This window comes from Clostridium mediterraneense (genome assembly GCF_900091705.1).
GTDB lineage: Bacteria > Bacillota > Clostridia > Clostridiales > Clostridiaceae > Sarcina > Sarcina mediterraneense.
This window is the reverse complement of the sequence record NZ_LT594785.1, coordinates 2,315,990-2,373,660: the sequence shown is the minus strand read 5'-3', so window position 1 is coordinate 2,373,660 and position 57,671 is coordinate 2,315,990. Positions and strand designations below refer to the sequence as shown.

Here is a 57,671-nt window from a genome sequence, read left to right as displayed (position 1 = left end):
TGTGAAATTGCATTAAAAGAATTAGGAGGCGAAAACTAAGATGGCAAAGATAGCAACAAGAGAAGCATATGGAAAAGCTTTAGCAGAGCTTGGAAAAGTTAATGATAAAATAGTGGTTTTAGATGCAGACCTTTCAAAATCAACTAAGACAGCAGATTTCGGAAAAGAGTTCCCAGATAGATTTATAAATATGGGAATTGCTGAAGCTAATATGATGGGTGTAGCAGCAGGACTTTCAACTTGTGGAAAAATTCCTTTTGTTAGTTCATTTGCTATGTTTGCAGCAGGTAGAGCTTTCGAACAAATTAGAAACTCAATTTGTTACCCAAGATTAAATGTTAAGATATGTGCAACACATGCAGGACTTACAGTTGGAGAAGATGGAGCTTCACACCAAGCAATTGAAGATTTAGCTATAATGAGAGCTATACCAAATATGACTGTTATTTCACCAGCTGATGCTGTTGAAACAGAAGCAGCTATTAAAGCAATTGCTGAATATGAAGGACCTTGTTATGTAAGACTTGGAAGAGCAGCTGTTAATGTTATCAATGATCCAGCTACTTATAAGTTTGAAATAGGAAAAGGTGTAGAACTTAGAGACGGAAATGATGTTACTATAGTAGCAACTGGAATTATGGTTGATGAAGCTCTTGTAGCGCAAGAAGCTTTAAATAATGACGGTATAAGTGCAAGAGTTATAAATATACACACATTAAAGCCTTTAGATGTAAATTTATTAGTTAAAGCTGCTAAGGAAACAAAGGCTATTGTTACAGTTGAAGAACATAATATAATCGGTGGACTTGGTTCAGCAGTATCAGAAGCTTTATCAGAGGAATGTCTAGTTCCAGTAGTTAAAGTGGGAGTTAGAGACACATTTGGTGAAAGTGGAAAACCAAATGAGCTTCTAAAGGCTTATGGATTAACATCAGGAAATATAGTTGAAGCTGTAAAAAAAGCTATCTCATTAAAGTAAAAAATAAAAATAAATAAAGTATAAATATAACAGTATGAAATTTTACCATACTGTTATATTTTTTTTAACAACAACTAAAATTTTAAAATTTAGGTTATAATATACTTTATATAAAGTTAGGTACATATAATCTAAGGCTAACTTTTAAGCTGATAAGGGGGAAATCATGAATAAGTTGGTTTTTAAGAAATACCTAAATATAACTATTGGGATTATTATTTTAGCGGTAGCGTTACAGTTCTTTTATTATCCAAACGACATAGCAGCAGGTGGAGTTTCTGGATTTGCGCTAATATTACATTCATATACTGGTTTATCAACAGCTTTAGTTATGAATATTTTTAATATTGTTTTATTTATATTAGCGTTTATTTTAATTGGAAGAGAATTTATTGCAAGAAGTGTTTTTGCATCTTTTGGACTTTCTTTTACCTTGGCTATATTAGAAAAATTATTTCCAGGCTTTGCAGTTACAAAAGATCCAGTTTTAGCTATAATCTGTGGAAGTACTTTAGCTGCATTTGGAATGGCTATGGTATTTAATGAAAATTCTTCTACAGGGGGAACTGATATAATAGCTAAGATACTTAATAAGTATATTCGTGTAGAAATAGGTAAGTGTTTATTAATAGCAGATTGTGTAGTTATAATTTTAGCTTTATTAACTTTTGGAATAGAAGAATCTTTATATGGGTTAATAGCATGTGTAATCACTGGTATTTTAATTGATAAATTTATAGAAGGATTCAATGGATGTAAGCAAGTTATAATTATAAGTGAAAAAAGTAAAGAAATACAAGAATATATAATTAATGAAATTGATAGAGGATGCACAAAGTTAATTGGAACTGGAGCATACTCTGATAAAAAAGTAAATATATTATATGTTGTTGTACATGGAAAACAATTCATTACATTGAAGAATAAGATAAGAGAAATAGACCATAAAGCGTTTATAACTGTTAGTGATGCAAAGGAAGTTTTAGGGGAAGGATTTGACAGCCTTGTTGAAAAGTAAACAATACAGGGGGCAAAAAAATTCAACTTTTAAAAGAAAATGTGTTATAATGTTTGAGAATGATGGAAAATGACAAGTATTATTAAAAATTTGATTATCGAAAATGTAAGGTACATGAAAAAATGTTAGGAGTGTTTAGATGATACAATTTAAAAATGTCTCTAAGATATATAATAAAAATGTAAAAGCCTTAACAAATGTTGATGTAACTATTGAAACAGGAGAGTTTGTATTTTTAGTAGGACCAAGTGGAGCGGGTAAATCAACATTTATAAAAATGTTACTTAAAGAAGTAGATCCAACATCAGGAACTATAACTATGAATGACACAGAACTTAGTGGCGTAAAAAGAAGAGCAATACCATACTATAGAAGAAAGATAGGTATGATATTCCAAGACTTTAGACTAATACCAACTTTAAATGTTTATGAAAATGTAGCTTTTGCAATGAGAGTTGTTGAAGCTTCACCAAAAGAAATAAGAAAGAGAGTACCAATGGTTCTTTCTTTAGTTGGATTATCAAATAAATATAAAATGTTCCCACATGAATTATCAGGTGGTGAGCAACAAAGAGTTTCTATAGCTAGAGCTATAGTTAATAATCCTCAAGTGCTTATAGCAGACGAACCTACAGGTAACTTAGACCCTGAAACAGCTAAAGAAATTATGGCTTTAATTGAAGACATAAATAAAGCTGGTACTACAGTAATAATGGCTACTCATGCTAAAGAAATAGTTGATGAAATGAGAAAGAGAGTTATTGCTATAGAAAAGGGAGAAGTTGTAAGAGATGCTAAGAAGGGAGGATATGAAGATGAAGCCAAATAGTTTTTTATACTTTATATCTGATGCATTTAAAAGTTTAAAAAGAAATGCGACAATTAGTATTGCTTCAGCAGCAACTGTTTTAACTACTTTAGTAGTTTTTGGAGCATTTTTATTAACAGCATTAAATGTAAGTGTTGGGGTACAAGATGTACAATCTAAAGTAGAAATTAAAGTTTTCTTAAAAGATAATGCAACACAAGCAGAACAATCAGCTATAGAAGCAAAGATTAAGTCAATACCAGGCGTTAAGTCTGTAACATATGAAACAAAGGCTCAAGCCTTAACTAATTTTAAGGCTCAATTTGCTAGTGATCCAGATATTTTAGCAGGTTATAATGAGTCAAATAACCCACTGCCAAATTCATATACAGTGCAACTTGATCAACCAGAGGTTGCAGATACTGTACAAAAAGACCTTACACCAAATGGACAGCTTATGGCAGGGATAGATCAAATAGGAAATGACCAAGAGATGATCAAAACAATTACTTCATTTGCTAATACAGTTAAATGGGTAGGATTAGTTCTATTTATAGTACTTATTGGAGTTTCATTATTCTTAATTATCAATACTATTAAGATTACTGTTTACTCAAGAAGAAGAGAAATAGGAATTATGAAATTTGTTGGAGCTACTGATTGGTTTATTAGATGGCCTTTTGTCATAGAAGGTATAGTTATTGGACTAGTAGGTTCAGTATTAGCTGTTGCGATAATTTATGCAGGATATTCAGCATTATTTAAATCAGCCCTTAAAGGAATGTATACAATGCAATTTATACATCCAAGTTACATCTTAACAATGATGTCATGGCAATTTATAATCGCAGGTATCTTAATTGGAGCAATAGGAAGTATAATTGCATTAAGAAAGTTCTTAGATGTATAATTTAGGAATATAGTATACAATAAGCTTAAAATACTTACAATTAGAAATAAGGTAAAGTATTTTAAGCTTTTTTTATTTTAAATAAGGGGTGAAAATATGAGTGATATTAGTGGTAGCAACATTAAGCTCAAAAAAAAGAGAGGCTTTAATAGTAATTGGAAGGGTATTTTAATTTTTGCTGCAGTTTTTTGTGTAGCATTATTTTTAGGTAATAGACTGACAGCAAAGGGAATATTACCTATGACAACTAAGGGGGATTTAAATAAATCATTTAAAGAAGTGAAAAATATAGAGCAATATAAAGATTTATTTAGTATGAGAGAACAGCTTTATAAATATTATGATGGTGAGATTGATGAAAAAAAATTAGTTGAAGGAGCCATAAAAGGAATGACAATGGCTTTGGGAGACCCATACACTTATTATATGAATAAAGAAGAGTTTGATTCTTTTATGGAGCAAAATTCTGGAGAGTATATGGGTGTTGGAATACAAGTAGGTGTTAAAGATAAAAATATAGTTGTTGTTTCTCCGGTAGAAGAAGGACCAGCAGATAAAGCTGGTATTAAATCAGGTGACATAATTCGAGGAATAAATGGAGTTTCTGTAACAGGAAATGATATGGATAAGGCTGTTAAGATGATGAAGGGTAAAACTAAAGAAGAAATTACTCTTAATATAGAAAGACCTAATAAAGGGATAATGGATGTAAAAGTAATGAGGGATGTTGTCAAAACTATAAATGTTAAAGGTGAAATGGTTGATGATAATATTGGTTATATACAAATAAAAGCCTTTGAAGAAAATGTAGGAAGAGATTTTAAGGCTAAGCTTGAAGAGTTAGAGAAAAAAGGCATGAAAGGTCTTGTATTAGATTTAAGAGGTAACCCAGGTGGTTATATGACAGAATCTGTTGATGTAGTTTCTAATTTCATTAAGAAAGGTGAGCCAATAGTTTCAACTATTGATAAATATGATAGCAAAGAAAAGAGTCTATCTGTTGGTGGAATAGCACATAATATGCCTTTAGTAGTTCTTATAGATGAGGGTTCAGCCTCAGCATCAGAAATAGTTTCAGGAGCAATAAGAGATTATAAGGTTGGTACTTTAGTTGGAACTACTACTTTTGGAAAGGGAATAGTTCAAGTTCCTATAAAACAAAAAGATGGTTCAGCTTTAAAAGTAACTATTTCTAAGTATTATACTCCAAGTGGAGAAAATATACATGGAACAGGAATTAAGCCAGATATAGAAGTGGAATATCCAACAGAGCTTAAAGAAAAAGAATATAGTAGAAGTGCAGATCCCCAATTTGAAAAAGCTATAGAAGTTATGAATGGAAAGTTAGATTAGGGGTTAGTATGGAAGTGGTATTAGAGAGTATATTTGAATTAGCATATATAATGGTAAATTCTATGTTTTTATTTTTATTAACAGCTTTAATTTTCTATTATAAAAATAGAAGAGTTTATGAAGAAGCAAAAATGAAGTTAAAGGGAGAATTAGATTCTCCCTTTGAACTTACATTATCTCAATTAGGTATTGGAATTTTAGCAGGATTTATATCTATTATTATCTTAAATTTATTGAATATTAACTTTAGTGAGGATTCTAAAATAGAGTTAATATTTATTTTATCAATTGCACTTATGGTATATAAAAAAAGATTTATTTGTTTTTCATATTCAGGTATGTTATTAGGAATTTTATCACTTATTATAGGTAAATATTTTGGAGGGACTAAATTTTTAAATATTGCAATTATAGATATAATTATTTTTGTTGGTGTAATGCATATAATAGAAGCAGTTTTAATTATTTTAGATGGAAGTAGAGGAGCACAGCCTATATTTAATACTATTGATGGTGAAATATATGGTGGATTTAAATTAAGTAGATATTGGCTTAGTCCAATTTTGGGGCTGTTTGGAATAATTGGTTATAGCTCATCTACATATACATATAATAAAAAGAAAAAAAGCTTAGAATCGGGTATTTTAGTAGCTTCTTATGGAACGATTATTATTTTATTAGCATTTTTATTTAAGGAGAAAGGTGTTTTAGAAATATTTTTACTTATATTGATGCCTATATTACATGAATTTATGTTAAGCTTACAATTAGATTTTGAAAAAAAGAGAGAGAAAATTTTTATTTCAAATGAAGGAATTTGTGTTTTAGATGTTAGTAATAAAGGGAAGGCTAAAGAAATAGGCATAGAATCAGGAGATATTATATATAAGGTAAATGATAAAATACCTAGTAGTGAACATAATTTTTATCATCTTATAAATAATTATTATGGAAGAGTAGAAGTAGAAATTAAAAAAAATGATGGAAAGATTAGAAAATATCAATTAAAATTAAGACATGAAGATAAACTAGGATTAATTTTAGTTCCTACAAAAGAAGATTTTGAAATTAATCTAAAGAAGGAACAAAAAAGCTTTAACGAGATTTTAAATATGACAATTAAAAAATAGATTTTTAAATTAAAGGGATGTCTCATTTGAGATGTCCCATAAATTTATGTAAGGAGGAAGAGAGATGGAAGAGCTTAAAATAAAATCAAAATTTAAGCCTATGGGTGATCAGCCAAAGGCAATAGATAGTATAGTTAAAGGAATAAATGAAGGTAAGAAGTGTCAAACTTTGCTTGGGGTTACTGGTTCAGGTAAAACTTTTACTATGGCTAATATAATTGAAAGAACTCAAAAGCCAACTTTAGTTCTTGCTCATAATAAAACTCTTGCAGCACAGCTTTGTGAAGAATTTAGAGAGTTTTTCCCTGATAATATAGTTGAATATTTTGTTTCATACTATGATTATTATCAACCAGAGGCTTATATAGCTCAAACAGATACTTTTATTGAAAAAGATGCTTCTATCAATGATGAAATAGATAAGCTTCGTCACGCAGCTACTGCTGCACTTCTTGAAAGAAGAGATGTAATTATTGTTGCTTCTGTTTCATGTATATATGGACTTGGTAACCCAGAAGTATACAAGAATCTTACTATATCTTTAAGACCTGGAATGATAAAAGATAGAGATGAAGTTATTAGAAAACTTATAGAAATTCAATATGAAAGAAATGATATTGATTTTGCTAGAGGTACATTTAGAGTAAGAGGAGATAATTTAGATATAATTCCAGCTAACTCTTCTGAAACTGGAATTAGAGTGGAGTTCTTTGGTGATGAAGTTGAAAGTATTAAGGAGTTTGATGTTTTAACAGGAAATATAGTTGCTACTAGAAAACACGTTGCAATTACTCCAGCATCTCACTTTGCTGCTTCAGGTGAAACTTTAGAAAGAGCAATAAAAGAAATTGAAATTGAACTTGAAGAAAGACTTAAAGAGCTTAATGCAGAAGGTAAGCTTTTAGAAGCACAAAGACTTAAACAAAGAACAAATTATGATATAGAAATGATGAGAGAAATGGGATATTGTCAAGGAATAGAAAACTATTCAAGAATTCTTGATGGTAGACCAGCAGGAACACCACCTGAAACATTAATGGACTATTTCCCAGATGATTTTCTAATGTTTGTTGATGAAAGCCATGTTACATTACCTCAAGTTAGAGCTATGTATGGTGGAGATAGATCAAGAAAGCAAAATTTAGTTGATTATGGATTTAGAATGCCTTCAGCTAAAGATAATAGACCTTTAAAGTTTGAAGAGTTTGAAGATAAGATAAATCAAGTAGTATATGTAAGTGCTACTCCTGGTGAATATGAAATTGATAAATCAGAAAATATTGCAGAACAAATAATAAGACCAACAGGTCTTTTAGATCCAATAATAGAGGTTAGACCTTCAATGAGTCAAGTTGATGACCTTTATTCAGAAGTTAAGAAAACAACAGAAAGAGGATTTAGAACTCTTGTTACTACACTTACAAAAAGAATGGCAGAAGATTTAACTAAATACTTTACTGAGCTTGGTATTAAGTGTACATATATGCACTCAGATATAGATACAGTTGAAAGAATGAAAATAATTAAGCAGCTTAGAACTGGAGAAGTTGATGTACTTGTTGGAATTAACCTTTTAAGAGAAGGTCTTGATATTCCAGAAGTAGCTCTTGTTGCAATTTTAGATGCAGATAAGGAAGGATTCTTAAGATCAGAAACTTCGCTTATACAAACAATAGGTAGAGCAGCTAGAAATTCTGAAAGTAAAGTTATAATGTATGCTGATAATATTACAAAGTCTATGGATAAATCTATTAAAGAAACTAATAGAAGAAGAGCGATACAAGAAGAATATAATAAGGAACATGGAATTGTTCCAACTACTGTTTCAAAAGATATAAGAAATATATTAGAAGTTTCAGAGGAAATAGTGGCAGAAGAAAAATCACAATATGAAGTTGCAAAAGAAGAAGCAAAAGAAAAGAATATTCCTATTGATAAGTTAATTAAACAATATGAAAAGGAAATGAAAGATGCAGCTAAGAATCTTCAATTTGAAAGAGCTGCACAGCTTAGAGATTTAATAAATGAGCTAAAAGAAAATAAATAATTTTTATTAAAGATATATTTTCAAAAGGAAATGCATGATTTATAAGTTAGATACTTATTAAGTCATGCATTTTATTATTTAAATAAATTTAGTTTCTATTTTATAAACTCTAAATTATCGGTAGGCTTTGTTAACTTTTCATAAGCTAAATATAATGATAATTCCATATATGGAACGACCCATAATAGAGCTATTCCAAGTGTTATTACTATTAATAATAGTAATGGAATAAATGAAATTATAAGTTTAGCTAATTCCTTGAAGTTTTTAAAAGTTAGTGACCAAGCTAGTACAAAAGATTCCCAGATTCCTATAGGATTTTTTTCTAAACAGATATAAGTTAAGAAGGTAGTAGCAGGAGTTAATAAAAGTGATATTGCAAATATTACGATTAAAAATATTACTACTGATAATATAACTAAAGGAATAGAAGCATCCATGATAGATAGAACAACTGGAAATGCTATAAGCATAGTAACAAATAAAGTGATTAAAAGTATAATTATTGAGTTAATTAAGTTAGCTAATAAAAATCTAAATGATGTTTTGATTTCAGGTTTACATTCTAGATAAGCAACTCTTTCTTTACTAGTTCCTAGGATTTTAAAGTATTTAGCTTGAGAAATACTTATAAATGCTCCTATTATAGTAGTTAATATAGAGCCTAATATTGCGTAATCTTTTAGTATAGTTTCTGTTGGAATTATAAATGAAATAAGAAAGATTATAAGCATAAATCCTATTGCATTTGAATATTTGCCTCTGAGTATATCCTTTGCATCTTTTTTTACTGTACGTAGATTCAATTTTTGGTCCCCCTATTATAATTAATTTCTAAGTGTATAGATATTATATTTTATATATAGTTTTATTGCAATATATTAGTATTAATATTAATAAATGGAATTAAAAGTTAATGATTATATAAAATTTAATAAAAAATATTATAAAGCTATGTAGAGATATAAATTATTTTTTATGGCTTTTATATTATATTAATATGTTTAATTATTTCAAATTTATTACAAAAATATTAAAATATAGGTATAAAATTAAGGGGGCTGGACTAGAATAGTAAAAGTTGATTTATTTAATAGCTTTTTTAGATTTATTTCGATAATAATGTAGAAAATAAATCCAAATAAGGTTATTATAGTTATTAGGGGCTTAGGGAGGTAAATATGTTCAAAAATAAGAAGGAAAATGGTATTTTAATAGCAGGAATAGTACTTATAGCGTCTTTGTTTGTTTTGAATTTAAAAGATGCAGAGGTAAATACTAATTCTAATAATAAGTTAATATCTATTAAAGATTTTAATGAAAGCAATAATAAATCGGAAAAGAAGGAAGAAAAGAAAGAAGAACTTAGTGAAGAAGAAAAGGAAGTTCAATTAGTAAATAACATAGTTAAAGAAAATAAAGATAATTTAGTTGTTTTATGTAATAGGAATATAAAACTTGGAGAAGAATATAACCCAACAGATTTAGTAGTTCCTAATACTCCATTAGTATATCCTAGAACATTTGAACAAAGTCAGTTAAGAAAAGAAGCGGCACAAGCTTTAGAAGAAATGTTTAAAGAAGCTAAAAAACAAGGCTTAGAAGACCTATTTTTAGTAAGTGGATATAGATCATATAAATATCAATATCAAATTTATAATAATTCTCTTAGAAATAGAGGAGAGGCACATACAAAAAAATATATGGCCGAGCCTGGATATAGTGAACATCAAACGGGGCTTACAGCAGATATTTCTACTAGAAGTGCAGGATTTACTTTAGAAGAAAGTTTTGAAAATACAAAAGAAGGTCAATGGTTAGCAGAAAATGCACATAAGTTTGGATTTATACTTAGATATCCAAAGGATAAGGTAGATGTTACAGGATATACTTATGAACCATGGCATTTTAGATATGTTGGAAAAACTGTAAGTCAATATATGAAAAAATATAATTTAGTTTTAGAAGAACTTTATGATGGTGTGGCTGTAGAAGTTGATGCAATTGGTTAATAAAAAAATTGACTATCTTTTTTTAGATAGTCAATTTTTTTATTTATTCTATAACATTTCTTTTCTAAGTTCAGCTGGTGACTTAGGTGAAAGAAGACCAAATGGAATATCAAATACAGTTTTTGCTCCTGATACTCCTTCTTGTGATAATTTATAAATTGCTCTAGCATATGCTACAAGAACACTTGAAGTAAATTCAGGATTACTTTCAAGATCAAGTGAGAATTCTATTTTTTGTTTTGTGTTTTCTCCAGTTGTTCCTGTTCTTATAACAAAACCACCATGAGGCATTCCTGAGTGATCCCTCTTTAATTCTTCTTCTGATATGAAGTTTACTGTTGTATCATAATCTGAGAAGTAATTTGGCATTGTTTTAATTTCTTGTTCAATTTTAGCTGCATCTGCACCTTCTTCAAGAACAACATAGCAAAGTCTTTCGTGCTTATCTCTTGTTTCTAGTGTTGGATTTTCACCACTTCTAACTTTGTCTAATGCTTCTTGTTTAGGAATTGTATATTGAATTGCATTTTTAACTCCTGCAATTCTTCTTATTGCATCTGAGTGTCCTTGACTTACACCTTTACCCCAGAAAGTATAATCATTACCTTGAGGTAATACACAACTTGCCATTAATCTGTTTAGTGAGAATAGACCTGGATCCCAACCAACTGAGATTAAACTAACTTTATTTGATTTTTTAGCAACTGAATCTATTTTTTCAAAATATTCAGGAATTTTAGCGTGAGTATCAAAACTATCTACAGTATTAAACATTTCTGCTACCATTGGACCTTGTTCTGGAAGATCTGTTGCAGAACCACCACAAAGAATCATAACATCAATCTCATTTTTAAAATCTGCTAACTTTGAGATATGTAGCATAGGTAGATTATTTGCTTCTACTTTGCTAGAATCTCTTCTTGTGAAGATAGCTTTAAGTTCCATGTCAGGATTTTGTTTTAGAGCTTTTGTAACTCCTTTGCCAAGATTACCGTATCCTATAATACCTATTCTAATTTTGTTATTCATAGTATACCTCCTAAGTTAATTTCTTTATAATTCATTTTATCACAGTAACGTGTAAGAATAACTATTAAATAGAGATTTTTTGTTAAAAAATTTTATTAATTTAAACTAAATTGTTGAAATATTTTATTTTTTACAATTTTGTTTGCGATGAAAAGGTTTTAATAAGTTAATGTAGAACATAGTATATATAGATATTATTAGTATTAATATATTCAATAGGAGGTAATATTTTGTCAAAAAGAATATTTCCAATAATAAAAATAAGTAATAAAAGTAATAAGGAGCTTGGAAACTTAATTTTTACCTATGATGATTGTAAATACCCCAGAGGAGTAAAATCACTAAAAGAAAACTCACAAAAAGAAGTTAAAATAGCAAATAAAAGTATTGAATATGATAAAAATTTATTTTTAATTTATAGAGATAAAAAAGGAAATAAGAAAAGCTATATAATAGAGGAGAATTTTAATAAAAACTATGATTATGAAATAACTTTAGATGTCTATGATGTAAGTGATTATGGTGAATTAGAATTTAATATTAAGAAGATACAATAAGTTGATAGGGGATGCCTTAAAGTAAGGTAATCCCTATTTTTATTGACAAAAAATTTATGTATTTTAATTCTTTTAATAAGTAATAATAAATAATAAATAATAACTACTATATTTCTAGTAAATATAACAGTAATTACTTTTTATTAGCAAATTTTTAAAAAAAATTGACACTTTATTAATCGAGCCTTAAAATTATAATAACTAACTTTTGTTTTAAAATTGACACTTAAAAATAGGACAAAACTACTATAATCTTTTAGGGGTTTTGTAATTAAATATAAGGAGAATTTATCATGAAGGATAAAATTATAGTTAAGGGAGCAAAGGTTCATAACCTAAAAAATGTTGATCTTGAAATTCCAAGAGATAAACTTGTTGTATTTACAGGATTATCTGGGTCAGGTAAATCATCATTAGCATTTGATACTTTATATGCTGAAGGTCAAAGAAGATATGTAGAATCTTTATCAGCATATGCAAGACAATTTTTAGGTCAAATGAACAAACCTGAAGTTGAATATATAGAAGGTTTATCACCAGCTATATCAATAGATCAAAAAACAACTTCAAAGAATCCTAGATCAACAGTAGGTACTGTTACAGAAATATATGATTATTTAAGATTATTATATGCCAGGGTAGGTGTTCCTCATTGTCCAAAATGTGGTAAAGAAATATCACAACAATCAGTTGATCAAATAGTTGATAATGTTATGCAACTTGAAGAAAGAACTAAAATTCAACTTTTAGCACCAATTGTTAGAGGTAGAAAAGGTACACATGAAAAAGTTCTTGAAAATATAAAGAAAAATGGATTTGTTAGGGTTAGAATTGATGGTGAGATTTATGACTTAACAGAAGATGAAGTTAGTTTAGATAAAAACAAGAAGCATAATATAGAAGCTGTTATAGATAGATTAGTAGTTAAAGAGGGGATAGAAAGAAGACTTACTGATTCACTTGAAAGTGCATTAGGTCTTGCTGAAGGATTAGTTATAGTTAATGTTATTGGAGAAGGAGATACTTTATATAGTGAACATTTTGCTTGTGCAGATTGTGGAATAAGTATAGAAGAACTTGCTCCAAGAATGTTCTCATTTAACTCACCTTTTGGAAAATGTGATTACTGTGATGGTTTAGGAACACTTATGGAAATAGATGAGAAACTTGTTGTTCCAGACAAATCTCTTTCAATAAGAGAGGGAGCAATTAGTAGTTGGGGTGAAGGTAGATTAAAGGAAGATGCTTGGACATATGCAGTTTTAAAAGCTCTTATGCAAAAGTTTGATTTTGATTTAGAAACTCCATTTAAGGACTTAGATAAAAAAGTTCAAGATATTTTACTATATGGATTAGATGAAAAATTAGTTGTAGTTTACACTAAAGAAGGTGTAGAAAAAGCTTACAATCATTCATTTGAAGGTGAAATAAATAATTTAAGAAGAAGATATATGGAATCAAGTTCAGATTTTATGAAAGCTGAAATTGAAAAGTATATGAGTGATAATAAATGTCCTAGATGTAAGGGAGCTAGATTAAAACCAGAAAGTTTAGCAGTTACAGTAGGAGAAAAAAATATATATGAATTTACAACTTTATCAATTAAAGATGAATTGGATTATATAAATGGAATTCAATTTTCAGAAAAGGATAAAATAATTAGCGAACAAATAGTTAAAGAAATTGTTGCAAGACTTTCATTTTTAATTAATGTTGGTTTAGATTATTTAGACCTTGCTAGAATGTCAGGAACATTATCAGGTGGTGAATCACAAAGAATAAGACTGGCAACTCAAATTGGTTCACAACTTATGGGGGTTCTATATATTTTAGATGAGCCATCAATAGGTTTACACCAAAGAGATAATGATAAATTAATAGAAACTCTTCAAAAATTAAGAGATGTTGGAAATACTCTTATTGTTGTTGAACATGATGAGGATACTATAAAAGCTGCTGACTATATTGTTGATATTGGTCCAGGAGCTGGTGAACATGGTGGTAGAATTACTGCTCAAGGTACATTAGAAGAAATATTAGCTAATGAAAACTCATTAACAGGACAATATTTAACAGGTAAGAAAAAAGTTGAAGTTCCTAAGGAAAGAAGAAAAGGAAATGGTAACTTTATAACTGTTAAGGGAGCAAAAGAAAATAATCTTAAGAATATTAATGTAAAATTCCCATTAGGAGTTTTAACAATGGTAACTGGAGTTTCAGGTTCAGGAAAGAGTACTTTAATAAATAGTATTCTTTATAAAGGACTTGCAACACAAATGATATCTAGATCAAGATTAATACCAGGAGCTCATAAAGAAATAACTGGTGTTGAACATATTGATAAAATTATAGATATAGATCAAAGTCCAATAGGAAGAACTCCTAGAAGTAACCCAGCAACATACACAGGAACATTTGATATAATAAGAGAACTTTTCTCACAAACACAAGATGCTAAGATGAAAGGTTATAAACCGGGCAGATTCTCATTTAATGTTAAAGGTGGAAGATGTGAAGCATGTAGTGGTGATGGAATAATAAAAATTGAAATGCAATTCTTATCAGATGTCTATGTACCATGTGAAGTATGTAAAGGAAAAAGATATAATAGAGAAACATTAGAAGTTAAATATAAAGGAAAGAGCATTGCTGATGTTCTTAATTTAACTGTAGAAGAAGCACTTGAATTCTTTGAGAATATTCCAAGAATACACAAAAAGTTACAAACATTAAGTGATGTAGGTTTAGGGTATATAAGACTTGGTCAACCATCAACTCAACTTTCAGGTGGTGAGGCTCAAAGAATTAAACTAGCATTTGAATTATCTAAACGTAGTACAGGTAAAACTTTATATATTTTAGATGAACCTACAACAGGTTTACACATTGATGATGTTAATAGGTTAATTAAAATATTACAAAGACTTGTAGACGGAGGAAATACTGTTGTAGTTATAGAGCATAATTTAGATATGATTAAATGTGCTGACCACATTATTGATCTTGGACCAGAAGGTGGAGATAAAGGTGGTACTATTGTAGCAACAGGTACACCTGAAGAGATTGTAAAAGTTAAAGAATCTTATACAGGTAAGTACTTAAGTCAATATATTTAAAGCAGTTTAAGATATATCTTTTAATTTGGGGGAGAATTTTATTAAATTTAGATATTTGTCTAAATATTTAAAAAGTAACATTATTAGATAATGTTATTAAAATCTCATCATTTTTAAGAGATATATCTTTTTTACATAGAAAAAAGAAGAAAATTCAAAATATATGACTAAATTATTAATAAATAAATTAAGAATATATAAAAATGTAATTTTTTTATTGTATAATCAGTATATAATATAAGACTAAATGAATTTATAATAATAAAATTTTAGAGGTGACATTATGGGTTTTGATAAGTTAATAGGTTTTGCATTTAACATATTTTTTGTAGTTATGTTATTACTAATAATATTTTACTCACTTAAAATAATGTCTAAAGATGTTGAAGGAAAATCTAAGACTAAAAAAAGACAACAACCTAGCACTGATAAAGAGGCTAGAGTGAAACAAGCAAAACAAACAAAACAAACAAAACAAGTTAAACAAACGAAACAGACAACTGTTGATAACAAATCATATGGACTTGAAGTTATGGCTACTTTAACAGAAGGTAAGTTAAGAGTTGGAACAGTAATTCCTATGGTTAATGTTATGACTTTAGGAAGAAAGGAAGATAATTCTATAATACTTAATGATAAGTTTGTATCATCTAATCATGCAAAAATTTATCTTAAAGGCGATCAAATAATTTTAGAAGACTTAAATAGTACAAATGGAAGTTTTGTAAATGAAGAAAGAGTCGCTGGAAGAATAAGAATAGGTGTTAATGACACTGTAAGATTAGGAAGTACAGTATTTAAAGTTATAGGATAGTCGAGGTGAAAATATGGAGACTCTTAAGTATGAAAAGAGACTATTAAGTCTAGTATACTTGCTTTGCATAGGTTTATTCACTAATTTAGCCATTTTAAAGAATCCAGTGGATAAGATGGCCTTTGTTATGGCAGCAGTTCTTATTGTAGTAATAGGATTTTCACATTATATAATTAGAAAATTCTATCCAGAAGGAGATAAATATATATTTATATTTGCTTCAGTACTAGCAATCATAGGTGTAGCGATACAATATAGTTTAAATATTGAAACAGCAATAAAACAATTAGTTTGGTTTTGTATAGGTATAACAGCCTATATGCTTATAGTTATTATATTACCTGACTTAAAAAGCTTTGCAAAATATAAAAATATATATATGGTTGGTACTATTATATTTATGTCAATGGCTGAGCTATTTGGTACAAATATTAATGGTGCTAAGAACTGGATCAGACTTGGAAGTTTTACATTCCAGCCTTCTGAAATAGGAAAGATATTTATTATATTCTACTTATCTTCAGCACTTATGAATTATGAAGCTAAAAAGAGCTTTAAAGAAGATATGAAACAATTACTAGAACCAGCGATTGTAGTTATGATATCATTAGCATTTATGGTTCTTCAAAAAGACTTAGGATCAGCTATGATATTCTTCTTATTATCAGTAACTATTCTTTATATGGCAACAGATAATAAGAAATATGTTATAGTATGCTTTATATTAGCAGGTCTTGGAGCAGTAGCCTCAACATTCTTATTTGCTCACGTTAAAGAAAGAGTAGTTATATGGTTAAATGTTTGGGAATACGCTCAAGCTCAAAGTTATCAAATAGTTCAAGGGTTCTATGGTATATCTTCAGGTGGTGCATTTGGTATGGGACTTGGTCAAGGATTCCCTCAATTTATACCATTTGTTGATACAGACTTTGTTTACTCAATTATTTGTGAAGAATTTGGAATAATATTTGCTATAGGAGTAGTATTCTTCTATTTCTTATTATTCTATAGAGGAATGAGAGCAGCACTTAATGCTAATGATAGATTTTCAAAACTTAGTGCCGTAGGATTTAGTACTCTTATAGCTGTACAGGTATTTGTTATTATAGGTGGAATATTCACTATAATTCCTCTGACAGGTATAACATTACCTCTTATAAGTTATGGTGGTACATCAATGCTTACAATCTTCTTTGCCCTAGGTACTTTACAAAAAATTTCAGAGGAGGGCAGAAAATAAATGAGCGATAAAGATAATAATAAAAACGAAAAAATAGATAAAAAAGATAAAAAATCTGGAGGATTATTCTCAAGAGCTAAATCTGATAAAAAGACTAAAGAAAAAGCTCCAGCTGAGCCTCCAAGAGTTTTAAGTCCAGAAGAGCAAGAAAAACTTAATGCTAGACAAACTAAAAATGTAAAAGTAATAATGATGGTTTATTTAGTTCTTCTTATAGGACTTATAGGTTATATAACTTATTTCTATTTATTCCAAGCGCCAAAGATAAAAAATATGCCAACTAATGGAATAATGATTGCACAGCAAAATAATGTTCTAAGAGGAACTATTTATGATGCTGAAATGGAACCAATAGCAGAAAGTGAAAATACAAATAATGGACAAAAGAGAATTTATCCATATAATGATTTATACTCAGCAGCAATTGGTTACTCAAGTTCAAGATATGGAACAACAGGTATGGAGGAAATTTATAATAAACAATTAACAACATACGATCCATTAACATTAGGACAATATATTAAGAAGTATGGAATAAAAGGTGCTTTCGAAAATAGAGGAAAAGATGTTGAACCTAGAATAGGAAACAGTATTGTTACAACACTTAATACTCCATTACAAAAAACTGCTTGGGAAGCATTAGGTGATAATATGGGAGCAGTTGTTGCTATACAACCAAAAACAGGAGATGTTCTTGCAATGGTTTCAAAGCCAACATTTGATGCAAACAACTTACAACAAGAAATGCAACAAGTTGCAGAAGATGAAAAGATAGGTAAGCCTAATAAGAGCTTATTAAATCTTGCAACACAAAATCCAACAGCTCCTGGATCAGTATTTAAAACAGTTACTATAAGTTCAGCTCTTGAAAATATACCTGGAATTCAAAATAGAATTTTTGATGATACAGGAAGATTAAAAATTGGTGATTATACTTTACCAAATGAAAACTGGACAGCTTACGGTAAAATTTCATTAGCTAGAGCTTTATCAGTATCAAGTAACGTTGTATTTGGTACAATAGGCATGGAACTTGGAAATGAAGCTCTTAAGAAAACAGCAGAAGCTTATGGATTTAATTCAATAATTCCTACAAATGGTTTCTATGTTGCTCAAAGTAATTTCCCAACTCTAAATCAATATGATAAGGGTTCAATGGCACAAAGTGCTATAGGGCAAGGGGCTACAACAGCTACACCATTCCAAATGGCAGTAGTTGCAGCTACAATTGCTAATAAGGGAGTTATGATGGAACCAACTATGGTTAAAGAAATCATAAATAGTAGAGGAGAAGTAGTTCAAAGCTTTGCACCTAAAGAACTTAGAAGAGTTATAAGTGCATCAACAGCAGCTACTATCACTAAAGATATGAGATATGTTACTGAACAAAGAGAAGGTGAACCTTCAGGTGTTTGGAGTTACATGGATCCTAAATATGATATAGCATCTAAGACAGGAACAGCTCAAAAAGAAAATGCACAAGGTCAATTATTAGTTGATGCTAATGCTTGGTTTGTATGTTTCGCACCAGCAAATGATCCTAAAATTGCAGTTGCAGTTCAGGTTATAAATGGTGGAGCTGGTTCTAAGGTTGGAGCAAGTATAGCTTACCAAGTTGTTAAAGAATACTTAGACCAAGTTGGAATATAAAAATAATATAAAAGAAATATAAGAAAGATAGTGCAGGCTCTTTATAGAGCCTGTCTATCTTTTTTATAAAAAGTTTTATATAATAGTATGGAAATTTATTTAATTATTTTATTTTAATTTTTATCAAGGAGGAGTTGTTTTATGTTTGATTTTGAATATCAGTTAAAAGTATTACCAGATAAACCTGGAGTTTATATTATGAAAAATTATCTTGGTGAAGTTATATATGTTGGAAAAGCAAAGATATTAAAAAATAGAGTAAGACAATATTTTCAAAATTCAAAGAACCACTCTGAAAAGGTAAAAAAGATGGTAGAAAATATTGCTGAATTTGAATACATAATAACTGATTCAGAGATAGAGGCTTTACTTTTAGAAGCAAATCTAATAAAAAAATACAAGCCTAAATATAACATACTTTTAAAAGATGGAAAATTTTATCCGTACATAAAGATTACTGTGAATGAGGACTTTCCAAGAGTTTTTGTTACAAGAAGCTATGAAAAAGATGGATCAAAGTATTTTGGACCATATATAAATGTAGCAGCAGTAAATGAGGTTATGTATTTAATAAGAAGACTGTTCCCTATTAGAGCATCTAAAAGAAAGATAAAGGCTGAAGGGCCTTTTATAAAACCATGTTTTAATTATCAACTAAATCTTTGTAAGGCACCTTGTGCTGGTTTAATAAGCAAAGAAGAGTATGGAAAAATGATAGATGATATTATAAATCTTCTTACAGGAAAAGATAAGAACATTTTAAAACAAATAAAAAAAGATATGGAAGATGCTGCAGAGTGTTTAGAATTTGAAAAAGCGGCAACACTTAGAGATAGATTAAAAGCTGTTGAAGCAATAATTGAAAAGCAAAAGATAATAACACCTAAATCTACTGATGAAGATTATATAGATACTTATTCAGATGATAAAAATACATCTATACAAATATTCTTCCACAGAGATGGTAAAATCTCAGGTAGAGAACATTTTATGATAGATAATACAGGGGCAGATAGTAAAGCAGCAATAATACATGAATTTATAATTAGTTTCTATGGAGGAACTGCTAAAGTACCGAGAACTATATATGTTCCAGATATAGAGGATACTGAACTTTTAGAGCAGTTTTTAAGTGATAAAAGGCAAAGTAAAGTCTCTATAAAAATTCCTAAAAAAGGTGAGAAGAAAGAACTCTTAGATATGGTTGCTAAAAATGCAAAAATTACTTTAGAACAGTTTAGAGATAAAATAATTAGAGATAAAGAAGATAATGAAATGGCTCTTACAGAGCTTATGGAAGCTTTAGATTTAGATATGCCACCATACAGAATAGAAGCCTATGATATTTCAAATATTCAGGGAGTAGATTCTGTTGGTACAATGGTAGCTTTTGAGCAAGGTAGAGCTAAGAACTCAGATTATAGAAGATTTAAGATAAAAACAGTGAATGGACCTAATGACTATGACAGTATGAGAGAAATATTAAGTAGAAGGTTCGAAAGAGGATTAAAAGAAATTAAGGAAATTAAAGATAATGATTTACATTATTCAAAAGGAAAATTTTCTGTTTTCCCAGATCTTATAATGATGGATGGAGGAAAAGGGCAAGTAAATGTTGCTTTAGAAGTTCTTAAGGAATTTAATATTGATATACCAGTATGTGGGCTTGTTAAAGATGAAAAGCATACAACTAGAGGGATAATTTTTAATGGGCAAGAAGTTCATGTAAGAAAACAATCAAAACTTATGAATATGATAACTAGAATTCAAGATGAAGTTCATAGATTTGCTATAACTTATCATAGATCATTAAGAGATAAAGGAACATTTAATTCAGTTTTAGATGAAATTCCTAAAATAGGGCCAAAGAGAAGAAGAGAACTTTTAATTAGGTTTGGAAGTATAGAAAAGATTAGAGAAGCAGGCCTTGATAAATTAATGGAAACACCATCAATTGATAAAACGGCAGCAGAAAATATAGTAGATTACTTTAGTAATAAAAAGTAAAATATATAAATTCTTTTTGAAATAAAAAACAAATGCTTGATAAGAAGTATATAATTAATTATACTTAAAAAAGATAATGAACAAGAGGAGTTGTATGATGAGTCAATACGCTAAATTAAAAGATATATTAATTCAATATTGCGGTGAAGAAAATGTAGAGATAAACGCTCCAATGAGCAAACATACTTATTTTAGAGTTGGAGGACCTGTTGATATTTTGGTAACTCCATCAAAGGTTGAAGATGTAGCAAAAGTTATTTCAGCTTGCTTAGAATACAATGTTCCATATATAGTACTTGGAAATGGTTCAAATATTCTAGTTAAAGATGGTGGAATAACAGGAGTTGTTATCAAATTAGAAAAGCTTAATAATATAGTTGTAAATGGTGATGAAATAAAGGCAGAGTCAGGTGCTTTACTTGCAAACTTATCAAAAGCTGCTTTAGAAAATGAGTTAACAGGAGCTGAATTTGCTTGTGGTATTCCAGGAAGTGTTGGTGGAGCAGTATTCATGAATGCTGGTGCATATAACGGTGAAATGTCACAAATAATGAAAGAAGCTGAAGTTATAGATCAAGATGGTAATATATTAATTCTTAACCATGATCAATTAGAACTTGGTTATAGAACATCATCTGTTATGCAAAATGGATATGTAGTTCTTTCAGCTACAGTAAAGCTTCAAAAGGGTGATAAAAATGCTATAGTTGATAGAGTTAATGATTTAACAAAAAGAAGAGAAGAAAAGCAACCTTTAGAATATCCATCAGCGGGTAGTACATTTAAAAGACCAGAAGGTTATTTTGCAGGAAAGCTTATTCAAGATTCGGGTTTAAAAGGCTTTACAATAGGTGGAGCTTGTGTTTCAGAAAAGCACTCAGGATTTGTTATTAATAAGAATAATGCAACGGCAAAAGATATTTTAGATGTAATAAAGCATGTACAAGAAACAGTTAAGAAAAACTTTGGTGTTGATCTTGATACAGAGGTTAGAATATTAGGAAATGACAAATAATAAGTTTAGCTAGGAAATGTCCTTATATATTTAAACTCTTATGAGTAAAATATATAAGGGCATTTTCTATATAAATTATAAGGGGGAGAGAGTTATGGGGTTAAATATTAGAGAAGAAATTAATGATGTTGCAGAATATGTAGCTGGAAAGCCTATATCTGAAGTTAAGAGAGAGCTTGGCCTTTCTAGAGTAGTAAAGATGGCTTCAAATGAAAATCCTTTAGGATGTAGTGAAAAAGTGAAGGAAGTGCTTAGAGAGCTTGTTGATGAAACTTATTTATATCCAGATGCTGCGAATTATGATTTAAAAGAAGTCCTTGCTAAAAGATTATCAATATCGAGTGATGAAATATTTTTAGGTGGAGGTTCTAGTTCTCTTATAAAAGTTATTTGTAATACTTTACTTAATAAGGGTGATGAAAGTATTATGGGAGATTTAACTTTTGCTTTATATGAAAATTATACGAAGTTAATGGGAGCAAACGCCATTAAAGTTCCTATGAATAATTTAAAGCTTGATATAGATAAAATGGTTTCTAGTATTACTGATAAGACAAAAATTATATGGTTCTGTAATCCTAATAATCCTACTGGAACTTCATTTTCGCAGGATGAGTTTATTAGAGTTTTAGATAAAATACCAGAGAATGTTTTTATTGTAATGGATGAAGCGTATGGAGAATATGTTACAGATAAGAATTATCCAGATAGTATGAAATCTAGAGAGAAGTTTAAAAATCTTATAATACTTAGAACTTTTTCTAAAGCATATGGACTAGCTTCTTTAAGAGTTGGATATGGAATAGCTACTAAAGAACTTGTTTCTTATTTTAATAGAGTTATAAATCCTTTTGAAGTTAATTTATTTGCTCAAGTAGCAGCAATAACTGCGATAGAGGATGAAGAATTTCAAGTTAAGGTAAAGGAGTTTAATCAAAAGCAAAGAAATATATTTTATAAAGCATTTGATGATATGGGTTTATCTTATATTAAGTCACAGACAAACTTTATTTTAGTTAATATAAATGGAGATGATAAAAAGCTTGCTAATTTCTTACTTGAGAGAGGTTTTATTATAAGACCAGGTCATCTTTTAGGTTGTGATGGATATATAAGAATAAGTATAGGGACAGAAAAGCAGAATATAGAATTTATAGAACTTTTAAAAGAATATTATAATAAATAGTTTTATAAAAGTCTTAAATAGAAGTATTTATAAAAATACTTCTATTTTTTATTATTTTTTAGAATTTTTTTAACTAAAATAAGTATATTTTACTGTAAAGTTTAATTGGCTATATATGATATAATTATAGAAGAGTTAAATTATTAGAAAGACAATGTTTAAAAAATATATTTTAGAAAAAAGGAGGTAGTTACCAAGAAGCTATATGCATTGCAAAAATTATATTTAAAATAAAGAGGACTCTCTTTATATTAATTGTATATTTTGATAGATTTTTGGTAGGATAGCCATGAGATTTGTAATAGTAACGGGACTTTCAGGAGCGGGAAAGACAGAGGCGACAAGAGGATTAGAAGATTTAGGATATTTTTGTGTAGATAACTTACCTCCAAAATTAATACCTAAATTTGCTGAGGCATGTATTCAAAGTGATGGGAAAATTGATAAGGTTGCTTTAGTTATAGATATAAGAGGTGGAATATTCTTTGATGATTTATTTGAAAGTCTTTTATATCTAAAAGATAATAAGTTTAAATATGAAATATTATTCCTAGACTCAAATGATGAGGTTTTAGTTAAAAGATTTAAGGAAAGTAGAAGAAGTCACCCATTGTCACCAGATGGTAGAGTTCTTACTGGTATAGAAGATGAAAGAAATAGGCTTAGAGAAATAAAGGATAGAGCTGATAATATTGTTGATACTTCAAAATATGCTATAAAGGATTTAAGAGAAAAATTAAATACACTTTATGGTGATGGAAAGCAATTAGAGCAAACAATATCTGTAACAGTTTTATCATTTGGATTTAAGTATGGAATTCCTACAGATTCAGATTTGGTATTTGATGTAAGATTTATACCAAATCCATTTTATATTCCAGAGCTTAAGCCTTTTTCAGGAATGGATGAGCCTGTAAAAGATTATGTATTAAAACAAGATGAAACAAAGGGATTTATGACAAAGCTTGTTGATATGTTAGAATTCTTAATACCAAACTATGTTAAAGAAGGTAAAAGACAGCTTATAATTTCAGTAGGATGTACAGGTGGAAGACATAGATCAGTTGCTATAGCAGAAGCAGTTTATAAAGAACTTTTAAGTAAAAACTTTAATGCTTCTGTTGAGCATAGAGATATTAGTGAAGATGTTAATAGGGGTGCTAAAAAGTTATAGTTAATAAAATGGAGGATATTACTTATGAGGAGAGAAAGATGTATTGATGGACCTAAGGTTGTTGTTATTGGCGGAGGTACTGGATTATCAACAATGCTTAGAGGATTAAAGGAAGAAAATTGTAGTATAACAGCAATAGTTACAGTTGGAGATGATGGTGGTGGTTCAGGAGCTTTAAGAGAAGATCTTGGAATGCTTCCACCAGGAGATGTGAGAAACTGTATATTAGCTCTTGCTGATGCTGAGCCTGCAATAAAAGATTTACTTAATTATAGATTTAAAGATGGAAGACTTAAAGGTCAAAACTTTGGGAATTTATTTTTAGCAGCTATGAATGGTATATCAATTAATTTTCAAGATGCAGTTCAAAAGATGAGTTCAATATTAGCTGTTAGAGGAACTGTTTTACCTGTAACTCTTGATTATATGGAGCTTGAAGCAGAACTTGAAAATGGAAACATTATTAGAGGAGAATCTAATATTCCAGAAGAAGCTATAAAGCAAAATAGTAGAATCAAAGAATTTAGAATTATTCCAGAAGAAGCTGATGCAGTATGTGAGGCGATAAGTGCAATAGAAGAAGCTGATGCAATAATTCTTGGACCTGGTAGTTTATATACAAGTGTATTACCTAATATTTTAGTTAAAGATATTAAGAGAGCATTAGAATATAGTAAAGCCCCTAAAATATATATATGTAATGTTATGACTCAACCAGGTGAAACTACAGGATTTGCTGTTTCAGATCATATAAAAGAATTAATTAAATATGGTGGAGAAAATGCTGTTAATACAGTTATTGCTAATGTTGGTATAATTGAAGATGTTTTAATTGAAAGATATAAGGCAAAGAATTCTGAACTTGTTAAACTTGATAGAGAAGAAGTTGAAAAGATGAATATTGAAATTGTTGAAGGGGATATAGTAGAAGTTAAATATAACTATATTAGACATGATGCTAAAACCTTGTCAGAATTAATTATTAAAACTATAATAGAAAAGCAATGAAATATAGAATAAAGAGATATTTTTTAGGAAAGGAGTAGTCATGTCATTTTCATCAAAAGTTAAAGGAGAGATTAGTAGATATATAGAAATATCTAAAGATGAGGCTCTATCTGAGATAACAGCTATAATGAAAGCAAGTGGAACATTAGGTTTTAGTGGAAAAGGTATAAAATTTAGGATTACTACAGAAAATCCTGCTTCAGCAAGACTTGCTTTTACTTTGTTAAAGGATTATTTTGATATACATGCTAAACTTATGGTTAAAAAGAGTAATTCTTTAAAAAAGAATAATATTTATATGGTTGTTATAGATGAAGAAATGGGAGCTAGAGATCTTTTAAAACTTACAGGTATACTTAAAGAGGATGAGGGAATCATTTCTTTAGATTACTCCATAAATAAAAGATTTGTTGATACTGAGGAAAAGAAAAGAGCTTTTATTAGAGGTGCTTTTATTGGTGGAGGAAGTATTAGTAATCCAGAAAAGACATACCATTTAGAGTTTGTAGCACATTCACAAGAGTTTGCTAATGATTTAAAAGAGATAGTAAACCATTATAAGCTTAATTCAAAAGTTATTCAAAGAAAAAATAGTTACATAGTATATATAAAGGAAGGCGAAAAAATAGTCGATACTTTAAGTATACTCGGAGCTCATACTTGTCTTTTAGAGCTTGAAAATATAAGAATAATGAAAGAAATGAGAAATAATGTTAATAGACTTGTAAATTGTGAAACAGCGAACCTTAGTAAAACAGTTAATGCAGCAGTTAGACAAGTTGAAAGTATAAGACTTATTGAATCAAGAATAGGTCTAGCAAGACTTCCTAAAAATCTTCAGGAGATAGCACAGTTAAGACTGGATAATCCAGAAGAATCTTTAAAAGAACTTGGTGAAATGTTAACTCCGCCTGTTGGTAAATCAGGGGTTAATCATAGATTAAGAAAAATTGAAAAGATTGCTGAAGAATTAAGAGAAGATGGTATGTAAAGAAAATATATAGATATCAACTCTGTGGTATCTTAAATATGTTAAAATGCTAGGTGAGGGAGATTAACACCTAGCATTAGTTTTATTTTAAAATATGTGTTGAAAAGAAGCTATCAATGGTTTTCTATAGTATATCCTATGAGAAAAATCTAAAAATGTGATTAATTTTTAAAATAAATAAAAAATAAAATAATGGAAGGAGTGGTTATTTTGGACGAAAAGAAAAAGTTTGTACATCTACATGTCCACTCAGGTTATAGCTTACTTGATGGTTCAGGTAAAATTTCTAAAATTTTAGCTAGAACTAAAGAGTTAGGTATGGATAGTATTGCACTTACTGATCATGGTGTAATGTATGGATGTGTTGAATTTTATAAAGAAGCTAAGAAACAAGGTATAAAGCCTATTCTTGGTTGTGAAGTATATGTTGTTCCAAAGTCTATGCATATAAAACAACAAGATTCTGATAATAAGACACATCATTTAGTTTTATTAGTTAAAAATGAAATTGGTTATAAAAATCTTATGAAGATAGTTTCGACTGCTTCTATTGAAGGTTTTTATTACAAACCAAGAATAGATAGGGCTTTTCTTGAAAAACATTCAGAAGGTCTTATTGCTTTAAGTGCTTGTCTTGGAGGAGAAGTTCAAAAAGCAATTTTAAATGGAAATATTGAAAAAGCTAGAGAAGCAGCACTTTTCTATAAGAATACATTTAAAGATGGATTTTATTTAGAATTACAAAATCATGGAATTGAAGAGCAAAGAAAAGTTAATGAGATAAATATACAGCTTTCAAAAGAGCTTGATATTCCACTTGTAGTAACAAATGACCTTCATTACATATATGAGGAAGATTTTACAGCTCACGATATTTTACTTTGTATTCAGACAGGTAAAACTATCGAAGATGAAAAAAGAATGAGATATGGTTCAGATCAATTTTATATAAAGTCACCAGAAGAAATGTGGGAGATATTTTCACATGTTCCAGAGGCTCTAGAGAATACAGTTAAAATTGCAGAGATGTGTAATTTTGATTATGAGTTCCATGTTTCAAAATTACCAGTATATCCATTACCTGAAGGTTTTGATGATCCTTATGAATATTTATCACAAACTTGTTTTGAAGGCTTAGTTAAAAGATATAAGGTATTTGAAAAATTTAATTATGATTTTAATTACAATGAAGTTATTGAGTTTTCAAAAGATAATGAAGAAGCAAATAAATTAGTTGAAAGACTTCTTTATGAGCTTGGTGTAATTAAACAGATGGGATATGTTGATTACTTTCTAATAGTTTGGGATTTTATAAAATATGCAATTGATAATGATATACCAACTGGTCCAGGGAGAGGTTCAGCAGCTGGTTCAATAGTTGCTTATACTCTTGGAATAACAAAAATAGACCCTATAAAGTATAGTTTACTTTTTGAACGTTTCTTAAATCCAGAGAGAGTAAGTATGCCCGATATAGATTCAGACTTTTGTTATGAAAAAAGACAGCTAGTTATAGATTATGTTGTTGAAAAATATGGGGTAGATAATGTAGCTCAGATTATAACATTTGGAACAATGGCTCCTAGAGCTTGTATAAGAGATGTTGGTAGAGCTATGAACTATTCATATAGTGAAGTAGACAGAATAGCTAAAATGATACCTACAATGCTTGGAATAACCATAGAAAAAGCCTTAGAGCTTAATCCAGAATTAAAAATGGCTTATGATGAAGAAGATAGAGTAAGAGAACTTATAGACATAAGTAAAAGGCTAGAAGGTTTACCAAGACACTCATCAACTCATGCGGCTGGTGTTGTTATTGCTTCTAAGCCACTTGTTGAATATGTTCCACTACAAAAGAATGAAGAATCTATAGTAACTCAATTTGATATGACAACTCTTGAAGAGCTTGGATTATTAAAGATGGACTTCCTTGGTTTAAGAACTTTAACTGTTATGGATGATGCGGTTAAAATGATTAAAGAAAATAGGGGAGAGATAGTAGACTTAGATAATATAGATTTTTCAGATCCTGAAGTTTATAACATGATTGGTGATGGAAAAACAGCTGGGGTATTTCAACTTGAATCAGCTGGAATGACTTCTTTCATGAAAGAATTAAAACCAGACTGTTTTGAAGATATTATAGCTGGTATATCTCTTTATAGACCAGGTCCAATGGCTGAAATTCCAAGATATATAGAAGGTAAGAGAAATGCTGATAAGGTTAATTATATGCATGAATCATTAGAAAGCATTCTTGATGTTACATATGGAGTTATGGTTTATCAAGAACAAGTTATGGAGATAGTTAGAAAGCTTGCTGGTTACTCAATGGGAAGAAGTGACCTTGTAAGAAGAGCTATGTCTAAAAAGAAACATGAAGTAATGGAAGAAGAAAGAAAGAACTTCATTTATGGAATTGTAGATGAGAATGGAAATGTTGAGGTTGAAGGTTGTGAAAGAAGAGGTATTCCAGCTGATATAGCTAATAAAATATTTGATTCTATGATGGATTTTGCTTCTTACGCCTTTAATAAGAGTCATGCTGCGGCATATGCCGTAATTGGATATCAAACTGCATATTTAATGAGATATTATCCAGTAGAATATATAGCAGCTATGCTTAACTCATTTATGGGAACAAGTGAAAAAGTTGCAGAATATATAAGAACGGCTAAAAATTTAGGTATAGAAGTTTTACCTCCAGATATTAATGAAAGTTTTTCAAAGTTTACTGTTAAAGGAAATAGTATTAGATTTGGTTTAGTAGCTATAAAAAATGTGGGAGTAAATGTTGTTGATGCAATTGTTGAAGCTAGAGAAGAAAAGGGAAGATTCACTTCACTTATGAATTTCTGTAATAAGATGGAGCTTGGAGCAATAAATAAAAGAGCTGTTGAAAGTTTAATTAAAGCAGGAGCTTTTGATGAATTTGGGGTATTTAGATCTAGACTAATGAGTGTTCATGAGAAATTATTAGATGGTATAGCTTCTCAAAAGAAAAAGAATATAGATGGACAAATGTCATTATTTGCTTCACTTGCTAATAATGATTCAGAAAGTTTAGAGATTACTTATCCAAATATAAAAGAGTTCCCTAAAAAACAGCTTCTTGCTATGGAGAAAGAAATGACAGGGCTTTATATAACAGGACATCCTTTAGATGAATATAAAGAAAGTCTAAAACAACAGACTTCAATAGAGATAGGTACTATAATTGATGAACATAAAAAGCTTGAAGAAAGTACTGATACTATGCTTGAAAGTGATGTTAATCTTAATGATGGTGATAGAGTAATAATAGGTGGAACTTTAACTAGAGTTTCAAGAAAAGTAACTAGAAATAATACAATTATGGCATTTGCAACTCTAGAAGATTTAAGTGGTTCAATAGAACTTGTTATATTCCCTAAAACCTTAGAAAGATGTAATTCACTAGTACATGAAGATTTACTTGTAGTAGTTAGAGGAAGAGTTTCATTTAAAGAGGAAGAAGAAGCAAAAATTCTTTGTGAAGAAATAAAAATATTAGAGAATGTTAATTCTTCAAAACTTTATATAAGAGTAGAAGATGCTCAGAAAGCTAGAGATATAAACAAAGTATTAAAAGTAGTATTAGAGCCATTTAAAGGGGATACACCACTATATTTAGTAGCAGCTAAAGAAAAACAAAGTTTTAGATTATCTAGAGATTGTTGGGTTGATACAGAGAAAGAGGTAGTGAAATTTTTAGAGAAGAAATTTGGACAAGAAAATGTAAAGCTAATTGACTAAATTATGAAATTTAAATGAATTAAAATAATTTTAAATTTTGTAGAGTTAATTTCTTTAATTAAGAAATTAACTCTATTTTTATATAAAAAATATTATAGAGTTAAAATTTTTCTGATAAATTTAATAAATTATGTTTAAAATAAGTGATTTATATACAAAATAATAATAAGAAATATAAAGTATAAATAGCTATATAAGTTATAAATTCAAAAAATAACCTCCTTTTTTTATTCAATTCTACATAAAAAGCTTGAAAATAGCCTGTACTTTAAGTAAAATTATTAGTGATAGAAGATTTATAGGAATTATGAAACTGAGACTTTTGTTATGAATAATGAATTTAAAGTTTCTTATTGAAGTGGGTAAAAAATAGCACCTGTGGGACTTTTATTGACCCTGTGGTGTGAAGGAGGAATATCATGAAAAAAATAGCTATTTTAACAAGTGGTGGAGATGCACCAGGAATGAATGCAGCCATAAGAGCTGTTGTAAGAATGGCACTTCACAAGGGGATTGAAGTGGTTGGTGTTAAAAGAGGATATAGTGGATTAATTAATGGTGAACTTATAGAAATGAATAGATGTAGTGTTTCAGATATAATTCACAGAGGTGGTACTGTTTTAAGAACTGCTAGATGTCCAGAGTTTAAACAAGAAGAGGTTAGACAACATGCTGCCAACTTGTTAAAAGACAACGGAGTAGATGCTTTAGTTGTAGCTGGCGGAGATGGCTCATTTATGGGAGCAAAATTATTGTCAAAACTTGGTGTTAAAACAGTAGGTATTCCAGCAACAATAGATAATGACTTATCATATACAGATCTTACAATAGGCTTTGATACAGCATTAGAAACTATTGCAGATGCTATTAGTAAGTTAAGAGATACATCTACATCACATGATAGAGTATCAGTTATTGAAGTGATGGGAAGAAATTGTGGAGACCTTGCTTTATACTCAGGTATAGCAAGTGGTGCTGAAGCAATAATTGTTCCAGAATTAGATTTTGATAAAGATGAAATATGTAAGCAAATTATTGAAGGAAAGACAAAAGGAAAGACACATACTATTATAATAGTAGCAGAAGGTGTTGGAGGATCTTCAGAATTAGCTGAATATATAGAAGAAAAGACAGGTGCTGAAACAAGAGCAACTATCTTAGGACATATACAAAGAGGTGGAAGTCCAACTCCATCAGATAGAGTACTTGCTTCAAAGCTTGGAGCAAGAGCAGTTGAACTTTTACTTGAAGGTAAAACTGCAAGAGTTGTAGGAATTAAGGATAACAAGATTATTGATATGGACATTGATGAAGCCATAGCAGTTCCAAGAAGTTTTGATAGAGAACTTTATGATATGGCTAATGCTATAAATAGATAATTTTGTGAATTAATTATATAAAAAAAATAGGGTTTTATTAAATTAAGACAGGAGTGTTGTAAAATGAGAAAGACTAAAATGGTTTGTACAATAGGACCAGCAAGTGAAAATGAAGAAATTTTATCAAAGATAATAGAAGCAGGAATGAATGCTTCAAGACATAATTTCTCACACGGAGATCATGAAGAACATAAAGGAAGAATGCTTAAGGTTAGAGAATTATCAAAGAAACTTGGTAAAGAAGTTGCTATTCTTTTAGATACAAAAGGACCTGAAATAAGAACAGGAAAATTTGAACCAAGCAAAGTTGAATTAACAATGGGAGACAAATTCACAGTTTATGCTGGTGGAGATGTTATTGGGGACACAACAAAATGTTCAGTAACTTATGAAGGACTTGCAAATGATGTTAAACCAGGAAATATTATTTTAATAGATGATGGTTTAGTTGGTTTAGAAGTTGAATCAATCGAAGGAAATGCTATCCACTGTGTTGTTAAGAATACAGGTATAGTAGGAACTCACAAGGGAGTTAATGTTCCAGGAGTTTCAATTAAGTTACCAGCTATGACAGATAAAGATAAAGCAGACCTTATCTTTGGATGTGAAATGAAGGTTAATATAGTTGCTGCTTCATTCATAAGAAAAGCAGAAGACGTTATTGCTATAAGAGAAGTATTAAATGCAAATGGTGGAGAAGATATTCAAATCTACTCAAAGATAGAAAACCAAGAAGGTGTAGACAATATCGATTCAATAATCGAAGCTTCAGATGGAATCATGGTAGCTAGAGGAGACCTTGGGGTTGAAATTCCAATAGAAAATGTTCCTGCAGCTCAAAAGATGATGATCAGAAAATGTAATGAAGCTGGAAAACCAGTTATTACAGCTACACAAATGTTAGATTCTATGATAAGAAACCCAAGACCAACAAGAGCTGAAGTTTCAGATATAGCTAATGCTATCTTAGATGGAACAGATGCTATCATGTTAAGTGGTGAATCAGCAAACGGAAGTTGGCCTTTAGAATCAGTTCAAACAATGGCTAGAATAGCTGAACAAGCTGAAATGGAATTAGATTATGAAATAGCTAAATCAAAAGCTAAGAAGCATACACCAGCTATAGCAGGAGTTATTTCAAGAGCAGCATGTAATGCAGCACATGAATTAAAGGCTACAGCAATTATATCAGCTACAAAGTCAGGTGCTACAGCAAGCAGAATTTCACAATGTAGACCAGATAGCCCAGTAATAGCTATCACACCAGACGAAAGAGTTGCTAAGAAGTTAGCATTAAGCTTTGGAGTATTCCCAGTAGTTGCAGAAAAGATGAGCTCAACAGATGAAATACTTGAAACATCAGTTAAAATTGCAAAGGAAAAGAACTTTGTAAAAGAAGGAGATACAGTAGTATTAGCTGCTGGACTTGCAAATGAAGTTGGAGCAACAGATTTATTAAAAGTAAGTGTTGTAAAATAATTTAAATAAATAAAAAGAGCATCTCGTATCGAGATGCTCTTTAAAATTGATAGTTTAATACTGGAATATTAAATAGAGTTGTACTTTTATAAACTTTAATTTATAATAAATTTTGGCTTGAATAAAAATTTACAAAATGTTAACATTTAAAAGAGCAAATATACAATATAATAGTGTATATTGTCTTATCAATTATGTAAGACTATTAATAGGGATAAAATGGCAACTGTTCCTTACTATTTGTTAGCACCATTTCTGAGATTTGGTGCTTTTTTCTTTATCTAAATTTAAGGTATGAAATTTTTTTTATAGAGAAACATAATAGAGAAATAGTAAAGGAGTGATTTTATGCAGCAAAAATTAGTTTGTAATGAAGTCGATTGTTCAAACAATCGTGGTTGCCTATGTGAAGCTTCAAAAATCCATATAAAGGGTAAGACAGCTGATCAAATAAAGGAAACAAATTGTAGTACTTATTCAAAAGACAACTTAATGAATAACATAAAAAATAGCATTAATACTAATTATACAGGAATTTTAAAGCAAGATGTATTTGATGGATCACCTGTACATCCAAAGATTTATTGTGATGCAGGAAAATGCAAATATAATACTAATGGAGATTGTACAGCGAAAGATGTTCAAATTTACTCTCCAGTTAATGGAACAAATATGTGCAATACTTTTGAACTTAGAAGTTAATGTGGTTTGTTGTAAATAGGCTTTAGCTATGTTAAACTTTAGTGATTGAAATAAAAATGAGGGTGAGTTTGCTTATGGTAGAAAAAAATAAAGAATATATATTAGACATAATTTCACAAGGCTATGAAGGAGAAGGAGTCGCTAAGATAAATGATAATTTTCCTATTTTTATAGAAGGTGCCTTAAAAGGTGAAAAAGTAAGAGTTAAAATAGTAAAAGCAAAGAAAAAATTTGCTTATGGAAAATTAATTGAAGTAATTGAAAGAGCTGACAATAGGGAAGAAATAAAATGTACTCATAAAGCTTCTGGTGGATGTAAACTTCAACACTACTCATATAAATCACAACTTGATTTTAAATGGGAAAGAGTGAAGGATTGTATTCAAAAGATAGGAAAATTAGATTCAAGTATTGTTAAGGATCCTTTAGGGATGGAAGTACCAGAAAAGTATAGAAATAAGGTACAACTACCTATAGGTCTTAAGAATGGAGAACTTAGCATAGGATTCTTTGCTGCAAGAAGCCATGAGATTATGGATATGGAAAGTTGTATTATACAGGATGAAGTTGCTGATAAAGTTATATCACTTACTAGAGAATGGATAAAGAAGCATAAGATAAAGCCTTACAACATAGATGGAGAATATGATGAAACTGGTATCCTAAGACATATCATGGTTAGAAGAGGATTCAAGACTAATGAAGTCATGGTTGTCATAGTTACTAATGGTAGAGATCTTCCTTATAAAGATGAGTTTATTGAAATTATGAAAACTAATATTGCAGGTTTAAAAAGTATAATTCAAAATATAAACTCAGAAAAAACTAATGTTATATTAGGAAAAGAGTGTATTACTTTATGGGGAGAAGATACGATATCAGACTATATAGGAGAGTTCAAGTTTAATATATCTCCATTATCATTCTTCCAAGTTAATCCTGTTCAAACAGAAGTTTTATATAGTAAAGCTCTAGAATATGCTAAATTGACTGGAGAAGAAACTGTATTTGATGCTTACTGTGGAACAGGTACAATTACACTATTCTTATCTAAAATGGCAAAGAAGGTGTATGGAGTAGAAATAATACCACAGGCTATAGAAAATGCAAAAATAAATGCTAAGGAAAACAATATAGATAATGCAGAGTTCTTTGTTGGTGAATCAGAAGTAATAATACCTGAACTTATAAATAAAGGTATTAAGGCAGATGTTGTTATGGTTGACCCACCAAGAAAAGGCTGTGACATTAAGCTTTTAGATGCTATTAGTAATATAAATGCGAAAAGAATAGTATATGTTAGCTGTGATCCTAGCACACTTGCAAGAGACTTAAATATCCTAGAAGAAAAAGGATATAGAACTGTGGAAGTTCAACCTGTGGATATGTTTCCACATACTCCACATATCGAAAATGTAGCTAAGTTAGTTAAGAAAAATTAAGATAGAAGGTTTGAGAATAGATTATATATTCTCAAACCTTTATTTTATTTAATTTTATATATTACAAATAAGTTTTAAAGTATAAAGTCTTTAAAAGATTAAAGAAGTTTAATTTTTTTATAAATAAGATATATGGAATATATAAAGTAATTAAATAATGATTAAGATATTTAATTAAGGAATATTAAATAAACTATACCTTTGGTATTAAAATAGTTTTTTAATAAGAATAGATAGTTTAAATTTATATATAAATTATAAAGATAAAAGCTTATATAATATGCTCTCATATATTATATATACTTGTAGTAACTTATTTTTCAAAAATATTTATTTTAAAATGTATTAGCAGCAAATCTAATACATTTTTTTTTGAAATTACATATAATCAGCTATTTTATTTTTATAATATATAAGTTTTAGAATAGAAGTTATTTAGGTAGCATTTATATTATAGATAAATATAATATATTACAAGATTTTTGTCCTTTATTATATTGATAAAGTAATAATAAGTTTATGTAAAAAGATTATTTAAAAGTATTTTATTATATTAATTAATCATATATACAGGTATCTCATAGACAAATTTAATTAGATTTATTATAAAATTTTTGAAAAAATATATAAGAGTGGGTTATATAAATAATGAGAGTGAAATTTAAAAATTAGATATGGGAACTTTTAAAGCGTAAAAGGGGGAGTTAGATGAGTAATTTTATTTATGATCCCTATGAAAATAAATATATAGATAATGATTTTCAAAATAGGAGAAATAATTATTATGGTCAATGTTGCAGAGATTGTTATACTACTATAATAAAATATCCAACAGGTTATGTTGGGCCAACTGGGAACACTGGAGTAACTGGTGCAATAGGACCAACTGGATCTACTGGGAATACAGGAGTGACTGGAGCAACTGGTGTAACAGGACCGACCGGAAATACTGGAGTGACAGGAGCATCAGGGCCAACTGGAAATACGGGAGTAACAGGAGCAACTGGAGTGATAGGACCAACGGGAAATACCGGAGTAACAGGAGCAACTGGAAAAATAGGGCCAACCGGAAATACCGGAGTAACAGGAGCAACAGGACCAACGGGAAATACAGGAGTAACGGGAGCAATTGGAGAAATAGGGCCAACCGGAAATACTGGAGTGACAGGAGCAATTGGAGAAATAGGACCGACAGGAAATACAGGAGTGACAGGAGCAACTGGAGAAATAGGGCCGACAGGAAATACAGGAGTAACAGGACCGACTGGAGCAACAGGACCAACTGGAAATACAGGAGTGACAGGAGCAACTGGTGCAATAGGACCAACCGGAAATATAGGATTGACAGGAGTAACAGGGCCAACCGGAAATACTGGAGTGACAGGAGCAACTGGAGAAATAGGGCCGACAGGAAATATCGGAGTAACAGGACCGACTGGAGCAACAGGGCCAACCGGAAATACCGGCGTAGCAGGAAATACTGGAGAAATAGGGCCAACAGGAAATACTGGAGAAATAGGGCCAACAGGAAATACTGGAGTAACAGGACCGACCGGAAATACCGGAGTAACAGGACCGACTGGAAATACCGGAATGACAGGAGCAACTGGAGAAATAGGGCCGATAGGAAATACTGGAGTGACAGGAGCAACTGGAGAAATAGGGCCGACAGGAAATACCGGAGTGACAGGAGCAACTGGAGAAATAGGGCCGACAGGAAGTACAGGAGTAACAGGACCGACTGGAGCAACAGGACCAACAGGACCAACGGGAAATACAGGAGTAACAGGATCGACTGGAGCAACAGGGCCAACCGGAAATACTGGAGTGACAGGAGCAACTGGAGTGACAGGGCCAACGGGAAATACCGGAGTAACAGGACCAACGGGAAATACCGGAGTAACTGGAGAAATAGGGCCAACAGGAAATACCGGAGCAACAGGAGCAACAGGACCAACGGGAAATACAGGAGTAACGGGAGCAACTGGAGTGACAGGGCCAACCGGAAATACCGGAGCAACTGGAGCAACAGGACCAACTGGAAATACTGGAGTAACGGGAGCAACCGGAGAAATAGGGCCAACAGGAAATACCGGAGTAACAGGAGCAACAGGAAATACCGGAGTAACAGGAGCAACTGGAGTGACAGGGCCAACAGGAGCAACAGGTGTGTTTTCTGCTGCTTATGGAGGGGCTTATAGCAATACTTCAACAACTATAGGATTAGGAATTCTAACTGCTTCACAAGTTCCCTTACCAATTTATATGGCATCTTCTGGAGTAAATAATACACCAGCTAATAGTATTACTATTACACAATCGGGAGATTATTTAATTAATTATGTATTACTAAATATAACGCTAACATTAGCAGTAACTTTTACTTTTAGTATGAGGAGAAATGGTACTAATATTACATCAACAACAAGTACACGTACTCTTTCATTAGGGGCAGCTACATCTTTTACAGGAAGTACTATTGTTACTTTATCTGCTGGAGATGTTATAGATATGGCAATTTCATCATTATTAGCTGTTAGTGTAACTATACCTGCTGGATTAAATGCCTCTTTTACTGTTACTAAGCTTAGCCAATAATCTTAAAATGTATTTATGCATAGGTAGAAGATATGTTAAAAGGGGCATTATGCCCCTGCTTTTTAAAATATATTAGTAAATAATTATTTTAAAAATTTTATTTCAAAGATATTTACGGAGAGTAAATTTGATAAGTAAAAATTTAAGATACGAAGATTAATAATTTTTATAATTAAGAATAGAAAATAAGAAAAATATTAGAAGCTTTTATAGACTTTAATTAGATTTATTTGATATATAGTTTATTAGCACATAATGAATTTTAAAAATAGTATATTACATATAGAGTTATTAAGAATATTTTATAGTTATAAATTAAATTTTTATTATAAGTAATTTTATAAGAGGTGATTTTATTTATAATAAATTGGAAAAAAGAAATTTGGAATTATCAAGGAACACTAAAATAGAAACTATTATAGATAAAATTATTGGAATAGAAAATGTTAAATCTAAATATTGTGATTCTGGATATCAATGTATATCTGAATGTTTTGAGAATGGAAAGTTAAAGTATTTAAATTTAGATGGAACACCAGTAAAAATAGAGGTGCCAGCTGATAAGTTTGATTCAGCCATTGAGGCTATGGAGATTAGAATAAAGAACGGTGAGGTTCCAGGCGTTACAGATCCAAATGAGGCTAAGAACATTATAAGTAAAGGAAGTTTTACTTATGAGCAGGCCAAGAATATTTCTAAGTTTGGAACTATAGAGTCAATAAAATATGATGCTGTGACTGGAATTATTATTGCATCAGCTGCTATTGGAATAAGTACAGCTATATCTCTTGCAGTCTTAATAAGAGATGGTAAAGATTTTAATTCAGCATTAAAACATTCATTATATACAGGGGTTAAGGTAGCAGGCCCAACTTTTGTTACGGCTTTATTATCAAACCAATTATCTAGAGTTGGATTTAAAAGTATAGAATTTAGTACATCAGATATTATTGCCTCTATTATGGGACCTAAAGCTTCAGCTATGTTTGTTAATGCATTTAGAAATGGAACTAATATATATGGTGTTGCTGCAGTAAAAAGTGCTGCAAAAATGATTAGAGGAAATGTTATAACAGGGGCAGTATCAATTGGAGTTTTATCAAGTGTTGATATTATTAATATATTTAGAGGAAGAATATCAACTTCTCAATTATTTAAAAATGTAGCTAATACTACATCTACTATTGTTGGAGGAACTGCTGGTTGGATAGGTGGAGTTACAGCTGGAGCAGCTTTAGGATCAATTGTACCTATTGTGGGTACTGCTATTAGTGGAGTAGTTGGTGGTGTTGTTGGTTCATTTGTAGGTGGCGCTGTAGCTGGTGAAGTATCAGGTAAAATATTAAATGAATTTATAGAAGATGATGCTAATAAAATGATAAAAATTATAGAAGATGAACTTATAGAACTAGCAAATGATTATATACTTAATGAAACTGAGTTAATAAGAATAGTTAATAGATTTAAAAATGATTTAAAATTAAAAGTACTTAAAGATATGTTTTCAAGTTCAGATAGAAAAAAATTTGCTAGAGATTTACTAAATCCATATATTGAGTATGAGGTTAAGAATAGGGAAACGATTATTATACCAACAAGAAATAAGATATCTAAGGAATTACGTAATGTATTAGATAAATTATCTGATGAATTACTAGAAACATTAGTTAATAATGTGTAGTATAAATAAGAATCTCTTTAATTTTATAAGTTAAAGGGATTTTTATTTATATTAATTACAGTAACTGGTAAAATTAACTTAAGGATATTTTGTAAAATATTTTGAGGGGAGAAGAGATTTATGAGTAAAAAGAAGATTATTATATTAATATTTCCTTTAATATTAATGTTTATAATCAATGGATTTAGTTTCTTAGATATAGATGGAATTGCCTTGAAAGGAATAATCCTATTCTCATTAATAGTGATATATCCTTTAAGTTTTTTTATTCAAGGAATATTATGTGAGCTAAATAATATTGAAGTGCTATCAGCTTTAGTAATATCGTCATTGGGCTTTTTAGGAGTTACATTTATATTTCTTAATTCTAGTGCACTGGGATATCTAATTTTTTATTTGATTATAGAATTAATAGGATATTTTATAGTTAAAGGATATAGAAAATTAATTACTAAAAGAGAGATATAAGATTAAGGACTTAAAAGGATAATAATTAAGAAGAAAATTATAAGGAAGTTTAATATTTTTTATAATTTTCAAATTTTATATGGAAGTGGCTATTTTGTGTAATTTTGAATTTTGTATAGAAGTAGCTAAGAGTATAAAGATTTTATAGCTTGGGCAATCTAATATTGAGGTGATTGTTATGGCAAAAGCAGGAATGAGAAGACCTAGTCCTAAAGAACCACATGGTACAGAAAGTAATCATAAACCACATTTTCCTAAGAATGATGCAACTCCTGTACCAGAAATTCAAGGTAAGGCAAAACACGGAAAAGAAAAGGCTAATCCTATTCAATATTAAGATGTATTTAGAAATACCTATTCAATTAATTTGAATAGGTATTTTTTATTATTTTAAAAATTGTATGTAAGATATTTGAAATGAATTAAAGAGTATAGATATAATTAATATTAATAGAAGTATAAAATTTTAGAGTATAGGGGGATTTTATGCATACGATACTTGTTGTTGAAGATGATAAGATGTTGAATCAAGGAATTTCTTTTAATTTAGAAATGGATGGATTTAAAGTATTTTCAGTTTTTACTTTAAAAGATGCAAAGATTATTCTTGATACAGAAAAGATAGATATGATTTTATTAGATGTTAATTTACCTGATGGAAGTGGCTTCGAGTTTCTAAAAGCTATAAGAAAAGATTATTTAAATTCAGTTATATTTCTAACAGCTTGTGATATGGAACTTGATATAATAACAGGTTTAAGAATAGGAGCTGATGATTATATAACTAAGCCTTTTAGTCTTAATATATTAAGGGAAAGGATTTTAGCTGTTTTCAGAAGATATGGGAAGAATGGTGATTCAAATGTAATTAAGATTGGAGATTTTGAATTTAATTTTGATAAGATGTCAGTAGAAAAATGTGGACAAAGTATTATTTTAGCTCCAACAGAATATAAAATCTTAAAGAAATTAGTTAAGTGCAAAGGTGAAGTTTTAACAAGACAAGCTTTATTAGAAGAGATATGGGAAGGTGATGAGTATGTTGAGGAACATGCCCTAACTGTTAATATAAATAGACTTAGAAATAAGATAGAGGATAATCCATCAAAGCCAAAGTATATAAAAACTATCTATGGTATTGGATATTCTTGGGTAGGTGAATGATTTTGATTAGATTTAAATCATTTGTTTTTGAAAATATATATAAGATTTTTATTTTACTTTTAGTTTTGGTATCTATTATTTTTGCTGCAATTATTAGATTAAGCTTAAATAATATTATTAAAGTTGAACCTAGTTTATATAATGATGCTAATAGATTATTTATTATAATTAGTAGTTTTATTGGAGTTATAATTTTATTAGTTATTGGATTTGTATGCATTTTAAGGTTTAATATTTTATATTTTTCAAATAAGATGTGTAATATTATTGATAAGGTTATTAGTAAAGAGCAATTTATTGATTTTGATACTCATGGAGAGACAATGTTATCAAAGCTTGAACATAAGTTTAGACAGCTTGTTGAGATTATGAATAATGATAAAGAAGAGGCTTTAAGAGAAAAGGATAATATAAAGTCATTAATTTCAGATATATCTCATCAAATAAAGACACCTATAGCTAATTTATCTATGTATAATGATACTTTAATTGAAAGAGATTTAGATAAAAGTCAGCAAAAGATTTTTTTAGGTAATATGAGATTTCAAGTTTCAAAGTTGGAATGGTTAGTAGATTCTTTAATAAAGATGTCTAGATTAGAAAATAGTATAATTAAGTTAAATAAGAGCAGTGGAAAGTTAAATGAAACTATAGCAAATGCTTTAAGTGGAATTTATATAAAGGCTGAAAAGAAGAATATAAAATTAAGAGTGGATTGTCCTAGTTATATTACTTTACTGCATGATAAAAAGTGGACTAGTGAAGCTATATTTAATATTTTGGATAATAGTGTTAAATATAATAATGGAAATGGAGAAATAAAAATTTTAGTAGAAAGCTTTGAATTCTTTACTAAGATAGATATAAAAGATACTGGTATTGGGATAGATGAAAATGAAATAAATAATATATTTAAAAGATTTTATAGATCTAGAGAGCTTTCTGAAGTTGAAGGTGTAGGAATTGGACTTTATTTAAGTAATGAGATAATTACAAGACAAGGTGGTTATATTAAAGTAAGTTCAGAAAAGGGGAAAGGAACTACATTTTCTATATTTCTTAAGAATTAGATTGATAAGACTGGCTCTAAGGGGAATGAAATTTCTCTTAGAGTCAGTTCTTTTTTATTTAAATAGCATAATATTATATATTTTATTTATGCATAGAGAACAGTTATTTTTTAGATAAAATTATTTTTATAGTTAAATTAAATATAACAAGATTGTTATATTTATTGTTTGAAATATCTCATACTTGTGAGGATTTCCTATAATTGGAGATGTTATTATAATATCAAGAAGAAAAGTTAAGGGGCGAGGGAAAATGGTTATATTAAAAACTGAGAATTTAAATAAATATTATGGTAAAGATGAAAATTTAGTGAAAGCTTTAGATAAAGTTAATATTGAAATAAATAAAGGTGAGTTTGTTGCTATAGTGGGTACATCAGGTTCAGGGAAAAGTACATTACTTCATATGCTTGGGGGACTTGATAGAGCATCAGAGGGAAAAGTTATTGTAGATGGAAAAGATATATTTGCTATGAATGATGATAATTTAACTATTTTTAGAAGAAGAAATATAGGTTTTGTATTTCAAAGTTATAATTTAGTTCCTATATTAAATGTTTATGAGAATATAGTACTTCCAATAGAGTTTGATGGAAATAAGATTGATGAAAATTATGTTGATAGTATTATTGAAACTCTAGGATTAAGTGAAAAAATATATAATCTACCTAATGCTCTTTCTGGAGGACAGCAACAAAGAGTGGCAATTGCAAGGGCATTAGCTACTAAGCCTTCAATAATTTTAGCAGATGAACCAACAGGGAATTTAGATTCAAAAACTGAGCAAGAGGTTTTAGGATTACTTAAAGTTACTAGTAAGAAATTTAATCAAACAATAGTTATGATTACTCATAATGAGCAAATAGCTCAGATGGCAGACAGGATTATAAGAATTGAGGATGGAAAGATAGTTATAAGGGGGGAAGGAGTTTATGCTACAAAACAATAATCAAGAGATTATAAAAAGATTAAATAGAAGAATTTTAAAAGTGAATAAGATGAGAAATTTATTTGCAATATTAGGAATAGCATTAACTACCTTACTTATAACTACAACAGTAACTGCTGGGATTACATTTTATAATACTAATAAAGCTTATATGAATGTTAGTAGTGCTGGAGTTGATTCAGATGGATATATAAATATTACTGATGAAGGTTTAGAAAAATTAAAGTCTATTAGTAATGTTGATAAAATAGGAGTTGATCAATTAGCAAGTCTTGAACCTATTAAGAATGGCAAGTTATTAAATGAGCAAGTTTTTTTAGAAGCTCCAAATGATAAAATTACTTATGATATGATGGCTGTTATTCCTATAGAGGGTGATTATCCTAAAACTTCAGATGAGGTCTTAGTTCCAACATGGGTATTAGATTTATTAGGTGTAGATAAAAAAATTGGTGAGAATATTAAGCTTGATGTAATGATTGATGGAAGTGTGAAAACTCTTGATTTAAAGCTTTGTGGTTATTATGAGTCATTAGTTACAAGAGGTAGTGGACGAACAAGAATATTTGTATCTAAAGATTTTATATCAAAATATAATAGTGGAATTACTAATGTTAAAGGGACTAAGACTGCTTTTATTACTCTTAAAAATATTAAAAGTAATTATAGTTTTGATGAAGTTAATGATCAATTTAAAAAAGTAGCTGATGAAATAGGTTCTTCACAATTTAAGGTACATCCAAAGTATGAAAATGAAAAAGTTTCGTTTGTAAATAGTGATGTAATAAAACAAGGAGTAGCTATTGGGTTTGCTGTACTTTTAGTTATAATTACAGGATATTTAATAATATATAATATTTTTTATATATCAGTTACAAGAGATATTAAGTTTTATGGGCTTTTAAAAACTATAGGAACAACTTCTAAGCAGCTTAAAAAGATAATAATAAGACAAGCTTTAACTTTATCAATTATAGCAATTCCCATAGGTCTTATTTTAGGGTATTTAGTTGCTAGTTTTATAATTCCGATGGCGTTATCATTTACTATATTCGCAAATATAGTTGTTGTTTCTAAAAGTATATATATTTTTGTATTATCAATTATTTTTTCTCTTATAACTGTATTTATAAGTTGCAGTAAGCCAGGGAAAATAGCTGGAAAGGTTTCTCCTATTGAAGCTGTAAAATTTGTTTCTTGTGACTTGGGAAATTCTAAGAAGAAAATTAAAAAGGGAGCGAGTGGTGCTAAAATTAATAGAATGGCTTGGAGTAATATTGTGAAGAGTAAAAAGAAAGTTATATTATCCATATTTTCAATTTCATTTAGTGCAGTAATAGTTATATTTACTATAAATGCTTCTATGGGAATAGATCCAGAGAAGCATGCAAATAATCAAATGAATGCAGATGTATCAATAAATAACAATATAGGTCACTTTTGGGGAGAGAAAGAATATAAGCCTATAAGCAAAGAGTTGGTAGATAAGATAAAAGATCTAGATGTAGTAGATAACGTTAAGAGTAATCATAGTGCTGTTGTTCCTGAAAAAGATGGTAAAGTTTATGATTTTGGAGTTGACCTCCTATTAAGAGGAAAGCTTAAGGATGAGTTTGAAATAGGGGAAAGTAAAGGAAATAATAATATTAGATATAGTAAAATATCACCAGCAGAAAATCTTATAAAAACAGAACTTGCTGCTTTAAATAGTGATAGTTTAGATAAAGATATGGAAAAATTAAAAGTTATTGATGGAAAAATAGATAAAGAAGAGTTTAAAAAGGGTAATTATATAATATTTTATGCTAGTTCAGGAAGTACAAATGTATTAAAAGCAGGAGATGATATAGAGTTAAGATTTAATTCAATTGATAAAGATGGGAAAGTTAAAGAAATTAAAAAAGACTTTAAAGTTATGGCTATTGTTACAAATAAATTAGATAAAGCAGTGAATACAAATCTAGAAGCATTAAATATTGAAGAGGAGCAGTTTAAAAGTTTATTCCCAGATTATAAAAATTATATAAAGAGTTTAGATATTGATTTAAAAGATAATATTAATCTTAAGGATGCTGATAAAAAAATAGAAAAAATTATTAATGAGTCAGGAAAGGATACATTAGGTATGACTTCTAAGAATTTTTATATAGAAGGTCTTAAAGAAATAAAAGTAGTATTTATGATTATTGGAATTGTTATTTCCTCTATACTTGGAGTGATTGGTGTTATTAATGTTATTAATACAATGCTTACATCAATATTCTCAAGAAGAATAGAATTTGCTATGCTTGAATCAATAGGGATGACTAAGAAACAGCTTAAAAAGATGATATTATTTGAAGGAATATATTATATATTAATTTCAGCATTAGTTATTATTCCACTAGGATTTTTAGCTGTATATATTGCACCTATGATGTTACCTATCTATAGTGGAGTCAATTATTTAATATATTTAATATCAGTTTTAGTAGTGATTTTAATAATAGCAGTAATCATGCTTATTACACCTTTATTAGGATATAAATTTTCAGGAAAAGAAAGTCTTGTTGAAAGACTTAAAATAATAGAATAATTTTAGAAAAAGCTTAGTAAAAACTTAGGTAAGTTTTTACTAAGCTTTAAATTTTTTATATTAATTTAGAGCTAATAGTATCCTGTGGGGAACCATAGCACTTTAAAGTGCCTACTTTACCCAATTAAAGTTTAGAATTATGATTTATTTGTAAGCAGAAATATTAATTAGCAAAATAAATTTATAAATAAAAGTAATTTGGAGGTATAAGATTATGACAAAGAAAATTGCAGTAATTGGGGCAAATGGAAAAGCAGGAAGCTTATTAGTTGAGGAAGCATTAGGCAGAGGATATGATGTAACAGCTATAGTTAGAAGTGAGGCAAAAAATAAAAAAGTAAATGTATTAAAGAAAGATTTATTTGATTTAACTTATAATGATTTAAAAAATTTTGATGTTGTAATTGATGCATTTGGAGCGTGGGGGGATGAAGTTTTAAAACATAAGATATCATTAAGACATTTATCTGATATTCTTAAAGGACATGAAGAGATTCGTCTTTTAGTAGTTGGGGGAGCAGGTAGTTTATATGTTGATCTTGAAAATAAAGTTAGATTGATGGATACAGAAGATTTTCCAGAGATATTTAAATCAGTAGCTACAGCTATGGGAGAAGCATTTGATGAACTTAAGGAAACAAAGGAAGTGAATTGGACTTATTTAAGTCCTGCTGCAAATTTTGTTGCTGAGGGAATCCGTACTGGAAAATATAAATTAGGTAAGGAAGAGCTTATAGTAAATTCTAAAGGTGAAAGTGAAATCAGTTATGCAGATTATGCAATTGCATTAATTGATGAAATAGAAAATGCTAATTTTATAAAAGCTAGATTTACAGTTGTAGCAGAATAATAAGTTTATTAAAGAAATTATTATAGAGTAATATAATCTATAATAATTTCTTTTTATATTCATTACCCCATATCATCATAGAATCTAAAATAGGTTTTAAGCTATAACCTGTTTCTGTAAGGGTATATTCTACTTTAGGTGGAACTTCTGGATAAACTTTTCTTGTAAGTAAACCTGATTCTTCCATTGAGCGTAAATTAGCAGTTAAAACTTTTTGAGTTATTCCATTTAAAGATTTTTTTAGTTCACTAAAACGTTTTGTTCCTGTCATTAAGTCACGTAAGATTAATACTTTCCATTTATCTCCTATTAATTGTAATGTCATTTCAACAGGACAATCAGGGATTTCTTTTTTCATAAGCATTCTCCTTTTAATTAAGAAATTTTATTAATTATACTATGTAAATATTATAGTATATAAAGTAATTTAAAACAAAAGTTTTATTTTAGGATATCTATAGTATCTATTTGGAAACTATAGCACCTAAAAGTGCTTACTTTACTATAAAGTATATAGATTTTAAAATATTTTTAAGTGATGAAGTAGATTTTGCTAAGGATAAAAATTTTTAGATTATAAGATTTCTATAAATATATATTTTAGAGTTAGAACAAAAGGTAGGTGTTTATAATGGCAATAAATGATTTAATAAATACAAAGAAAAACTATAAAGAGGAAATAAATGAGGTAGTTAAGCTTATAAATAATGCTGGTGCAATAGTAATAGGAATTGGGGCGGGTATGTCAGCTTCAGGAGGGATAAATTATATGGATCCTGAACTTGTGAAAAAGTGGTTTCCTGAATATTATAATTTAGGATTTAAAGGTTTATTTGAAATAGTATCTGCATATTGGAATATATCTGATGAAAATATATTAGCTTATTGGGGGTATTGGGCTAGACATATTAACAATATTCGTTATAAGTCAGAAATATTAGAGCCATATAAAAATCTTATGGAGATTATGAAGGATAAGAATTATTTTATTTGTACTACTAATGCTGATGGACAAGTTCAGAGAGTAGGTTTTGATAAAGAGCGTATTTTTGCTCCACAAGGTAATTATGACTCATTTCAATGCTCAATTCCATGTAGATGGGATGAGATTTATCCAAATAAAGAAATGATAGAAAATATGGTAGCAAGTATTGATAAAAATTATAAAATTGATTCAGAATTAATACCTAGATGTGCACACTGTGGAAATTATCTGATACCTAATCTTAGATGTGATAGTAAATTTGTAGAAAAGCCACATTTTCATAATGTAGATATGTATGAGAAGTTTATAAATGAAAATTCAGATAAAAATATACTATTTTTAGAGCTTGGAGTAGGATTTAATACACCAGGAATTATACGTTATCCATTTGAAAGATTAACAAATGCTTATCCAAATGCAAAACTTATAAGAATAAATAAGGGAAATGCAGAGGTAGAAGAAGTTATAGATAAATCTATTTCAATAGATGAAGATATAAATTTTGTTTTAAATGATATTCTTGGAGGAATGAATAATGAGTAAAATAGATGATTTAGATTTTTTAATATCTGAATTATGTAGTGAAAAAGAAGAATATAAAAATTTACTTATACCAGAAGATAAAGATGGAAAGAGAGCATTACTTAGATCATTGATGAATGTTAGAGAAGCAAGAAAAGTGAGTAAAGAATTTTTAGAGGTTCAGGATAGATTTTTAAAAGAAGAAAGTATTAAAAAAGGTATTGTGAAGCTTGAAGAGATTCAAACAATAAAAGATAAATTTCCTAAAAATGGTTTAAAATATTCAGATAAGATTTCTTTATGGCAAGGTGATATTACAAGATTAGAAGTTGATGCTATTGTAAATGCAGCAAATAGTCAAATGTTAGGTTGCTTTGTACCTTGTCATAGATGTATTGATAATGCAATACATTCAGCAGCTGGAGTGGAGTTAAGGAGAGAATGTTTTGAGATAATGAAAAAGCAAGGACATGAAGAAGAAATAGGGAAGGCTAAATTAACATCTGCTTATAATTTACCTTCTAAATATGTTTTACATACAGTTGGTCCTATTGTAAGTTATGAATTAACAGATAAGCTAAGAAAAAATTTAGAATCTTGCTATAAATCATGTCTTAGACTTGCAGTAGAAAATAATATAAGATCAATAGCATTTTGTTGTATCTCTACTGGTGAGTTTCATTTTCCAAATGATGAGGCAGCAAAAATTGCTTTAGATATTATTCTGAAGTTTTTAGAAAATAATAGTGATTCAATAGATAGAATTATTATAAATGTATTTAAAGATGAAGATTATGATATTTATAAAAATCTAATAATTTAGATATAATTAAGATTAAATTAGAAAAATTGTCCATAAATTATTTGTATAGTATACTTTTCTTATAAAAATATTTAATTAAAGTTTTATATAGAGGGCTTAGATTTTAAGAATTTTAGATTTATAAGGTAAGGGGAGTATTTAGAGATGTCATTAATAACTAAAAAGGCAATTGCAAATTCACTAAAGAAGTTAATGAATACAGTTCCACTTGATAAGATAACTGTAAAGAATATAGTTTTGGATTGTGGTGTAAATAGACAAACTTTCTATTATCATTTTCAAGATATATATGATTTATTAGGTTGGATATATAAAACAGAAGTAGTTAGTAGTATATCTAGTTATAGTACTTATGATGGATGGCAGAAAGCTTTTCTAGATATTTTTGAATATGTTAGAGAGAATAAGAAGTTTTGTATGAATACTTTAAATTCAATGGGGAGAGATCATTTAGAAGATTTTTTATATGCTCAATCTTTTTCACTTTTAATGAATGTTATTAATGAGATTTCAGCTAATATAGATGTTCCGAATGAGAGAAAAGAGTTTATAGCAAATTTTTATAGTTTTGCATTTATAGGAGTTTTAATATCTTGGATGAAAAATGATATGAAAGAAGATCCAGAGCTTATAATTAGTAATATTGATAAATTAATAAGTGGAGATATAAGAAAAGCTATAGTTATAACAAGTTAAAATATAGACAAAAAAAGTGATATGTATAAAGTTTATACATATCACTTTTTTTGTCTATATCAGGTAAATTTCTTTGGTAGTATCCTAAATACATAGAGAATAACTTGTTTAATTAATAAAGATAATATTTAGAAGTTAATTTATGTGGAGGGGATTATTATGAATAATAAGTATGAAAATAGACATGCGTATTTTGTTGGGGGAGGACTTGGCTCATTAGCTGGAGCAGTATATTTGATTAGAGACTGTGGTTTTAAAGGTGAAAATATTCATATTATAGAAGGAATGAATATTTTAGGTGGAAGTAATGATGGAGCTGGAAATACAGCTGATGGATATATAATTCGTGGTGGAAGAATGCTTAATGAAGAAACATATGAAAATCTATGGGACTTACTATCAACAATACCATCATTAGAAAAGGAAGGAATGACAGTTTGTGATGAAATATTTGCTTTTGACCATGCTCATCCAACTCATGCTAATGCAAGACTTATAGATAAAGATGGTAAGGTTTTAGATGTAATGTCTATGGGATTTGATAATGCTGACCGTATGGCTTTAGGAAAATTAATGATTACTCCTGAAGAAAAATTAGATAATTTAAGAATTTGTGATTGGTTTGGGGCAACACCACATTTCTTTGAGACAAATTTCTGGTATATGTGGCAAACAACTTTTGCTTTCCAAAAGTGGTCAAGTCTTTTTGAATTTAAGAGATATATGGAAAGAATGATATTTGAATTTTCACGTATTCAAACTTTAGAAGGGGTTACTAGAACAACTTATAATCAATATGAGTCAATAATACTTCCAATAAAAGCTTATTTAGATAAATATAATGTTGATTTTTCATTAAACTATACTGTTACTGATTTAGAGTTTAAAGATGATGATTTAATAACAGTAACAGGAATTCATTATATTCAAGATGGAAAAGAAAGTGTTTTACATTTAAATGAAGGTGATATTTGTATAGTTACTAATGGATGCATGACTGATAATGCAACACTTGGATCAATGAATAAAGCTCCAGAAATGAAAGTTGAAAATCCAATATCTGCTGTTTTATGGAGTAATATTGCTAGTAAAAAAGAAGGGCTTGGAAATCCTAAACCATTCTTCGGTAATCCAGATGAAACTAACTGGGAATCATTCACTGTAACTTGCAAAGGAAATAAAATTTTAAAGAGAATAGAACAATTTTCTCGTAATGTACCAGGAAGTGGAGCTTTAATGACATTTAAAGATTCAAGTTGGCTTATGTCTATAGTAGTTGCAGCTCAACCTCACTTTAAAAATCAACCAGATGATGTGACAGTATTTTGGGGATATGGATTATATACAGATAAAGTAGGGGATTATGTTAAAAAGCCAATGAAAGAATGTACTGGTGAAGAAATATTAAAAGAGCTTTTATATCATCTACATTTTGAAGATGAATTAGAAGAACTTATGGGAACAGTAATAAATGTTATTCCTTGTATGATGCCATATATAGTTTCTCAATTCCAACCAAGAGCTATGAAAGATAGACCTAAAGTAGTTCCAGAAGGCTCAACAAATCTTGGGCTAGTATCTCAATATGTAGAAATACCTGAAGATATGGTATTTACAGAGGAATTTTCAGTTCGTGCTGCTAGAATGGCTGTTTATACATTGCTTGGTCTTGAAAGAAAGGTAGCTCCTGTAACACAATATAAGTATGATGTAAGAATTCTTTTAAAAGCTTTAAATACATCTTTTAGATAATATAAAAAAAGAAAGATTTACAGTAAATCTTTCTTTTTTTAATTATTAAATAAATTCTAAGAGGTGACAAAAACAATGATATAATTATTATGTAGATTTATAAAATTATTATGCAGGATTGGAGCCTACAATGAATAAGAATATTGAAATGATGAAAAAAATTATTGAAGAGAAAAAGAAAAAAGGTATGAACACAAAAGGAAATCTAAAAGCACAAAAAACTATAGGTTCAGCTTCTAAGGGAGTAAAAGTAGGAAATGGTGCTGGATTATTTGATAAGTAATACTAATTTTAAGCTCTAGATTTTAATATCTAGAGCTTTTTACTGGTATAATATACTTATAAAACTAATAAATAAAAATTACTTTGGAGGAAGATATGTTTTTTATAGGTATATTTGGAATAGAAACAAAAGAGAAATTAATAAAAATTTTAGAGGGAATAAACTGTAAGCATTGTACATCAAATAGAAGAGGAAAGTTGATAAAGATATATACCTTCTTTCATTTTTTCTTTATACCTATTTTTAAGTGGAATGAAAAGTATTATATAACTTGTGAGAATTGTAATGCAGTATATGAAATTCCAAAAGAAAAGGGAAAAGCTATGGAAAAGGGTGAAAAAGTTGAAATAGTTAATTCAGACATAGTTGATTTAAATGCTAAATATAGTAAGTATAGAGCGATGAATGTTTGTCCAAATTGCAAAAAAGTATTAGATAAGAATTATAAATATTGCCCTCATTGTGGAGAAAAAATTAGTGATTAATAGTATACAAGTATTGAAGTTAGTAGTTCTAAGATAAGTGAACTACTATTTTTTATGCTATAATATAGGTAGTAATATTTATGACGGGGTGAGGAACATGGATAAGATAAAAGGAATAGTATTTTTTGATGTTGATGGAACATTAATAGATTGTAGAAAAGGAATTGAAGCTCCAAGTGATAAAACAAAGGAAGCTATAAATAGATTAAAAGAAAATGGATATTTAACAGTAATGGCAACTGGAAGACCTATGAGTTTTCTTAATGAAAAACTTTTAAGTTTAGATCTAGATGGATATATAACATCAAATGGTACATATATAGAATTAAATAATGAAGCTGTACTTGATGATTCAATAGATAAAGAAAGAATGAGTGAACTAATAGATTATTTCAATGAAAGAGAAATAGAGTATCTTTTAGAAGGACAAGCTAAAAGTTATATAAGTAGCTTTGAAACTGAAGGAAATAAACAAGTTTTTAGTGGTTTTAGTTTACCTTTAGAAAATATAACAGATAAATGGTCAAAAGATGAGATTTCAGTAAGTAAGATTGTTGTGGTAAATAACAACGAAGAAATTTTCAATGAAATGATGAAAAATTATGGTGAAGAATTTGTATTTATGCAACATCCAGGTCAAATTTCATATGATATGTATAGAAAAGGACGTACTAAAGCTTATGGAATTCAACATCTTATAGATAAGCTAGGAATTGATAAAGAAAATACTTATGCTTTTGGTGATGGAGAAAATGATATAGAAATGTTTGAACTTGTTGCTCACGGAATAGCAATGGGAGATAGTCATGAAAAACTTTTAGAGCATGCATATGATACAACTGATACAGTTGCTAATGAAGGAATATACAATGCTTTAGTAAAGTTAAATATGATTTAAACATAAAAAGTACTTAACATAATTATCACAAAATCAACTTTACCTGAATATAATAATATTAAAAAAGGTAAAGAAAGTATGTTTGGAGATAAAAGTAGAAAGAATAATTTATTAAAGATTATAATCTTAGTTATTTTAACAACTGTTTTTTATTTGATTTATTATATTATTTTTGGGGAGATTCATTATATTATTACCTCTATAGCTATGTCTATTGCTAGTATTCCTTTAAATATATTGTTTACTAGTTTTATAATAAATTATATTGTTGATATAAAAGATAAGATAAAAAAAGATAAGGAAGTAGATATTCTTACAGGTCTTTTTTTTAATGAGATTGGTATAGAAATGCTAGATATCTTTACTAATCGAGATGAGTGTATAGAGGATATAAGGAAAAAAGCTTTAATTAAAAAGGATTGGGCTATTAATAAATATGAAGAATTATATGAGATTTTTAAGGATTATGAGAGTTGCATAAATGTAGATAGGAATGATTTAAGGCAACTTAAAATAATTTTAGATAAAAAAAGTAGTTTTATATTAGATTTATTATTTAATCCTGCATTAGATGATAAAGAAGATTTTACTGATCTTATAGTTCAAGTTCTTCATGTTAGAGATGAGATTAATCATAGGTTTATAGGGGATAAACTAGAAGATTATGAAAAAATCTATATAGAAAGTGATATAAATAGGTTGTATAAATTATTATGTCAGAGATGGGTAAATTATATGCTTTATCTTAAAAGGTATTATCCTCAAGCATTTATTAAGTCTTTGGTTAATTCACCTTTTGATAATAGAAACAAAAAAGAAAAAGATAGAGAATTTTTATCAGAAGATTGCTTTGTATGTTATAAAGAGCTACCTCATTAGAGGTAGCTCTTTCTTTAATTATTTAATTTAGCTTTGGAAAACGGGTACGTCATAAGTGAATTTATCGCCTGAGTCATATAGATCCATGTTTTGTTCCATTAAATTAGCTATTTCATTAGCATATGCATAGTTTGTTGCATATTGATGCCATAAGCTGTTTATAACAGGAGAATATCTTAGCTTATAAACAGTATTTTGATTGTAGTAACTATTATGGATATATCCATTAGATACGAATTGAGCAGCCCCAGCTATAGCATTTGGAACTGAAGTCCAACCATGATTATAAGCATAAGTTGTTCCAAGTATTAAAGCTCTATTTGGGAAAACAGATGAATTATCATATGCTCCTATACCAAATAAGTTATAAACTGTTACTGGGTGAGGAAGCTTCTTCATTTGATAACCAACTAATTGACCATTAGAGTTATAAATTGGTTCACTAGGTATAGCTATTTCTGAAATAGTAACACCTGAAGCAAGTCTACTTGTACCATAACCTGTTTCTAGTATACTTTGGTTAACAAAATATACTGGGTCTATATTATATTCTTGACATGCATCAATAAATGCTTGTCCTTGTCCTGTGAGAACTCCACAACCTTCAAGAAGCTCATTAAGTTTATTAAGATGCACGGCTCTAAATTGATCTATTCTTAAGAATTCAAACATATTAGAGATTGATTTTGGATTTATGGCATTCTCAAATTGTTGAGCTGAGAATAAAGGCCATGCTTGTTCTTGTAAGTTAACATATTGTTGTAAAGAAATAGGATAATTTGTTGTTATTTCATTTGAATTTGGAGTAGGGAATCTAGATGAAATATTTGAAGAATTTCCGTTGTATTGTACATCTAAATAATATCCATCAACATAACCTATTTGACCATTAACTTCAACTTTATACCAGTATCCTTCTTTAGCAATAACATTAATTTTACTATTTTCATTTAAAGTAGAAATTATATTAGAGTTAACAGTAGGTTCTTGTCTAAGATGAAGGAAAGTAGTATTAACTAAACTTCCAGTACCTATGATGCTAACTGTATTATTGTTATTTTGTTGTGAATTACTTGAGTTATTATTTGAATTATTACTTGAGCCATTTGGAGTAACTTGAAGATAATAACCGTAAACATAACCAACTTGTCCATTAACTTCAACTTTGTACCATTCGCCATCTTTAGCAAGAACAGTAATCNTATAGATAAGCTAGGAATTGATAAAGAAAATACTTATGCTTTTGGTGATGGAGAAAATGATATAGAAATGTTTGAACTTGTTGCTCACGGAATAGCAATGGGAGATAGTCATGAAAAACTTTTAGAGCATGCATATGATACAACTGATACAGTTGCTAATGAAGGAATATACAATGCTTTAGTAAAGTTAAATATGATTTAAACATAAAAAGTACTTAACATAATTATCACAAAATCAACTTTACCTGAATATAATAATATTAAAAAAGGTAAAGAAAGTATGTTTGGAGATAAAAGTAGAAAGAATAATTTATTAAAGATTATAATCTTAGTTATTTTAACAACTGTTTTTTATTTGATTTATTATATTATTTTTGGGGAGATTCATTATATTATTACCTCTATAGCTATGTCTATTGCTAGTATTCCTTTAAATATATTGTTTACTAGTTTTATAATAAATTATATTGTTGATATAAAAGATAAGATAAAAAAAGATAAGGAAGTAGATATTCTTACAGGTCTTTTTTTTAATGAGATTGGTATAGAAATGCTAGATATCTTTACTAATCGAGATGAGTGTATAGAGGATATAAGGAAAAAAGCTTTAATTAAAAAGGATTGGGCTATTAATAAATATGAAGAATTATATGAGATTTTTAAGGATTATGAGAGTTGCATAAATGTAGATAGGAATGATTTAAGGCAACTTAAAATAATTTTAGATAAAAAAAGTAGTTTTATATTAGATTTATTATTTAATCCTGCATTAGATGATAAAGAAGATTTTACTGATCTTATAGTTCAAGTTCTTCATGTTAGAGATGAGATTAATCATAGGTTTATAGGGGATAAACTAGAAGATTATGAAAAAATCTATATAGAAAGTGATATAAATAGGTTGTATAAATTATTATGTCAGAGATGGGTAAATTATATGCTTTATCTTAAAAGGTATTATCCTCAAGCATTTATTAAGTCTTTGGTTAATTCACCTTTTGATAATAGAAACAAAAAAGAAAAAGATAGAGAATTTTTATCAGAAGATTGCTTTGTATGTTATAAAGAGCTACCTCATTAGAGGTAGCTCTTTCTTTAATTATTTAATTTAGCTTTGGAAAACGGGTACGTCATAAGTGAATTTATCGCCTGAGTCATATAGATCCATGTTTTGTTCCATTAAATTAGCTATTTCATTAGCATATGCATAGTTTGTTGCATATTGATGCCATAAGCTGTTTATAACAGGAGAATATCTTAGCTTATAAACAGTATTTTGATTGTAGTAACTATTATGGATATATCCATTAGATACGAATTGAGCAGCCCCAGCTATAGCATTTGGAACTGAAGTCCAACCATGATTATAAGCATAAGTTGTTCCAAGTATTAAAGCTCTATTTGGGAAAACAGATGAATTATCATATGCTCCTATACCAAATAAGTTATAAACTGTTACTGGGTGAGGAAGCTTCTTCATTTGATAACCAACTAATTGACCATTAGAGTTATAAATTGGTTCACTAGGTATAGCTATTTCTGAAATAGTAACACCTGAAGCAAGTCTACTTGTACCATAACCTGTTTCTAGTATACTTTGGTTAACAAAATATACTGGGTCTATATTATATTCTTGACATGCATCAATAAATGCTTGTCCTTGTCCTGTGAGAACTCCACAACCTTCAAGAAGCTCATTAAGTTTATTAAGATGCACGGCTCTAAATTGATCTATTCTTAAGAATTCAAACATATTAGAGATTGATTTTGGATTTATGGCATTCTCAAATTGTTGAGCTGAGAATAAAGGCCATGCTTGTTCTTGTAAGTTAACATATTGTTGTAAAGAAATAGGATAATTTGTTGTTATTTCATTTGAATTTGGAGTAGGGAATCTAGATGAAATATTTGAAGAATTTCCGTTGTATTGTACATCTAAATAATATCCATCAACATAACCTATTTGACCATTAACTTCAACTTTATACCAGTATCCTTCTTTAGCAATAACATTAATTTTACTATTTTCATTTAAAGTAGAAATTATATTAGAGTTAACAGTAGGTTCTTGTCTAAGATGAAGGAAAGTAGTATTAACTAAACTTCCAGTACCTATGATGCTAACTGTATTATTGTTATTTTGTTGTGAATTACTTGAGTTATTATTTGAATTATTACTTGAGCCATTTGGAGTAACTTGAAGATAATAACCGTAAACATAACCAACTTGTCCATTAACTTCAACTTTGTACCATTCGCCATCTTTAGCAAGAACAGTAATCTTACTATTTTCATTTAAAGTTGAAATAATTGGTGAATCAATAGAAGCTTGTTGTCTAAAGTGAAGGAAAGTAGTATTAACAAGAGAACCAGTACCTATTCCTTGAACATTAGAGCTGCTATTGTTTGATTGTGAACTATTTGAGTTATTATTTGAATTGTTACTTGAGCCATTTGGAGTAACTTGAAGATAATAACCGTAAACATAACCAACTTGTCCATTAACTTCAACTTTGTACCATTCACCATCTTTAGCAAGAACAGTAATTTGACTGTTTTCATTTAAAGTTGAAATAATTGGTGAATCAATAGAAGCTTGTTGTCTAAAGTGAAGGAAAGTAGTATTAACAAGAGAACCAGTACCTATTCCTTGAGCATTAGAGCTGCTATTGTTTGATTGTGAACCGTTTGAACTATTTGAGTTATTATTTGAATTGTTACTTGGGTTATTTGGAGTAACTTGAAGATAATAACCGTAAACATAACCAACTTGTCCATTAACTTCAACTTTGTACCATTCGCCATCTTTAGCAAGAACAGTAATTTTACTATTTTCATTTAAAGTTGAAATAATTGGTGAATCAATAGAAGCTTGTTGTCTAAAGTGAAGGAAAGTAGTATTAACAAGAGAACCAGTACCTATTCCTTGAACATTAGAGCTGCTATTGTTTGATTGTGAACCATTTGA

General features: G+C 29.0%; 48 protein-coding genes and 2 pseudogenes (1 of these 50 cut by a window edge). 44 read left to right on the top strand and 6 right to left on the bottom strand.

Annotated elements, in window-relative coordinates; all coding sequences use genetic code 11:
• The 8 genes from BN8917_RS12775 to uvrB form a co-directional block, all read left to right on the top strand.
• A protein-coding gene (locus BN8917_RS12775) for a transketolase (protein ID WP_066874961.1) crosses the window boundary here: on the top strand, positions 1–39 show its 3' portion. The gene continues 786 nt to the left of window position 1, outside the view; 39 of the gene's 825 nt are visible here — the last part of the coding sequence; its start codon lies beyond the left edge, outside the window; its stop codon occupies positions 37–39.
• A gap of 1 nt (position 40) precedes the next feature.
• A complete protein-coding gene (locus BN8917_RS12770) occupies positions 41–979 on the top strand; it encodes a transketolase family protein (RefSeq protein ID WP_066874959.1) in 939 nt (312 codons plus the stop codon).
• 166 nt (positions 980–1,145) lie between these two features.
• Positions 1,146–1,997 (top strand): YitT family protein, encoded by an 852-nt coding sequence (locus BN8917_RS12765; RefSeq protein ID WP_066874957.1) that lies wholly within the window; start codon positions 1,146–1,148, stop codon positions 1,995–1,997.
• Between the two features lie 139 nt (positions 1,998–2,136).
• The gene (gene ftsE / locus BN8917_RS12760) at positions 2,137–2,826 is read left to right on the top strand and encodes a cell division ATP-binding protein FtsE (RefSeq protein WP_066874954.1); all 690 of its coding nucleotides are present in this window, start codon (positions 2,137–2,139) and stop codon (positions 2,824–2,826) included.
• Positions 2,813–3,715 (top strand): permease-like cell division protein FtsX, encoded by a 903-nt coding sequence (gene ftsX, locus BN8917_RS12755; RefSeq protein WP_066874952.1) that lies wholly within the window; start codon positions 2,813–2,815, stop codon positions 3,713–3,715. The genes ftsE and ftsX overlap by 14 nt, the downstream gene beginning before the upstream one ends.
• Before the next feature lie 96 nt (positions 3,716–3,811).
• Positions 3,812–5,068, top strand: coding sequence for a S41 family peptidase (locus tag BN8917_RS12750; protein ID WP_066874950.1), 1,257 nt, complete (start codon positions 3,812–3,814; stop codon positions 5,066–5,068).
• Positions 5,069–5,076: 8 nt separating this feature from the next.
• Positions 5,077–6,198, top strand: a complete 1,122-nt coding sequence (locus tag BN8917_RS12745) for a hypothetical protein (RefSeq protein WP_066874948.1) — start codon at positions 5,077–5,079, stop codon at positions 6,196–6,198.
• Between the two features lie 64 nt (positions 6,199–6,262).
• Entirely contained in the window at positions 6,263–8,245 is a 1,983-nt protein-coding gene (gene uvrB / locus BN8917_RS12740; RefSeq protein ID WP_066874947.1) for an excinuclease ABC subunit UvrB, read from the top strand.
• A gap of 95 nt (positions 8,246–8,340) precedes the next feature.
• Here uvrB and BN8917_RS12735 read toward each other — a convergent pair whose 3' ends face one another.
• Positions 8,341–9,051 carry a DUF975 family protein gene (locus BN8917_RS12735; RefSeq protein WP_066874945.1) on the bottom strand — a complete coding sequence of 237 codons (711 nt, stop codon included), beginning with the start codon at positions 9,049–9,051 and terminating at the stop codon, positions 8,341–8,343.
• A 375-nt stretch (positions 9,052–9,426) separates the two neighbouring features.
• Here BN8917_RS12735 and BN8917_RS12730 point away from each other — a divergent pair, with 375 nt between their 5' ends.
• Positions 9,427–10,257, top strand: a complete 831-nt coding sequence (locus tag BN8917_RS12730; RefSeq protein ID WP_066874943.1) for a M15 family metallopeptidase — start codon at positions 9,427–9,429, stop codon at positions 10,255–10,257.
• 48 nt (positions 10,258–10,305) lie between these two features.
• On the opposite strand, the gene BN8917_RS12725 is transcribed toward BN8917_RS12730, so the two are convergent.
• On the bottom strand, positions 10,306–11,286 hold the full coding sequence (locus tag BN8917_RS12725) for a diaminopimelate dehydrogenase (RefSeq protein WP_066874941.1): 981 nt from the start codon (positions 11,284–11,286) through the stop codon (positions 10,306–10,308).
• A gap of 230 nt (positions 11,287–11,516) precedes the next feature.
• Here BN8917_RS12725 and BN8917_RS12720 point away from each other — a divergent pair, with 230 nt between their 5' ends.
• The 25 genes and pseudogenes from BN8917_RS12720 to BN8917_RS12605 all read left to right on the top strand — a co-directional run bounded on the left by BN8917_RS12720 (position 11,517) and on the right by BN8917_RS12605 (position 46,178).
• Complete coding sequence (locus BN8917_RS12720) at positions 11,517–11,843, top strand: hypothetical protein (protein WP_066874939.1); 327 nt, start codon at positions 11,517–11,519, stop codon at positions 11,841–11,843.
• Positions 11,844–12,136: 293 nt separating this feature from the next.
• Positions 12,137–14,959: an excinuclease ABC subunit UvrA gene (gene uvrA, locus BN8917_RS12715; protein WP_066874938.1), complete on the top strand. Its 2,823-nt coding sequence runs from the start codon at positions 12,137–12,139 to the stop codon at positions 14,957–14,959.
• A 283-nt stretch (positions 14,960–15,242) separates the two neighbouring features.
• Positions 15,243–15,773: an FHA domain-containing protein gene (locus BN8917_RS12710; RefSeq protein ID WP_066874936.1), complete on the top strand. Its 531-nt coding sequence runs from the start codon at positions 15,243–15,245 to the stop codon at positions 15,771–15,773.
• Positions 15,774–15,786: 13 nt separating this feature from the next.
• Positions 15,787–17,013: an FtsW/RodA/SpoVE family cell cycle protein gene (locus BN8917_RS12705; protein WP_066874935.1), complete on the top strand. Its 1,227-nt coding sequence runs from the start codon at positions 15,787–15,789 to the stop codon at positions 17,011–17,013.
• Positions 17,014–18,663 (top strand): peptidoglycan D,D-transpeptidase FtsI family protein, encoded by a 1,650-nt coding sequence (locus BN8917_RS12700; protein WP_084748648.1) that lies wholly within the window; start codon positions 17,014–17,016, stop codon positions 18,661–18,663. It abuts the gene before it with no gap.
• Between the two features lie 141 nt (positions 18,664–18,804).
• Entirely contained in the window at positions 18,805–20,670 is a 1,866-nt protein-coding gene (uvrC, locus tag BN8917_RS12695; protein ID WP_066874934.1) for an excinuclease ABC subunit UvrC, read from the top strand.
• Positions 20,671–20,767: 97 nt separating this feature from the next.
• The gene (murB, locus tag BN8917_RS12690; RefSeq protein WP_066874933.1) at positions 20,768–21,685 is read left to right on the top strand and encodes a UDP-N-acetylmuramate dehydrogenase; all 918 of its coding nucleotides are present in this window, start codon (positions 20,768–20,770) and stop codon (positions 21,683–21,685) included.
• A 94-nt stretch (positions 21,686–21,779) separates the two neighbouring features.
• Positions 21,780–22,871 carry a histidinol-phosphate transaminase gene (gene hisC, locus BN8917_RS12685; RefSeq protein ID WP_066874932.1) on the top strand — a complete coding sequence of 364 codons (1,092 nt, stop codon included), beginning with the start codon at positions 21,780–21,782 and terminating at the stop codon, positions 22,869–22,871.
• Between the two features lie 289 nt (positions 22,872–23,160).
• A complete protein-coding gene (rapZ, locus tag BN8917_RS12680) occupies positions 23,161–24,045 on the top strand; it encodes an RNase adapter RapZ (protein WP_066874931.1) in 885 nt (294 codons plus the stop codon).
• A gap of 5 nt (positions 24,046–24,050) precedes the next feature.
• A pseudogene (locus BN8917_RS12675) lies at positions 24,051–25,050 on the top strand (gluconeogenesis factor YvcK family protein); the annotation flags it as partial.
• Between the two features lie 43 nt (positions 25,051–25,093).
• Positions 25,094–26,044, top strand: coding sequence for a DNA-binding protein WhiA (whiA, locus tag BN8917_RS12670; RefSeq protein WP_066874929.1), 951 nt, complete (start codon positions 25,094–25,096; stop codon positions 26,042–26,044).
• Positions 26,045–26,236: 192 nt separating this feature from the next.
• The gene (locus BN8917_RS12665) at positions 26,237–29,821 is read left to right on the top strand and encodes a DNA polymerase III subunit alpha (protein WP_066874927.1); all 3,585 of its coding nucleotides are present in this window, start codon (positions 26,237–26,239) and stop codon (positions 29,819–29,821) included.
• A 419-nt stretch (positions 29,822–30,240) separates the two neighbouring features.
• Complete coding sequence (pfkA, locus tag BN8917_RS12660) at positions 30,241–31,200, top strand: 6-phosphofructokinase (protein WP_066874925.1); 960 nt, start codon at positions 30,241–30,243, stop codon at positions 31,198–31,200.
• Between the two features lie 63 nt (positions 31,201–31,263).
• Positions 31,264–32,679, top strand: coding sequence for a pyruvate kinase (gene pyk, locus BN8917_RS12655; protein ID WP_066874923.1), 1,416 nt, complete (start codon positions 31,264–31,266; stop codon positions 32,677–32,679).
• A gap of 348 nt (positions 32,680–33,027) precedes the next feature.
• The gene (locus BN8917_RS12650; RefSeq protein WP_066874921.1) at positions 33,028–33,381 is read left to right on the top strand and encodes a DUF1540 domain-containing protein; all 354 of its coding nucleotides are present in this window, start codon (positions 33,028–33,030) and stop codon (positions 33,379–33,381) included.
• 74 nt (positions 33,382–33,455) lie between these two features.
• On the top strand, positions 33,456–34,823 hold the full coding sequence (gene rlmD / locus BN8917_RS12645; RefSeq protein ID WP_066874918.1) for a 23S rRNA (uracil(1939)-C(5))-methyltransferase RlmD: 1,368 nt from the start codon (positions 33,456–33,458) through the stop codon (positions 34,821–34,823).
• Between the two features lie 708 nt (positions 34,824–35,531).
• On the top strand, positions 35,532–37,421 hold the full coding sequence (locus BN8917_RS12640) for a collagen-like protein (protein ID WP_066874913.1): 1,890 nt from the start codon (positions 35,532–35,534) through the stop codon (positions 37,419–37,421).
• A 382-nt stretch (positions 37,422–37,803) separates the two neighbouring features.
• A complete protein-coding gene (locus tag BN8917_RS12635; RefSeq protein ID WP_235830012.1) occupies positions 37,804–39,102 on the top strand; it encodes a hypothetical protein in 1,299 nt (432 codons plus the stop codon).
• Between the two features lie 120 nt (positions 39,103–39,222).
• Positions 39,223–39,570 carry a hypothetical protein gene (locus tag BN8917_RS12630; protein ID WP_066874911.1) on the top strand — a complete coding sequence of 116 codons (348 nt, stop codon included), beginning with the start codon at positions 39,223–39,225 and terminating at the stop codon, positions 39,568–39,570.
• Positions 39,571–39,748: 178 nt separating this feature from the next.
• Positions 39,749–39,907 (top strand): hypothetical protein, encoded by a 159-nt coding sequence (locus BN8917_RS14530; RefSeq protein WP_187117198.1) that lies wholly within the window; start codon positions 39,749–39,751, stop codon positions 39,905–39,907.
• 149 nt (positions 39,908–40,056) lie between these two features.
• Positions 40,057–40,734 (top strand): response regulator transcription factor, encoded by a 678-nt coding sequence (locus tag BN8917_RS12625; RefSeq protein WP_066874909.1) that lies wholly within the window; start codon positions 40,057–40,059, stop codon positions 40,732–40,734.
• A gap of 2 nt (positions 40,735–40,736) precedes the next feature.
• On the top strand, positions 40,737–41,804 hold the full coding sequence (locus BN8917_RS12620; RefSeq protein WP_235830011.1) for a sensor histidine kinase: 1,068 nt from the start codon (positions 40,737–40,739) through the stop codon (positions 41,802–41,804).
• A 253-nt stretch (positions 41,805–42,057) separates the two neighbouring features.
• Positions 42,058–42,753, top strand: a complete 696-nt coding sequence (locus BN8917_RS12615) for an ABC transporter ATP-binding protein (protein WP_066874906.1) — start codon at positions 42,058–42,060, stop codon at positions 42,751–42,753.
• Positions 42,737–45,328: an ABC transporter permease gene (locus tag BN8917_RS12610; protein WP_066874905.1), complete on the top strand. Its 2,592-nt coding sequence runs from the start codon at positions 42,737–42,739 to the stop codon at positions 45,326–45,328. The genes BN8917_RS12615 and BN8917_RS12610 overlap by 17 nt, the downstream gene beginning before the upstream one ends.
• 214 nt (positions 45,329–45,542) lie before the next feature.
• Positions 45,543–46,178 (top strand): NAD(P)-dependent oxidoreductase, encoded by a 636-nt coding sequence (locus tag BN8917_RS12605; RefSeq protein ID WP_066874904.1) that lies wholly within the window; start codon positions 45,543–45,545, stop codon positions 46,176–46,178.
• A 37-nt stretch (positions 46,179–46,215) separates the two neighbouring features.
• Here the strand turns inward: BN8917_RS12605 and BN8917_RS12600 are convergent, their stop codons facing one another.
• Entirely contained in the window at positions 46,216–46,536 is a 321-nt protein-coding gene (locus BN8917_RS12600) for a winged helix-turn-helix transcriptional regulator (RefSeq protein WP_341472961.1), read from the bottom strand.
• A gap of 273 nt (positions 46,537–46,809) precedes the next feature.
• Here BN8917_RS12600 and BN8917_RS12595 point away from each other — a divergent pair, with 273 nt between their 5' ends.
• The 8 genes from BN8917_RS12595 to BN8917_RS12565 all read left to right on the top strand — a co-directional run bounded on the left by BN8917_RS12595 (position 46,810) and on the right by BN8917_RS12565 (position 53,501).
• Entirely contained in the window at positions 46,810–47,706 is an 897-nt protein-coding gene (locus tag BN8917_RS12595) for an SIR2 family NAD-dependent protein deacylase (protein WP_066874901.1), read from the top strand.
• Complete coding sequence (locus BN8917_RS12590; protein ID WP_066874899.1) at positions 47,699–48,508, top strand: protein-ADP-ribose hydrolase; 810 nt, start codon at positions 47,699–47,701, stop codon at positions 48,506–48,508. Before BN8917_RS12595 ends, BN8917_RS12590 begins: the two co-directional genes overlap by 8 nt.
• 144 nt (positions 48,509–48,652) lie before the next feature.
• Entirely contained in the window at positions 48,653–49,204 is a 552-nt protein-coding gene (gene dhaS, locus BN8917_RS12585; protein ID WP_066874897.1) for a dihydroxyacetone kinase transcriptional activator DhaS, read from the top strand.
• 159 nt (positions 49,205–49,363) lie between these two features.
• Positions 49,364–50,956 carry an oleate hydratase gene (locus BN8917_RS12580; protein ID WP_066874895.1) on the top strand — a complete coding sequence of 531 codons (1,593 nt, stop codon included), beginning with the start codon at positions 49,364–49,366 and terminating at the stop codon, positions 50,954–50,956.
• Positions 50,957–51,086: 130 nt separating this feature from the next.
• Positions 51,087–51,239 carry a hypothetical protein gene (locus BN8917_RS14525; protein ID WP_187117197.1) on the top strand — a complete coding sequence of 51 codons (153 nt, stop codon included), beginning with the start codon at positions 51,087–51,089 and terminating at the stop codon, positions 51,237–51,239.
• A gap of 95 nt (positions 51,240–51,334) precedes the next feature.
• A complete protein-coding gene (locus BN8917_RS12575) occupies positions 51,335–51,724 on the top strand; it encodes a zinc-ribbon domain-containing protein (RefSeq protein ID WP_066874893.1) in 390 nt (129 codons plus the stop codon).
• A 97-nt stretch (positions 51,725–51,821) separates the two neighbouring features.
• Positions 51,822–52,622 carry a Cof-type HAD-IIB family hydrolase gene (locus BN8917_RS12570; RefSeq protein WP_066874891.1) on the top strand — a complete coding sequence of 267 codons (801 nt, stop codon included), beginning with the start codon at positions 51,822–51,824 and terminating at the stop codon, positions 52,620–52,622.
• Between the two features lie 78 nt (positions 52,623–52,700).
• The gene (locus BN8917_RS12565; RefSeq protein ID WP_066874885.1) at positions 52,701–53,501 is read left to right on the top strand and encodes a hypothetical protein; all 801 of its coding nucleotides are present in this window, start codon (positions 52,701–52,703) and stop codon (positions 53,499–53,501) included.
• Positions 53,502–53,528: 27 nt separating this feature from the next.
• On the opposite strand, the gene BN8917_RS12560 is transcribed toward BN8917_RS12565, so the two are convergent.
• Both BN8917_RS12560 and BN8917_RS14845 read right to left on the bottom strand, forming a co-directional pair.
• Positions 53,529–54,173, bottom strand: coding sequence for an N-acetylglucosaminidase (locus BN8917_RS12560; RefSeq protein WP_066874889.1), 645 nt, complete (start codon positions 54,171–54,173; stop codon positions 53,529–53,531).
• 192 nt (positions 54,174–54,365) lie between these two features.
• Positions 54,366–54,536, bottom strand: a pseudogene (locus BN8917_RS14845) (SH3 domain-containing protein); the annotation flags it as partial.
• A gap of 81 nt (positions 54,537–54,617) precedes the next feature.
• On the opposite strand from BN8917_RS14845, the gene BN8917_RS12555 reads away from it, so the two are divergent.
• Both BN8917_RS12555 and BN8917_RS12550 read left to right on the top strand, forming a co-directional pair.
• Positions 54,618–54,905 carry an HAD hydrolase family protein gene (locus BN8917_RS12555; protein ID WP_423243687.1) on the top strand — a complete coding sequence of 96 codons (288 nt, stop codon included), beginning with the start codon at positions 54,618–54,620 and terminating at the stop codon, positions 54,903–54,905.
• A gap of 78 nt (positions 54,906–54,983) precedes the next feature.
• On the top strand, positions 54,984–55,784 hold the full coding sequence (locus tag BN8917_RS12550; protein ID WP_066874885.1) for a hypothetical protein: 801 nt from the start codon (positions 54,984–54,986) through the stop codon (positions 55,782–55,784).
• A gap of 27 nt (positions 55,785–55,811) precedes the next feature.
• On the opposite strand, the gene BN8917_RS14435 is transcribed toward BN8917_RS12550, so the two are convergent.
• On the bottom strand, positions 55,812–57,671 hold a 1,860-nt coding region (locus BN8917_RS14435; protein WP_159426748.1), incomplete at its 5' end, for an SH3 domain-containing protein.

Bases quoted from the DNA above. Each gene is read 5' to 3' on its own strand.
- BN8917_RS12770 (WP_066874959.1), top strand. From the start codon at position 41: ATGGCAAAGATAGCAACAAGAGAAGCATATGGAAAAGCTTTAGCAGAG.
- BN8917_RS12765 (WP_066874957.1), top strand. From the start codon at position 1,146: ATGAATAAGTTGGTTTTTAAGAAATACCTAAATATAACTATTGGGATT.
- ftsE (WP_066874954.1), top strand. From the start codon at position 2,137: ATGATACAATTTAAAAATGTCTCTAAGATATATAATAAAAATGTAAAA.
- ftsX (WP_066874952.1), top strand. From the start codon at position 2,813: ATGAAGCCAAATAGTTTTTTATACTTTATATCTGATGCATTTAAAAGT.
- BN8917_RS12750 (WP_066874950.1), top strand. From the start codon at position 3,812: ATGAGTGATATTAGTGGTAGCAACATTAAGCTCAAAAAAAAGAGAGGC.
- BN8917_RS12745 (WP_066874948.1), top strand. From the start codon at position 5,077: ATGGAAGTGGTATTAGAGAGTATATTTGAATTAGCATATATAATGGTA.
- uvrB (WP_066874947.1), top strand. From the start codon at position 6,263: ATGGAAGAGCTTAAAATAAAATCAAAATTTAAGCCTATGGGTGATCAG.
- BN8917_RS12730 (WP_066874943.1), top strand. From the start codon at position 9,427: ATGTTCAAAAATAAGAAGGAAAATGGTATTTTAATAGCAGGAATAGTA.
- BN8917_RS12725 (WP_066874941.1), bottom strand. From the start codon at position 11,286: ATGAATAACAAAATTAGAATAGGTATTATAGGATACGGTAATCTTGGC.
- uvrA (WP_066874938.1), top strand. From the start codon at position 12,137: ATGAAGGATAAAATTATAGTTAAGGGAGCAAAGGTTCATAACCTAAAA.
- BN8917_RS12710 (WP_066874936.1), top strand. From the start codon at position 15,243: ATGGGTTTTGATAAGTTAATAGGTTTTGCATTTAACATATTTTTTGTA.
- BN8917_RS12705 (WP_066874935.1), top strand. From the start codon at position 15,787: ATGGAGACTCTTAAGTATGAAAAGAGACTATTAAGTCTAGTATACTTG.
- BN8917_RS12700 (WP_084748648.1), top strand. From the start codon at position 17,014: ATGAGCGATAAAGATAATAATAAAAACGAAAAAATAGATAAAAAAGAT.
- uvrC (WP_066874934.1), top strand. From the start codon at position 18,805: ATGTTTGATTTTGAATATCAGTTAAAAGTATTACCAGATAAACCTGGA.
- murB (WP_066874933.1), top strand. From the start codon at position 20,768: ATGAGTCAATACGCTAAATTAAAAGATATATTAATTCAATATTGCGGT.
- hisC (WP_066874932.1), top strand. From the start codon at position 21,780: ATGGGGTTAAATATTAGAGAAGAAATTAATGATGTTGCAGAATATGTA.
- rapZ (WP_066874931.1), top strand. From the start codon at position 23,161: ATGAGATTTGTAATAGTAACGGGACTTTCAGGAGCGGGAAAGACAGAG.
- whiA (WP_066874929.1), top strand. From the start codon at position 25,094: ATGTCATTTTCATCAAAAGTTAAAGGAGAGATTAGTAGATATATAGAA.
- BN8917_RS12665 (WP_066874927.1), top strand. From the start codon at position 26,237: ATGGAAGGAGTGGTTATTTTGGACGAAAAGAAAAAGTTTGTACATCTA.
- pfkA (WP_066874925.1), top strand. From the start codon at position 30,241: ATGAAAAAAATAGCTATTTTAACAAGTGGTGGAGATGCACCAGGAATG.
- pyk (WP_066874923.1), top strand. From the start codon at position 31,264: ATGAGAAAGACTAAAATGGTTTGTACAATAGGACCAGCAAGTGAAAAT.
- BN8917_RS12650 (WP_066874921.1), top strand. From the start codon at position 33,028: ATGCAGCAAAAATTAGTTTGTAATGAAGTCGATTGTTCAAACAATCGT.
- rlmD (WP_066874918.1), top strand. From the start codon at position 33,456: ATGGTAGAAAAAAATAAAGAATATATATTAGACATAATTTCACAAGGC.
- BN8917_RS12640 (WP_066874913.1), top strand. From the start codon at position 35,532: ATGAGTAATTTTATTTATGATCCCTATGAAAATAAATATATAGATAAT.
- BN8917_RS12630 (WP_066874911.1), top strand. From the start codon at position 39,223: ATGAGTAAAAAGAAGATTATTATATTAATATTTCCTTTAATATTAATG.
- BN8917_RS14530 (WP_187117198.1), top strand. From the start codon at position 39,749: ATGGCAAAAGCAGGAATGAGAAGACCTAGTCCTAAAGAACCACATGGT.
- BN8917_RS12625 (WP_066874909.1), top strand. From the start codon at position 40,057: ATGCATACGATACTTGTTGTTGAAGATGATAAGATGTTGAATCAAGGA.
- BN8917_RS12615 (WP_066874906.1), top strand. From the start codon at position 42,058: ATGGTTATATTAAAAACTGAGAATTTAAATAAATATTATGGTAAAGAT.
- BN8917_RS12610 (WP_066874905.1), top strand. From the start codon at position 42,737: ATGCTACAAAACAATAATCAAGAGATTATAAAAAGATTAAATAGAAGA.
- BN8917_RS12605 (WP_066874904.1), top strand. From the start codon at position 45,543: ATGACAAAGAAAATTGCAGTAATTGGGGCAAATGGAAAAGCAGGAAGC.
- BN8917_RS12600 (WP_341472961.1), bottom strand. From the start codon at position 46,536: ATGAAAAAAGAAATCCCTGATTGTCCTGTTGAAATGACATTACAATTA.
- BN8917_RS12595 (WP_066874901.1), top strand. From the start codon at position 46,810: ATGGCAATAAATGATTTAATAAATACAAAGAAAAACTATAAAGAGGAA.
- BN8917_RS12590 (WP_066874899.1), top strand. From the start codon at position 47,699: ATGAGTAAAATAGATGATTTAGATTTTTTAATATCTGAATTATGTAGT.
- dhaS (WP_066874897.1), top strand. From the start codon at position 48,653: ATGTCATTAATAACTAAAAAGGCAATTGCAAATTCACTAAAGAAGTTA.
- BN8917_RS12580 (WP_066874895.1), top strand. From the start codon at position 49,364: ATGAATAATAAGTATGAAAATAGACATGCGTATTTTGTTGGGGGAGGA.
- BN8917_RS14525 (WP_187117197.1), top strand. From the start codon at position 51,087: ATGAATAAGAATATTGAAATGATGAAAAAAATTATTGAAGAGAAAAAG.
- BN8917_RS12575 (WP_066874893.1), top strand. From the start codon at position 51,335: ATGTTTTTTATAGGTATATTTGGAATAGAAACAAAAGAGAAATTAATA.
- BN8917_RS12570 (WP_066874891.1), top strand. From the start codon at position 51,822: ATGGATAAGATAAAAGGAATAGTATTTTTTGATGTTGATGGAACATTA.
- BN8917_RS12565 (WP_066874885.1), top strand. From the start codon at position 52,701: ATGTTTGGAGATAAAAGTAGAAAGAATAATTTATTAAAGATTATAATC.
- BN8917_RS12560 (WP_066874889.1), bottom strand. From the start codon at position 54,173: ATGTTTGAATTCTTAAGAATAGATCAATTTAGAGCCGTGCATCTTAAT.
- BN8917_RS12550 (WP_066874885.1), top strand. From the start codon at position 54,984: ATGTTTGGAGATAAAAGTAGAAAGAATAATTTATTAAAGATTATAATC.